Source organism: Rhodococcus sp. 105337, from assembly GCF_012844225.1.
Lineage (GTDB): Bacteria > Actinomycetota > Actinomycetes > Mycobacteriales > Mycobacteriaceae > Rhodococcus.
Window position 1 is genome coordinate 57672 of record NZ_JABAGQ010000014.1, and the last position, 57671, is coordinate 115342.

General features: G+C 68.7%; 56 protein-coding genes, 1 tRNA gene, 2 pseudogenes and 1 riboswitch (2 of these 60 cut by a window edge). Of the genes and pseudogenes, 21 read left to right on the top strand and 38 right to left on the bottom strand.

What is annotated here, in order from left to right; translation table 11 throughout:
• Both HF886_RS18730 and HF886_RS18735 read right to left on the bottom strand, forming a co-directional pair.
• Positions 1-1403, bottom strand: the 5' portion of a protein-coding gene (locus HF886_RS18730; RefSeq protein WP_169653151.1) for an anibiotic ABC transporter. The gene continues 271 nt to the left of window position 1, outside the view; 1403 of the gene's 1674 nt are visible here — the first part of the coding sequence; it begins with the start codon at positions 1401-1403; its stop codon lies beyond the left edge, outside the window.
• Entirely contained in the window at positions 1400-2335 is a 936-nt protein-coding gene (locus tag HF886_RS18735) for an ABC transporter ATP-binding protein (protein ID WP_169622318.1), read from the bottom strand. The genes HF886_RS18730 and HF886_RS18735 overlap by 4 nt, the downstream gene beginning before the upstream one ends.
• A 440-nt stretch (positions 2336-2775) precedes the next feature.
• On the opposite strand from HF886_RS18735, the gene HF886_RS18740 reads away from it, so the two are divergent.
• Positions 2776-3984: a DUF4185 domain-containing protein gene (locus HF886_RS18740; protein WP_169653152.1), complete on the top strand. Its 1209-nt coding sequence runs from the start codon at positions 2776-2778 to the stop codon at positions 3982-3984.
• 165 nt (positions 3985-4149) lie between these two features.
• On the opposite strand, the gene HF886_RS18745 is transcribed toward HF886_RS18740, so the two are convergent.
• The 3 genes from HF886_RS18745 to HF886_RS18755 form a co-directional block, all read right to left on the bottom strand.
• Positions 4150-4335 carry a hypothetical protein gene (locus tag HF886_RS18745; protein WP_169653153.1) on the bottom strand — a complete coding sequence of 62 codons (186 nt, stop codon included), beginning with the start codon at positions 4333-4335 and terminating at the stop codon, positions 4150-4152.
• A 66-nt stretch (positions 4336-4401) separates the two neighbouring features.
• Complete coding sequence (locus HF886_RS18750; protein WP_169653154.1) at positions 4402-4884, bottom strand: flavin reductase family protein; 483 nt, start codon at positions 4882-4884, stop codon at positions 4402-4404.
• Positions 4881-5102 (bottom strand): hypothetical protein, encoded by a 222-nt coding sequence (locus HF886_RS18755; RefSeq protein ID WP_169653155.1) that lies wholly within the window; start codon positions 5100-5102, stop codon positions 4881-4883. Before HF886_RS18755 ends, HF886_RS18750 begins: the two co-directional genes overlap by 4 nt.
• A 317-nt stretch (positions 5103-5419) precedes the next feature.
• Here HF886_RS18755 and HF886_RS21175 point away from each other — a divergent pair.
• Together HF886_RS21175 and HF886_RS21180 are read left to right on the top strand one after the other, a co-directional pair.
• Positions 5420-5584: pseudogene (locus HF886_RS21175) on the top strand (NAD-dependent epimerase/dehydratase family protein); the annotation flags it as partial.
• Positions 5585-5762: 178 nt separating this feature from the next.
• Positions 5763-6398, top strand: a complete 636-nt coding sequence (locus HF886_RS21180; RefSeq protein ID WP_346765412.1) for an NAD-dependent epimerase/dehydratase family protein — start codon at positions 5763-5765, stop codon at positions 6396-6398.
• Positions 6399-6412: 14 nt separating this feature from the next.
• Here the strand turns inward: HF886_RS21180 and HF886_RS18765 are convergent, their stop codons facing one another.
• On the bottom strand, positions 6413-6898 hold the full coding sequence (locus HF886_RS18765; RefSeq protein ID WP_169622322.1) for a DUF488 domain-containing protein: 486 nt from the start codon (positions 6896-6898) through the stop codon (positions 6413-6415).
• A 68-nt stretch (positions 6899-6966) separates the two neighbouring features.
• Positions 6967-7362 carry a RidA family protein gene (locus HF886_RS18770; RefSeq protein ID WP_169653181.1) on the bottom strand — a complete coding sequence of 132 codons (396 nt, stop codon included), beginning with the start codon at positions 7360-7362 and terminating at the stop codon, positions 6967-6969.
• 132 nt (positions 7363-7494) lie between these two features.
• Between HF886_RS18770 and HF886_RS18775 the strand changes: the two genes are divergently transcribed.
• Positions 7495-8466: a WYL domain-containing protein gene (locus tag HF886_RS18775; RefSeq protein ID WP_169653157.1), complete on the top strand. Its 972-nt coding sequence runs from the start codon at positions 7495-7497 to the stop codon at positions 8464-8466.
• 33 nt (positions 8467-8499) lie between these two features.
• On the opposite strand, the gene HF886_RS18780 is transcribed toward HF886_RS18775, so the two are convergent.
• On the bottom strand, positions 8500-8952 hold the full coding sequence (locus tag HF886_RS18780) for a PaaI family thioesterase (protein ID WP_169622324.1): 453 nt from the start codon (positions 8950-8952) through the stop codon (positions 8500-8502).
• A gap of 284 nt (positions 8953-9236) precedes the next feature.
• Positions 9237-9944, bottom strand: coding sequence for a hypothetical protein (locus tag HF886_RS18785; protein ID WP_169653158.1), 708 nt, complete (start codon positions 9942-9944; stop codon positions 9237-9239).
• A gap of 234 nt (positions 9945-10178) precedes the next feature.
• On the opposite strand from HF886_RS18785, the gene HF886_RS18790 reads away from it, so the two are divergent.
• The 7 genes from HF886_RS18790 (at position 10179) to HF886_RS18820 (ending at position 17477) form a co-directional block, all read left to right on the top strand.
• Positions 10179-11558: an iron chelate uptake ABC transporter family permease subunit gene (locus HF886_RS18790; RefSeq protein WP_296549290.1), complete on the top strand. Its 1380-nt coding sequence runs from the start codon at positions 10179-10181 to the stop codon at positions 11556-11558.
• Positions 11559-11704: 146 nt separating this feature from the next.
• Positions 11705-12700 (top strand): iron chelate uptake ABC transporter family permease subunit, encoded by a 996-nt coding sequence (locus HF886_RS18795; protein ID WP_206037251.1) that lies wholly within the window; start codon positions 11705-11707, stop codon positions 12698-12700.
• Positions 12697-13602 carry an ABC transporter ATP-binding protein gene (locus HF886_RS18800; protein ID WP_169622328.1) on the top strand — a complete coding sequence of 302 codons (906 nt, stop codon included), beginning with the start codon at positions 12697-12699 and terminating at the stop codon, positions 13600-13602. Before HF886_RS18795 ends, HF886_RS18800 begins: the two co-directional genes overlap by 4 nt.
• Before the next feature lie 70 nt (positions 13603-13672).
• Positions 13673-14092, top strand: a complete 420-nt coding sequence (locus tag HF886_RS18805) for a BlaI/MecI/CopY family transcriptional regulator (RefSeq protein WP_169622329.1) — start codon at positions 13673-13675, stop codon at positions 14090-14092.
• A gap of 13 nt (positions 14093-14105) precedes the next feature.
• Positions 14106-15056, top strand: a complete 951-nt coding sequence (locus tag HF886_RS18810; RefSeq protein ID WP_169653161.1) for a M56 family metallopeptidase — start codon at positions 14106-14108, stop codon at positions 15054-15056.
• Between the two features lie 47 nt (positions 15057-15103).
• The gene (gene gndA / locus HF886_RS18815) at positions 15104-16555 is read left to right on the top strand and encodes an NADP-dependent phosphogluconate dehydrogenase (RefSeq protein WP_169622331.1); all 1452 of its coding nucleotides are present in this window, start codon (positions 15104-15106) and stop codon (positions 16553-16555) included.
• Positions 16556-16562: 7 nt separating this feature from the next.
• On the top strand, positions 16563-17477 hold the full coding sequence (locus HF886_RS18820) for a DMT family transporter (RefSeq protein ID WP_169653162.1): 915 nt from the start codon (positions 16563-16565) through the stop codon (positions 17475-17477).
• Here the strand turns inward: HF886_RS18820 and HF886_RS18825 are convergent.
• A complete protein-coding gene (locus HF886_RS18825; protein ID WP_169653163.1) occupies positions 17431-18057 on the bottom strand; it encodes a class I SAM-dependent methyltransferase in 627 nt (208 codons plus the stop codon). The two genes, HF886_RS18820 and HF886_RS18825, sit on opposite strands and share 47 nt — an antisense overlap.
• Before the next feature lie 350 nt (positions 18058-18407).
• Here HF886_RS18825 and HF886_RS18830 point away from each other — a divergent pair, with 350 nt between their 5' ends.
• The 6 genes from HF886_RS18830 to HF886_RS18855 all read left to right on the top strand — a co-directional run bounded on the left by HF886_RS18830 (position 18408) and on the right by HF886_RS18855 (position 27206).
• On the top strand, positions 18408-19838 hold the full coding sequence (locus tag HF886_RS18830; RefSeq protein WP_169653164.1) for a hemolysin family protein: 1431 nt from the start codon (positions 18408-18410) through the stop codon (positions 19836-19838).
• Entirely contained in the window at positions 19835-20923 is a 1089-nt protein-coding gene (locus HF886_RS18835) for a hemolysin family protein (protein ID WP_169653165.1), read from the top strand. Before HF886_RS18830 ends, HF886_RS18835 begins: the two co-directional genes overlap by 4 nt.
• Complete coding sequence (locus HF886_RS18840; protein WP_169622336.1) at positions 20920-21852, top strand: 3-methyladenine DNA glycosylase; 933 nt, start codon at positions 20920-20922, stop codon at positions 21850-21852. The genes HF886_RS18835 and HF886_RS18840 overlap by 4 nt, the downstream gene beginning before the upstream one ends.
• 73 nt (positions 21853-21925) lie before the next feature.
• Entirely contained in the window at positions 21926-24109 is a 2184-nt protein-coding gene (locus tag HF886_RS18845; RefSeq protein WP_169653166.1) for a malate synthase G, read from the top strand.
• Positions 24110-24297: 188 nt separating this feature from the next.
• Positions 24298-26037: a substrate-binding domain-containing protein gene (locus tag HF886_RS18850; RefSeq protein WP_346765413.1), complete on the top strand. Its 1740-nt coding sequence runs from the start codon at positions 24298-24300 to the stop codon at positions 26035-26037.
• Positions 26038-26039: 2 nt separating this feature from the next.
• Positions 26040-27206 carry a metallophosphoesterase gene (locus tag HF886_RS18855; protein ID WP_169653167.1) on the top strand — a complete coding sequence of 389 codons (1167 nt, stop codon included), beginning with the start codon at positions 26040-26042 and terminating at the stop codon, positions 27204-27206.
• Positions 27207-27350: 144 nt separating this feature from the next.
• On the opposite strand, the gene gcvP is transcribed toward HF886_RS18855, so the two are convergent.
• The 11 genes from gcvP to HF886_RS18910 all read right to left on the bottom strand — a co-directional run bounded on the left by gcvP (position 27351) and on the right by HF886_RS18910 (position 37174).
• Positions 27351-30206: an aminomethyl-transferring glycine dehydrogenase gene (gene gcvP / locus HF886_RS18860; protein WP_169653168.1), complete on the bottom strand. Its 2856-nt coding sequence runs from the start codon at positions 30204-30206 to the stop codon at positions 27351-27353.
• A 165-nt stretch (positions 30207-30371) separates the two neighbouring features.
• A riboswitch (glycine riboswitch) is annotated at positions 30372-30466 on the bottom strand.
• 72 nt (positions 30467-30538) lie between these two features.
• Positions 30539-31078: a MerR family transcriptional regulator gene (locus HF886_RS18865; protein ID WP_296549291.1), complete on the bottom strand. Its 540-nt coding sequence runs from the start codon at positions 31076-31078 to the stop codon at positions 30539-30541.
• 335 nt (positions 31079-31413) lie between these two features.
• Positions 31414-31887, bottom strand: a complete 474-nt coding sequence (locus HF886_RS18870; RefSeq protein WP_072698776.1) for a bifunctional nuclease family protein — start codon at positions 31885-31887, stop codon at positions 31414-31416.
• A gap of 114 nt (positions 31888-32001) precedes the next feature.
• Positions 32002-32739, bottom strand: coding sequence for a MerR family transcriptional regulator (locus HF886_RS18875; RefSeq protein ID WP_072698120.1), 738 nt, complete (start codon positions 32737-32739; stop codon positions 32002-32004).
• On the bottom strand, positions 32739-33206 hold the full coding sequence (gene garA, locus HF886_RS18880; protein ID WP_169653169.1) for a glycogen accumulation regulator GarA: 468 nt from the start codon (positions 33204-33206) through the stop codon (positions 32739-32741). Before garA ends, HF886_RS18875 begins: the two co-directional genes overlap by 1 nt.
• A 154-nt stretch (positions 33207-33360) precedes the next feature.
• A complete protein-coding gene (gcvH, locus tag HF886_RS18885) occupies positions 33361-33765 on the bottom strand; it encodes a glycine cleavage system protein GcvH (protein ID WP_072698118.1) in 405 nt (134 codons plus the stop codon).
• A gap of 45 nt (positions 33766-33810) precedes the next feature.
• Positions 33811-34629: a DUF881 domain-containing protein gene (locus HF886_RS18890; RefSeq protein ID WP_169622342.1), complete on the bottom strand. Its 819-nt coding sequence runs from the start codon at positions 34627-34629 to the stop codon at positions 33811-33813.
• Between the two features lie 3 nt (positions 34630-34632).
• Entirely contained in the window at positions 34633-34992 is a 360-nt protein-coding gene (locus HF886_RS18895) for a small basic family protein (RefSeq protein ID WP_072698117.1), read from the bottom strand.
• Positions 34989-35855 carry a DUF881 domain-containing protein gene (locus HF886_RS18900; protein ID WP_169622344.1) on the bottom strand — a complete coding sequence of 289 codons (867 nt, stop codon included), beginning with the start codon at positions 35853-35855 and terminating at the stop codon, positions 34989-34991. Before HF886_RS18900 ends, HF886_RS18895 begins: the two co-directional genes overlap by 4 nt.
• On the bottom strand, positions 35852-36463 hold the full coding sequence (locus HF886_RS18905; protein WP_169622345.1) for a CDP-alcohol phosphatidyltransferase family protein: 612 nt from the start codon (positions 36461-36463) through the stop codon (positions 35852-35854). Before HF886_RS18905 ends, HF886_RS18900 begins: the two co-directional genes overlap by 4 nt.
• 93 nt (positions 36464-36556) lie before the next feature.
• Positions 36557-37174, bottom strand: a complete 618-nt coding sequence (locus HF886_RS18910; RefSeq protein WP_169653170.1) for a CoA pyrophosphatase — start codon at positions 37172-37174, stop codon at positions 36557-36559.
• A 192-nt stretch (positions 37175-37366) separates the two neighbouring features.
• Between HF886_RS18910 and HF886_RS18915 the strand changes: the two genes are divergently transcribed.
• Both HF886_RS18915 and HF886_RS18920 read left to right on the top strand, forming a co-directional pair.
• The gene (locus HF886_RS18915; RefSeq protein ID WP_169653171.1) at positions 37367-38389 is read left to right on the top strand and encodes a phosphotransferase family protein; all 1023 of its coding nucleotides are present in this window, start codon (positions 37367-37369) and stop codon (positions 38387-38389) included.
• A 96-nt stretch (positions 38390-38485) separates the two neighbouring features.
• Positions 38486-38881 carry an MmcQ/YjbR family DNA-binding protein gene (locus HF886_RS18920; RefSeq protein WP_169622348.1) on the top strand — a complete coding sequence of 132 codons (396 nt, stop codon included), beginning with the start codon at positions 38486-38488 and terminating at the stop codon, positions 38879-38881.
• An 8-nt stretch (positions 38882-38889) separates the two neighbouring features.
• Here HF886_RS18920 and HF886_RS18925 read toward each other — a convergent pair whose 3' ends face one another.
• Both HF886_RS18925 and HF886_RS18930 read right to left on the bottom strand, forming a co-directional pair.
• A complete protein-coding gene (locus HF886_RS18925) occupies positions 38890-39306 on the bottom strand; it encodes a VOC family protein (RefSeq protein WP_169622349.1) in 417 nt (138 codons plus the stop codon).
• A 108-nt stretch (positions 39307-39414) separates the two neighbouring features.
• Complete coding sequence (locus tag HF886_RS18930) at positions 39415-40062, bottom strand: NAD(P)H-binding protein (protein WP_169622350.1); 648 nt, start codon at positions 40060-40062, stop codon at positions 39415-39417.
• 150 nt (positions 40063-40212) lie between these two features.
• Here HF886_RS18930 and HF886_RS18935 point away from each other — a divergent pair, with 150 nt between their 5' ends.
• On the top strand, positions 40213-41175 hold the full coding sequence (locus HF886_RS18935) for an AraC family transcriptional regulator (protein ID WP_169622351.1): 963 nt from the start codon (positions 40213-40215) through the stop codon (positions 41173-41175).
• Between the two features lie 47 nt (positions 41176-41222).
• Here HF886_RS18935 and HF886_RS18940 read toward each other — a convergent pair whose 3' ends face one another.
• A complete protein-coding gene (locus tag HF886_RS18940; RefSeq protein WP_169653172.1) occupies positions 41223-42140 on the bottom strand; it encodes an alpha/beta hydrolase in 918 nt (305 codons plus the stop codon).
• Between the two features lie 103 nt (positions 42141-42243).
• Between HF886_RS18940 and HF886_RS18945 the strand changes: the two genes are divergently transcribed.
• Positions 42244-42789, top strand: a complete 546-nt coding sequence (locus HF886_RS18945) for a TetR family transcriptional regulator (protein ID WP_169622353.1) — start codon at positions 42244-42246, stop codon at positions 42787-42789.
• Between the two features lie 148 nt (positions 42790-42937).
• Here the strand turns inward: HF886_RS18945 and HF886_RS18950 are convergent.
• The 14 genes and pseudogenes from HF886_RS18950 to HF886_RS19015 form a co-directional block, all read right to left on the bottom strand.
• Positions 42938-43011 (bottom strand) — tRNA-Pro (locus HF886_RS18950).
• 107 nt (positions 43012-43118) lie between these two features.
• Positions 43119-44540, bottom strand: a complete 1422-nt coding sequence (gene der / locus HF886_RS18955; RefSeq protein ID WP_169622354.1) for a ribosome biogenesis GTPase Der — start codon at positions 44538-44540, stop codon at positions 43119-43121.
• Positions 44537-45199, bottom strand: a complete 663-nt coding sequence (cmk, locus tag HF886_RS18960) for a (d)CMP kinase (RefSeq protein WP_169622385.1) — start codon at positions 45197-45199, stop codon at positions 44537-44539. Before cmk ends, der begins: the two co-directional genes overlap by 4 nt.
• Before the next feature lie 44 nt (positions 45200-45243).
• A pseudogene (locus HF886_RS21185) lies at positions 45244-46104 on the bottom strand (pseudouridine synthase); the annotation flags it as partial.
• A 766-nt stretch (positions 46105-46870) separates the two neighbouring features.
• Positions 46871-47503, bottom strand: a complete 633-nt coding sequence (scpB, locus tag HF886_RS18970; protein WP_240955227.1) for an SMC-Scp complex subunit ScpB — start codon at positions 47501-47503, stop codon at positions 46871-46873.
• A 68-nt stretch (positions 47504-47571) separates the two neighbouring features.
• Positions 47572-48396, bottom strand: a complete 825-nt coding sequence (locus HF886_RS18975) for a segregation/condensation protein A (RefSeq protein ID WP_169653183.1) — start codon at positions 48394-48396, stop codon at positions 47572-47574.
• 117 nt (positions 48397-48513) lie between these two features.
• A complete protein-coding gene (locus tag HF886_RS18980; RefSeq protein WP_346765414.1) occupies positions 48514-49506 on the bottom strand; it encodes a ParA family protein in 993 nt (330 codons plus the stop codon).
• Positions 49507-49616: 110 nt separating this feature from the next.
• Positions 49617-50534, bottom strand: a complete 918-nt coding sequence (xerD, locus tag HF886_RS18985) for a site-specific tyrosine recombinase XerD (protein ID WP_169653174.1) — start codon at positions 50532-50534, stop codon at positions 49617-49619.
• A 13-nt stretch (positions 50535-50547) separates the two neighbouring features.
• On the bottom strand, positions 50548-51177 hold the full coding sequence (locus HF886_RS18990; RefSeq protein WP_169653175.1) for an NUDIX hydrolase: 630 nt from the start codon (positions 51175-51177) through the stop codon (positions 50548-50550).
• 4 nt (positions 51178-51181) lie between these two features.
• Positions 51182-52927, bottom strand: coding sequence for a CTP synthase (locus HF886_RS18995; protein WP_169622358.1), 1746 nt, complete (start codon positions 52925-52927; stop codon positions 51182-51184).
• Between the two features lie 193 nt (positions 52928-53120).
• The gene (locus HF886_RS19000; RefSeq protein ID WP_169653176.1) at positions 53121-54074 is read right to left on the bottom strand and encodes a copper transporter; all 954 of its coding nucleotides are present in this window, start codon (positions 54072-54074) and stop codon (positions 53121-53123) included.
• Positions 54071-55255, bottom strand: coding sequence for a putative cytokinetic ring protein SteA (steA, locus tag HF886_RS19005; RefSeq protein ID WP_169622360.1), 1185 nt, complete (start codon positions 55253-55255; stop codon positions 54071-54073). The genes HF886_RS19000 and steA overlap by 4 nt, the downstream gene beginning before the upstream one ends.
• Positions 55256-55336: 81 nt before the next feature.
• On the bottom strand, positions 55337-57106 hold the full coding sequence (gene recN, locus HF886_RS19010; RefSeq protein WP_169622361.1) for a DNA repair protein RecN: 1770 nt from the start codon (positions 57104-57106) through the stop codon (positions 55337-55339).
• 1 nt (position 57107) lies between these two features.
• Positions 57108-57671, bottom strand: the 3' portion of a protein-coding gene (locus HF886_RS19015) for an NAD kinase (protein ID WP_296550984.1). It continues 333 nt past the right edge of the window; only the last 564 of its 897 coding nucleotides appear in the window; its start codon lies beyond the right edge, outside the window; its stop codon occupies positions 57108-57110.

Consider the following 57671-nt stretch of genomic DNA (forward strand, 5'->3'; position numbering starts at 1 on the left):
GCGACCACCAGGACCGCGGGTACGAAGACCAGTGCCGCCCCGGTCAGCGCCGCGACCTGTCCGGGCACATCCCCGACGATCACGCCGTGGGCCAGACCCATCGCCGCTCCGGTGAGTGCTTGCAGCGTCGCGATTCCTGCGGCGACGAGACCCACGTGTGCGAGCATCCACCGGGGCCGGGAGAGCGCGGTGGCGAGGACCGGTTCGAGCCGGCCGGCCGTTTCCTCGCTGCGCATCCGCAGCAGCGCCTGGACGGCGTAGCCCGCGACCGCGATTGCCATCAGCGCGAAGATCGCCGCGAAGTAGGCGTCGATCAGATCGGTGACACCGCCGCCCAGGTCGGTGAGCACATCACCACCCTGCTCGCCGTCGCCGAGGAAGTCGTCGATCTGATCGGCGATCGCGCCGTACACCAGCGACAGGACGACGATCCCGAAGGCCCACCAGAACCAGATCGTGCGCTGCATCCGCCACGCCGATCCGAGCGCTGTGGGTAGTGCCCGTGACGCGCGGGGCGGTCCGGGTCGGGTCGGTACCAGCCCGGACCCGAGGTCGCGGCGTCCGGTGAGCGCGACGGCGACGACACAGAGCACCAGCGAGAACACCATCGGCAGCGCCAACACCCACCAGTCGTCGGTGTCGTACGGCCGCATCTGCTCGGCCCAGCCGATCGGCGACAACCACGTGGGCCATCCGCTTTCCACGCGGGTGCCGTCACCGGTAACCGTTCCGGTCATGTCGCCCACCGCGCGCAGCAGGAACGCCACACCCAGGGCGGCACCGGCCAGCCCGTTGGCGGTGCGGGCGCTGTCGGTGACCTGCGCGGTGACTGCGGCGACCGCGGCGAAGGCGATACCGGCGGCCGCGACGCTCGCGCCGAGCGCTGCCGACCCGCCCGCCGGTAGGCCCTGCAGTGTCAGCACGGCCGCACTGAGAACACCGAGCGTGAGGTTGGCGCCCACGGCGACGAGCAGGGCGGCGGCGAGCAGCGCCCGGCGTCCGACGACCGCTGCTCCGATGAGCTCGGCCGCGCCGGTCTCCTCGTTCTGGCGGGTGTGCCGCACCACCAGCAGCGTGGTCATCAGCGCGGCGGCCAGCGCCAGCGGCATGACGGTCTGGCTGGCGACTACAGCGCCCGTGCTGTAGCCGGACACCAGTCCGTTGGTGGCGAGCGCGACCGGGGACGCCGCGGACGCGGCTGCGAAACCCCGCAATTCGGCGACGGTGGGATACAGCCCCGCCACGCTGGCCGCGGAGAACGCGAGGATCGCGGTGAGGGCGAGCAGCCACACGGGCAACCGGATGCGGTCGCGGCGCAACGCGAGTCGGACGAGCCGCCCGGTACCGGCGAATCGTTCGGCGCCGGTCGTGGACGTCGGGGCCGCGGCGGCTGCCGTCGTCATCGCGGAGACGTTCCTGGTTCGGCTCGCCGGTGCCGCTCGCTCTCGCGGACCCGTTCGTCGCCGTAGTGCCGCAGGAACAGTTCCTCGAGAGTGGGTGGAGTGGACGTCAGCGAGGTGATCCCGAAGGTCAGCAGGTGGCGCAGCACCGCGTCGAGTGCGGTGGTGTCGACCTCGCAGCGGGTGTGCACACCGTCGATGCGGACATCGTGTACTCCGTCCAGTTCGGTCAGCCCGGTGACGGGACGGCCGGTTTCGGCGGTGATCGACGTGCGGGTGAGGTGCCGTAACTGGGTGAGAGTGCCGGTCTCGACGGTGCGGCCCTCCCGGATGATGCTGACCCGATCGCAGACCGCTTCGACCTCTGCGAGCAGGTGGCTCGACAGCAGCACCGTCTTCCCGGCCGCGGACATCTCACCGAGGCAGTCCTGGAACACCGATTCCATCAGTGGGTCCAGTCCGGAGGTGGGTTCGTCGAGGATGTAGAACTCGACGTCCGACGCGAACGCGGCGACGAGCGCGACTTTCTGCCGGTTGCCTTTGGAGTAGGTGCGGGCTTTCTTCGTCGGGTCGAGTTCGAAGCGGTCGAGAAGGTCCGCGCGGCGGGCCTCGTCCAGTCCGCCGCGCAACCCGGCGAGTAGATCGATAGCCTCGCCGCCGGTGAGGGTGGGCCACAGGTTCACATCGCCGGGCACATAGGCGAGGCGCCGGTGCAACGACACCGAGTCACGCCACGGATCGCCGCCGAGCAACCGGACCTGTCCCGAATCGGCGCGCAACAGCCCGAGCAGCACGCGGATGGCCGTTGACTTACCGGAGCCGTTGGGGCCGAGAAATCCGTGGATTTCGCCCGCTTCGACGGTCAGGTCGAGGCCGTCGAGGGCCCGCGTCGGACCGAACGTCTTGACCAAGTGCTCGACCGCGACCACCGTCATGGGGGCATGGTACGCCCGACCTCCGGGGGTCTGCCCGAGAAGAACAATCGGGACCGCGTGCAGATCCCTGAGCCGACCTGGCAGGTCAGTGGTGCGCCGAGTTCGAAAAGGGCCTGATCTCAACGGTATTGCGAAACCGAGGGGTCGGCGCGCCCGCAGGAGAGGACACAGCACGGTTTCGGAAGTGCGTCGGGTCGGTCTCGACGTCCGGACGTGTTAACGGAGGTCGGCGTCCCTGCGACATCTCCAACGTCGGGGTACCCCATCCATTCGGTCATCGAATTGAGGCACCCACCATGCGAAAAGCAACTTCTCTGCACCCTTCGTCGGGCAGTTTCCCCGCGGTCACACCGTCGTCGACGGCTACTGCGACGGCGGAGCAGGTCCCGTCTCCCTTCCAGCAGAACGCAGTTCCCGGAACGACGACCAAGATCGGACCGGTGACCGGGCCGAATACGTCGTCGACGCAGTACGGTGTCGGCGGTACGGACCTGGGCATTGCCCGCAGCCTTCCCAACGGCAGCCAGGCCGTCGTCCTGGGTGACACCTTCGACCAGGCCGGCGTCGGTGGCCCCGGGTGGCGGTCTCCGGTGATGCTCTTCACGAACGAGAAGTCCCCGGCGGACTACGCCGATGGACTGACGTTCCATGGGGCCGTCGGCGGCTCGTACGCCCGCCAGTTGTGGCCGTACACCCACGACAGGTACCCGTGGACCAATGGCGGGTTCGCCACGGTCCTGCCTTCGGACCTCCTCGTCATCGGCTCCCGCATCTACCTGTTCGTGACGATCTGCCGGTCCCTCTCCGAGGTCCTCTGGACGGAGATCCAGTATTCCGACGACAACGGCCAGAGCTGGCATCACGCGGGCCCCGCCGGACAACGCGACTGGCATCACGAGGGCGCTTTCCAGATGGGTATCACCTGGGAGATGGGGACCGACGGCTGGGTCTACATCATGGGCAACAAGTGGCTGGTGGACGGCGGATCGAACGTTCATCTGTACCGCTGCCGTCCCAACGAGGTGGCGGACCGCTCCAAGTGGTCCGGCTGGGGATGGAACGGGACGGACTGGGGATGGAACCGGGCATGCTCGGACATCTTCCCGGCGGGGACGAAGGTCCGGGAGATGAATCTCCGCTCGGTCCAAGGCCAGTGGCTGCTCACCTACACCCAGACCGCACCGGACATCCGCGTCAACGTGAAGGGCCTTCGCAACGGGCCGACATCCCATATCGGGGATGCTCCGACCACGACCGTGGTCCGTCACGTGGACCACGACCAGGAGCACCTGGACCGGAACAACACTCTCGCCCAGTGCTACGGCGGGTACGTCCTCGCCGGTTCCACGCTCGACGAGCTCTATGTTCTGGTCTCCCAGTGGGATACCCGCGACGGCTGGCCGTACCAGGTCAATCTCTACCGGCACACGGTCCACGCCGATATCCCGCGCCCCGCACCGGTACCGACGCTGGATCAGATCGTGGACGAGAACTACCTGCTGTCGCGGGCCGTCCTGGCCAAGGTGGGCGGGAACGTTGCGGACCTCCCCACCACTCCGGCGGTGGAGACACTCGACGCGGCGAGACAGACCAACACGGCGTTGCGGCGTGTCGCCGGCGTCGTGGGCGCCGGCACGGCAGGAATCTGACCTGACCCCCATCTCCCGCCGCGGGAACGCCATGAACCGTGGTCATCTCCGCGGCCGGCGGCGGGAGGTGGGGTCTCCCTTGTGCTGAGGGGTGAGTCGTTCCGATGAGAGCATCACGCCTGGACCGCTACAGCAGTCGGTGTGTCGGAGTTCGGCGAACGGTGCTCAGCCCGAGGCCGCGAGACCGATTGCCACGCTGGGCAGGACGAGCCACCAGGACCCGGCGGTTGTGGGCCGCTCCTGCCCCGCCGTTTCGTCTCCGGGGATGCTCCGCGCCCGTCTCCCGTCGCGTGGTGTCGGCGGATTCCGTTCGGTGCGCCGGACGACGGGAACGGGGTTGTCGCGATCCACGCGGACTCCTTCGGTGACGTCGAAACCGGACCCGGCTTCTGCGGCGAGTGGGATGTTCTCGAAATGTCAGGAAGCGATCAACCGGCGGAAGGTGCTGCGATGGAACACGATCGGTTCCACCTCTGCGTCGGTAAGCATTTCGTTGATGCGCAGCACGACGATGTCGTGATCACCGGCCGGAATCTCCTGTTCGACGGTCACGTCCATGCGCACGCTCGTGCCTGCCACGAACAGGGCACCGCCATCACGGATCTCGGTCTCGATTCCGGCGAACCGGTCACCGTTCTTCGCGGCGAGCACCTTCGCCGCACCGTCGTGCTCCTCACTCAGCACGCTGATACCCAGGTGCGGCAGAGCCGACAGTCGCGGCCACGTACCCGAGGTACGTTGCACGCAGAACGCAACGAGCGGAGGGTCGAGCGACACCGGCACGAACGTGCTCGCAGCCATCCCCACCCGCTCGCCGTGCACCTCGGCGCAGATCGCGACCACCCCGGAAGGGATGTGCGCGAAGGCGTGCCGCAGGGCGGTGCTGTCGAACGTGCTCATGACGCCCCGGTTCGGATGGCCACGGGCAGGGCCGGCGTCCAACGCTCCGCGTGCCGGCCGTCGGTGATGTAGCCGGCGTCGACAAGGTACCGGCCCGGCGACGGCGTCCCTGCGACGCGGGTGCGGGAGTACGGCTCGGGGTTACCCGTGACGACGGCGATCGTCATACGGCCACCTTTCGGATCTGCGTTGTCGGTTCCCGCGGTCGGCACGGGCACCCGCCATCCTTCGCTCCCCCGAACCGCGCGGAAACCCTTTCGCTCTGCTCGAGCAAAAGAGGGGCGCATGCCCGGCGGAGTGGCCTCGTCGCCGGTCGGAAACCTCGGGCGGATTCGGGCTCTCGGCGCCCACCGACGATCGGCGTGACGTCCGGCCGCTGCAGATCCGCCGCCCCACCGGTGCCCGGACCACCGGGTATGGTCCCGCCGGCCGTCTCTGTCCGCGAATGCTGTTGGGGGCACTCCGATCCGGCTATCTTCGACACTATTGCTTCCGGCACCTAGTGGTGACCGAAGTGTCGAAGGGACGGCAGCACATGAGGGTTCTGGTTCTCGGGGGTACGACATTCATCGGCCGGCGCATCGTGGAAAGACTCCACGAGCGCGGCGATCGGGTGCTGGTTGTCCACCGCGGACACCACGAGCCGTCCCCCTGGGTGGCGGTCGATCACCTACGGGTCGATCGGCTCGCACTGGGCGATCACGCCGACGATGTTCGCCGGTTCGATCCGGACGCCGTAGTCGACACCTATGCGCTGACCGCCGACCACGTCGATGCCGTCCTGCCGGCGATACCGGAGGTGCCGACGGTCGTGCTGTCCAGCGTGGACGTGTACCAGGCGTTCACGGGTCTCACCTCGGGGGCGTTGCGAATCCGCGGTGCCTCTGACCGAGGACTCCGAAGTGCGCCGGGAGCGCTATCCCTACCGCGGGGCCCGGAGGCCGGGGATCCCGGACGCCTACGACAAGCTCGATGTCGAGGAGCGGTGGCTCCCGCGAGGCGCCGTGGTGTTGCGTCTTCCCATGGTCTACGGACCGCACGATCCGCAGCGCCGGGAGGACCCGGTGCTGCGCCGGATCCGCGCCGGACGGCAGCACATCCCGGTCGGTGCCGGAAATCTGCTGTGGACCCGCGTCCATGTCGATGATGTCGCCACCGGCGTACTGGCCGCTCTGGACACCCGGGCCGCCGACGGCATGGCGGTGAATCTGGGCGAGCCTGCCACGGTGCCGGTGATCGCATGGGTGGAACAGATCATCGCGGCCGCCGGCTCCGCGCTGGAGCCGGTACGGGTACCGGAGTCGGTACTGCCCGGCGAACTGGCGCTGATGGGAGGACCGGCGCAGCATGTGCTCGTCTCCGTCAGCCGGGCGGAGAACCTTCTCGGCTGGTCTCCCGGCGACCCGCAGCAACGGGTAGCCGAATCGGTGCGGTGGCACCTCGACAATCCACCGGCGAGCACGTGGTCCGCCGAGGACTCACGGGTGGACGAGGATGCGCTCGGCTCCGCCTGACCCGACGACGGCACTCACGACGGCCGCAGGTGCTCGATCGTGAAGCCGTGCTGCTCGACGAGCCGTCGCGCGACCAAGGAACGATGACAGGCTTCGGGATCACCTTCGACGCAGAACAATGCGGCTGGTCCCGTGCTCGGCAGCACCGACACGACCGCCTCGAGATCCGCCGGATCGAGGATCTCGGCGGTGTAGCGGCTGACGTACCCGGTGGCGAGTTCGCGGCGGGTGCGTTTGCCGACACCCTGGCGGGCGTCCTCGGCGTACTGAAGCTCACGCAACTCGGTGGTCGGTGCCAGTTCGAGGTGGTGGCGGTATGCGATCCCGCTCGCGGCGAGTGAGGTCTGTAGTCGCTGCGAGTTCGCCCAGGCGTAGTCGGGTCCGCGAACCCCTCGACGCTGACGCACGTCGAGCAGCATCCTCACCTCCGCTCGACGCAGTCGTTCCAGGAACGTCGTCACGTCGAAGCCGTAGACGCCGATCGTCCACAGATCGGGCACCGGCACTCACCCCTCTCGGTTGCTGCCCGCGCCGCCGTGCCCCACGCGGGCAGCGGAACGGCGTCACGTCAGGCGACAGCGGTACCTTCGAGCTCGATCATCTGGCCGGGTATCGCCAGTCGCACCACGCCGAGCATCGTGGTGGTCGGTGCTGCCCGAGCGGCCGCAAGCCGTGAGGCGAGCACGCCGTAGTGCTGGAAAAGCAGGTCGACGTCGGTGGTGTACACGTTCAGCCGGACGAGGTCGGCGAGCGACATGCCCGCTTCGGCAAGCACACCCTCGAGATTGTTCAGACTCAACGCGACCTGTGCCGCCATGTCTCCCTCGTGCTGAGGAGCGCCGTCGGCATTCATTGCCGTCTGTCCGGAGCAGTACAGCGTCCTGGTGTGCCCGCTGACCACCTCACCCTGATTGAACCCCATCTCCACCGACCACGTCACCGGGTTGAGGACCGTTCGTTCGATCGTCACTTCGACTCCATTCGGATCCTGCGGGGCGCGTCCCCCGACCGCGACACCGCCGATGCGGCGTCGCGTCATGGAGCCTTCCGCTGAATCACGACACCTTGTGTCAGGTATTCGGTAACGTCCCGATTCGTGCGGGCCGACCGACTGGTGTCTCTGGTGCTGTTGCTGCGTCAGCGCGGCCGGCTGACGGCGGACGTCCTCGCCGAGGAACTCGAGGTTTCGGTCCGTACCGTCCTGCGCGACATCGAGGCGCTCTCCACGGCGGGTGTCCCCGTGTACTCCGAACGGGGCCGGCACGGCGGGTTCTCGTTGCTCCCCGGGTTCAGGACCCAGCTGACCGGGCTGAACCACGACGAAGCTCTGTCTCTGCTCGCTGCCGGTTCCGGTCCGGGCGGGCAGATTTTCGGACTCGGCACGGCTCGTGCGTCGGCGGTGCGGAAAATCGTCGATGCACTCCCCGAAAGCCACCGGATCGCCGCGAGCAATGCCGCCCGACGACTGCTCGTCGACCCCGAGACCGACCTGCTCTCCCGCCGCACGGCCCGCGACGAGGTTGCGGGCCCGATCCTGGTCGCGGTCCGGAATGCGGTCCTCGGCGGACGGAAGCTGCGCCTTCACTACTCCTCCGCGGGCCGGGCACCGCAGTGGCGCACGGTGGACCCGATCGGTCTGGTCACGGTGCGGGACAAGGCCTACCTGCTGGCCACCGAGTTCGGCTCCGACAGGACGCTGCGGATATCGCGGATCCTCGCCGCGCACGAGATGGCCGCAGCGGCGGAGCGTCCGGATCGGGTCGACCTGGCACGCATCTGGGCGCAACGCTGCGCCCGGTTCCTGTCCGAGGACCACATCGCCGTCGATGTGCGAGTCGACCCGGTGCGACGAGACGACCTGCTGGACATGGCGGAAGCCGTCCACACCGAGGAACCCGACGCCGACGGCCGGTTGCGCCTGGACGTCACGTTTCAAGATCTCCGGCACGCGGAGTGGGCGCTGTGGCAACTCGGCACCCAGGCCGAGGCGCTCGCACCGCCGGAGCTCCGCGCCTCCCTGCGCAGCCGGGCGCAGACGGTCGCGGATCGCTACCGAGAGCCCGTGTGACTCGATCCCGGTGTCGCGTGGGGTCGGCGGCGGTCAGCCGCCGAGATGCGCGGCGTCGGTGATGTTCGCGAGTCGCACCTGACCCTGGGCGACGAGGCGGTCCTGCTCGTCGGTGATGATCACCTTCCAGAGTTGCTGGGTGCGTCCGCGGTGCACGGGGGTGCCGACCGCGGTGAGAACACCTTCGCGGGTGGCACGGAGGAAGTCGGTGTTGTTGTTGACTCCGACGACGGTGCCGCGGTCGGCGAACCACGCGGAGCCACCCACGCTCGCGAGTGTCTCGATCACCGCGCAGTACACGCCACCGTGCACGATTCCGAACGGCTGGTGCTGGTTCGGGGTCACCGTCCAGCGCGCCCCCACCCGGTCGGGGCCGATCTCGAGGAATTCGAGGCCGAGGGCGGTGCCGAACCCGTTGGCGTTGAGCGCTGTGGCGGCGGCCGGGTCGTGCAGCGAGGTGGGGTCGAGCCGGGGCTGATCGGTCATGCGGTCTCTCCGTTGCATGCGGGGCCGCGTCCGGTGGATCCGGGCGCCGGTGGCCACCGAACGATGGTAGGGCATCGCGGTTTTCGGTCACGTCGCGTGTTTCGGTTGCGCGGCGCGTTCGCCGTACCCATCCCTGGACCGGGGCCACGGGATACGCACGACGGCGGGCCCCACGAGTGCTCGTGGGACCCGCCGTCGGTATGGACCCGGGAATCACTGCAGCCCTCAGGACTCCGGCGCGGTCCGTTGTTGCGCGAACATCCCCACTATAGGGAAGGCTGCCCTTATTTCACAAGACCTCGAACCGGAAACCCTGCTGCGACGAACGCGTCGAGGAGAATCTGCCCCCGGCGCGCGGCGACCCGCCGGGATCCGCCGCCGAGAATCGGCAGTTGCGCCGCACCGGTCACCACGGACCGGCCCACCATGGCCCAGAATCGCGGACCGTCGAGGGGCGCGGACCGGCAGACGGCGCCGTGCACCGCCGTCAGGGCACTGACGGCGCGATGCGCCGTCCACACGGCCATCGCCTCCTCGCACGGCAGCACCACCACGTCGCCGGAGTCGGCGGCGCGATCGTCCGGCAGAACCCGCAGCGTGTCGTCGGCGACACCCGCCCAGTCGATGCAGCCGTCGCTGTCCTGATGCAGCCAGAGATTGTCCAGTCCCGGATCCCACACGCGGCCGTCCAAGACATACGGGGCGAGCACGCGTCCGGTCACCGCATGGATGAGCGCGGCGGCGACCTGTTCCGCGGCGATGCGGGGATCCTCGACGTCTTCGCGCGCCCGGGCGTAGAGCAACTCGATGCGGTGCGTGCGCTCCATTCCCCCGAGGTACCACCAGCGTCGCCGCGGTTCCTCGTCCACGCACGCGACCGCGTACACGCGCGGCGCTCCCGCGGTGAGTGATTCCAGTCGCCGGCGCGTGTCGTCGAACGCGCGGACGGGGGTGGGAGCGGCCGCGGGTGACGGCAGCAGCAGAGTCGTCATCCGACCTCCTGATCGACGGGTCCCGTTAATTAGGTAAGCCTAACCATTGCAGTCCGGGCGGGAGCGCGCAACCCTCCCGTTCCCGTTCCCCCGGGCACCCCCTCCCGCCGCCACATAGGATTCCGTAACCTAACTCCTAGATCCGCAGTCCCACTCGCGATCCCTCCCGAGGAGCACCCCGCGCACGTGACCACCACCCCCCACCGCAACGCCGCCCCACCGGCGTCCACCCCGATCACCCCGCCCACCACGGGGCGTCGCGTCGCCGCCGAACTCCTCGACCTCGCACTCGTCGCCCTCCCCCTCGCCATCGGCGCCCTGGTGGTCGACACCCTCGGCGACGCACACGGCGGCGGGCAGGCCGACCGCATCGTGTTCGGCACCGCAGCCGTCCTCATCGCCGCAGCGGTGCTGTGGTGGAATCGCGGACTCCGCGAAGGCCGCACCGGACAGAGCCTCGGCAAACAGTGGCTGGGCCTGGTCACCCGCGACACCGTCACCAGCGCACCGGTCGGCGCCCGGGCCGCACTCCTGCGGCGCGGCACCGACACCGTCACCGTCAAGGCCGCCGTCCACGACGGCTTCACGCCCCGACCGGCCGACACCAGCCTCCCCGCGATGCGCCGCCGCCGACTCCTCGGCCTCGCCGTCCTGGCAGTTCTCCTCGTGCTCGTCCTGCTCGCCAGCATCGCCGTCGGTGCCCGGCCCATGTCCTTCGCCGAGGTCTACCACGCGCTGGCCGTCAACGACGGCGCCGAAACCGACCTGATCGTGCACTCGCTCCGCATCCCCCGCACCCTGCTCGCCCTGATCGTCGGCATCGCACTCGGCGTCGCCGGAGCGCTCATCCAAGGGCACACCCGCAACCCCCTCGCCGACGCCGGCCTGCTCGGCATCAACGCCGGTGCCGCGTTCATGGTGGTGCTCGCGATCTACCTGTTCGGCGTCACCACCCCCGCCCAATACCTGTGGTTCGCGTTCGCCGGCGCCATGCTCTCGAGCATCGTCGTGTTCGGCTTCGCCTCCGTCGGCAACGGCCGCTCGAGCCCACTGAGCCTGGCCCTGGCCGGCGCGGCCGTCGCCTTCTTCCTGCAGGCGATGATCCAGACCATCGTCCTGCTCGACCAGACCAGCCTCGACGGCTACCGATTCTGGGTGGTCGGCTCCGTCGCCGGCCGCGGCATGGACGTGCTCTGGCAGGTCCTCCCGTTCCTCGTCGCCGGACTCGTCGTCGCCATCGCGGGCACACCGTCGCTCAACGTGCTCAGCCTCGGTGACGACGTCGCCCGCTCCCTCGGCACCAACGTCGTGCTCACCCGCGTGGTCGGCATCGCCGCCATCACCGTCCTGACCGGCGCAGCCACCGCTGCCTGCGGACCGATCGCCTTCGTCGGCCTGATCGTCCCGCACATCGCCCGCGCGATCACCGGGCCCGACTACCGATGGCTGCTGCCCTACGCCGGGCTGCTCGGAGGCGTCCTGCTCGTACTCGCCGACGTGATCGGCCGCATCGTGGTGCGCCCCGGCGAACTGCAGGTCGGGATCGTGCTCGCACTCATCGGCGCCCCGTTCTTCATCGCCCTGGTGCGACGCCGGAAGCTGGTGGCACTGTGACCACCACCCCCGGCACCGAGACCCCCACGCCCCTCACGGCCCCCGTCGACAGCGCGCGGCGCCGCTCGCCGATCCAGATCTCCACCGCCGTGCCCGGCCGGCACGCGTTCCGCATCGGACCGTTCTCGGTGGTCTGGCGCGGCCGCATGGTGCTGGTGTGCGCCCTGATCGCTGTCGCCACCTTCCTGCTCACCTGTGTGTCGCTCGGACGCGGCGACTACCCGATGTCGGTTCCCCAGGTCATCGAGGTGCTCTTCGGCGGCGGCTCCCGCCTCGAGCGATTCGTCGTCTTCGACCTGCGACTGCCCCGGGCGGTCGGCGCGATCGTCGTCGGCGCCGCCCTCGCCGTGGCCGGCGCGATCACGCAGTCGCTGTCCCGCAACGCCCTCGCCAGCCCCGACATCCTCGGCATCACCGCCGGTGCGAGCGCCGCCGCGGTCGCCCTGATCGTCCTCACCGGCGGCGGATCCGTCGTCGGCATCCTCGCCACCCTCGGGTTGCCGCTGGCGGCCCTCGCCGGTGCCCTGCTCACCGCCGCGGTCATCTACCTGCTCGCCTGGCGCAACGGCGTCGAAGGGTTCCGGCTCGTCCTCATCGGCATCGGCATCAACGCGATGCTGCTCGCCCTCACCAACTGGATGCTGGTCTCCGCCGACATCAACGACGTCTCCCGCGCCCAGGTCTGGCTCACCGGATCACTCAACGGCGTCTCCTGGAACCAGGTGGCCCCGGCCGCCCTGGTTCTGCTCGTCCTCGGCGCGTGGGCCACCGTCTCGTCGTTCACCGTCGGCGCGCTGCGCCTCGGCGACGACACGGCGCGCTCCCTCGGGGTGCCGCTGCAAACGCAGCAGGCCCTGCTGCTGATCACCGCCTGCACCCTCGCCGCGGTCGCCACCGCCGCGGCCGGACCCGTCGGGTTCGTCGCGCTCGCCGCCCCCCAGATCGCAGTCCGTCTGGTCAAGTCCGCGGGGCCGCCGATCATCGCGTCCGCACTGACCGGGGCGCTGCTCGTCGTCGGCGCCGACCTCATCGCCCGTACGATCCTGCCCGTACCACTGCCCGTCGGTCTCGTCACCTCCGCGCTCGGCGGCCCGTTCCTGCTGTACTTGCTCGTGCGCTCCAACCGGAAGGTCTCCGCGTGACCGACACCCACACCCCCGCCGCCTCGGACACCGAACACCCCGAGGCTGCCCCGGCGACCCGTCTGGTCGCCGAACACATCGGGCTCGGCTACGGGGATCGGCTGATCATCGACGACCTCGACCTGGAGATCCCCACCGGCGTCATCACCACCATCATCGGACCCAACGGCTGCGGCAAATCGACCCTGCTGCGGTCGCTGAGCCGACTGCTCAAACCCCGCACCGGGCAGATCCTGCTCGACGGCCGCAACATCACCACGATGCGCACCCGCGACGTCGCCCGCGTGCTCGGGATGCTGCCGCAAGCGCCCCTCGCCCCCGAAGGACTGACCGTCGCCGACCTCGTCGCCCGCGGCCGGCACCCCCACCAGTCGTGGCTGCGCCAATGGTCGTCCGACGACGAGGGCGAAGTCGCCGCCGCGCTCGACCGCACCGGCATCGCCGACCTCGCGGACCGGCCGGTCGACGAATTGTCCGGCGGCCAGCGCCAACGCGCCTGGATCTCCATGGCACTCGCGCAAGGCACCGACATCCTGCTGCTCGACGAACCCACCACCTACCTCGACCTCGCGCACTCGGTGGAAGTGCTCGACCTCGTCGACCGGTTGCACAGCGAACTCGGCCGCACCGTCGTGATGGTCCTGCACGACCTCAACCTCGCCGTCCGCTACAGCGACCACCTCGTGGTGATGAAGGACGGCCGCATCGTGCGCTCCGGTCCGCCCTCGGAGGTGATCTCCGCCGAACTGCTCGCCGAGGTGTTCGATCTCGACGCGTCGGTGATCGAGGATCCGGTGTCCGGCCGGCCGCTGATCATCCCGATCGGCACCCGGCACGTCTACGGCGCAGTCGGGGGTCCCGTGGCCCCGGCGCACACGCCCGGAATTGCCGAAACTCCCTGATCACGACCCCGCCGAGGCTACGACCCGGGGTAGTACGCACAAACGTCGGAGAAATCCGTAGAATCGGACCATGGCAGCACTAGGCGAACTCGAGCGAGCAGTGATGGACCACCTGTGGTCCTCCACCGAACCCCAGACGGTCCGGCAGGTCCACGAAGCCCTGTCCACCCGCCGCAACCTGGCGTACACCACCGTCATGACGGTGCTGCAACGGCTCGCGAAGAAAAACCTGGTGGTCCAGCAGCGCGACGACCGCGCCCACCGCTACATGCCCGTCCACGGCCGCGACGAACTCGTCGCCAACCTCATGGTGGACGCCCTCGATCAAGCCGACGAAACCGCCGGCCGCGCCGCCGCCCTCGTCCACTTCGTCGGCCGCGTCGGCGCCGACGAAGCCGAAGCACTGCGCGCCGCACTCGCCGAGCTCGAAGCCCAGCAGTCGGGCACCACCGCCACGCTGGGCGAACACGGCTCCGGGCGCGCGAGCTGACACACTCGATGTCATGAACGCCCCCACAGCGCTGTTCTTCGGGATACTCGCGCTGCTTCTCGCGGGTCCGGTGCCCGGGCTCCTCGCCCGTGCCACCTGGCCGCACCGCAACCCGCGTGCGGCGCTCGTGCTCTGGCAGGCGATCGCGCTGGCCGCGGTCCTGTCCGCGTTCAGCAGCGGGCTCGCCATCGCCAGCCGGCTCCTCGTCCCCGGGGCCGACGGCCGGCCCACCACCGAGCCGCTCCGCGAAATCGAAGCGCTCGGTCTGCCGCTTTGGCTGACCTACATCGTGGTGCTCGCCCTGACCCTGCTCATCGGTGCTCGCCTGATCTACTCCATGCTCCGCGTCGCGGTCCGTACCCGCCGTCGCCGGTCCCGGCACCGGATGCTCGTCGACCTTCTCGACAACCGCGACTCCCGCGAGGTCGTCCGACGCCACCCGCACGTCCGGATCCTCGACTCCGCCGACCCCATCGCATACTGCCTTCCCGGCCTGCGCCACCGCGTGGTGCTCAGCGCCGGCACCCTCGACAACCTCAGCGACGCCGAACTCCGCGCCATCCTCTGCCACGAACACTCGCACCTGCGGGCCCGCCACGACCTCGTCCTCGAGGCGTTCACCGCCGTGTACGAAGCCTTCCCCCGCTGGGTGCGGTCCCGTTCCGCTCTCGGCTCGGTGCAGACGCTCGTGGAGATGCTCGCCGACGACTCCGCGGTCCGCGTGACCGGGCCGACCCCCCTCGCCCGGGCACTGGTCGCGTGCGCCGGCACCTCCACCCCGAAAGGCGCCCTGGCCGCCGGGGGGCCGAGCACCGTGCTCCGGGTGCGGCGCCTCGCCGATCCCGGACCCGACCTGCGTATCTCCGCCGGCGCCTACATCGCCGCCGCCGCGATCCTGGTGGTGCCCACCGTCGCCGTCGCCGTACCGTGGCTCACCGAGCTGAGCCGCCTGCTCGCGCACTGACCCCGCGCCGATTTCGATCCCACCCCGTTTCGGGGGAAGCTGTACCCATGACCGTCGAACACACCGCGACACCCCAAGCCCAGATCGGCGTGACCGGCCTGGCCGTCATGGGGTCGAACATCGCCCGTAACTTCGCCCGCCACGGATACACCGTCGCCCTGCACAACCGCAGCATCGGCAAGACCGACGCGCTGCTCGCCGAGCACGGCTCCGACGGCACGTTCGTGCGCACCGAAACCATCGAAGAATTCGTCGCCGCACTCGAGAAACCCCGCCGCGTCCTCATCATGGTCAAGGCCGGCGACGCCACCGACGCGGTGATCGAGGAACTGGCCGGGGCGATGGAACCGGGCGACATCATCATCGACGGTGGTAACGCCCTCTACACCGACACCATCCGCCGCGAAGCAGCGCTGCGCGAGCGTGGCCTGCACTTCATCGGCGCCGGTATCTCCGGCGGCGAGGAAGGCGCACTCAACGGCCCCTCGATCATGCCCGGCGGGCCCGCCGAGTCCTACAGCGCCGTCGGCCCGCTCCTCGAGACCGTCGCCGCCCACGTCGACGGCATCCCGTGCTGCACCCACATCGGCCCCGACGGCGCCGGCCACTTCGTGAAGATGGTGCACAACGGCATCGAATACGCCGACATGCAGCTCATCGGCGAGGCCTACCAGCTGTTGCGCGACGCGCTCGGCCACGACGCCGCAGCGATCGCCGACGTGTTCTCCGAGTGGAACACCGGCACCCTCGAGTCGTACCTCATCGAGATCACCGCGGAGGTGCTCCGCCAGACCGACGCCGCGACCGGCAAGCCCCTCGTCGACGTGATCGTCGACGCCGCCGAACAGAAGGGCACCGGCCGCTGGACCGTCAAATCCGCCCTCGACCTCGGTGTGCCCGTCACCGGCATCGCCGAAGCGGTCTTCGCGCGCGCCCTGTCCGGCTCCCGCGACCAGCGCGCCGCCGCCCGCGGACTCACCGGCGGCACGCTCGGCGCCGCCCCCACCGACGCCGCCCAGTTCACCGAGGACATCCGCGCCGCCCTGTACGCGTCGAAGATCGTCGCCTACGCCCAGGGATTCGACCAGATCGCGGCGGGCAGCGCCGAGTACGGCTGGAACGTCGACCGCGCCGCCCTCGCCACCATCTGGCGCGGCGGCTGCATCATCCGCGCCCAGTTCCTCAACCGCATCAAAGAGGCGTACGACGCGGACCCCGACCTGCCCAGCCTGATCCTCGCCCCGTACTTCCGTGACGCCATCGAAGCGGGCATCGACAGCTGGCGCCGGGTGGTGGTCACCGCCACCACGCTGGGCATCCCGATTCCCGCGTTCGCGTCGTCGCTGTCGTACTACGACGGGCTGCGCGCCGAACGGCTCCCCGCCGCCCTGACCCAGGGTCAGCGCGACTACTTCGGAGCGCACACCTACGAGCGGATCGACAAGCCGGGCAAGTTCCATACCCTGTGGAGCGGCGACCACAGCGAAGTCAGCGCCTGACCTCGCCGTGAACGGCCTCGCGGCAGCATCCGTGGCGTGCGCACTCGCCGCCGCGGTGCTGACCGCGATCGCCGGGGTCGCGCAGCAACGATCCGCCGCCGCCGTCCCCGAAACCGGCAACCTGGTCAGCTCACTGCTGCGCAACCCTCGCTGGTGGGCCGGCGCGGTCGGCGACACCGCCGGCTACGGATTCCAGATCGCGGCGCTCGCCCTCGGCTCGGTGCTCGTCGTGCAGCCGCTGATGGTGAGCTCGCTGCTCTTCGCGCTACCTCTCGCCGCCTATTTCGGCGGCTACCGCCTCACCCGCAGCACCTGGCTGCTCGCCGCAGCGCTCTGCGCGGCGCTGGCGATCTTCCTGATCGTCGGCAACCCCGCCGCCGGGACCACCGACGCGGCCGCCACCCGCTGGGCGCTGCCCCTCGGCGCGGTCCTCGCCGTCACCGCGGCCGCCGCGGCGCTCGGCGCCGCCCCGGCCCAGACCACGCGGCTGACCCCCGGCGTCCGCGCGACCCTGCTCGGTACCGCCGGCGGTCTGCTGTACGGGGTCGTGGCCGCCCTCACCAAACACGTCACCGACCTGTTCGAGGACGGGCCTGTCGCGGTACTGACCTCCTGGCAGGTCTGGATGCTCGTCGTCGCCGGTGTCGGCGGCTACTACCTGCAACAACGAGCATTTCAGGTGGGGCCGCTGTCCGCGTCTCTCCCCGCCCTCACCGTCGGCGAACCGCTCGGTGCGATGTTCCTCGGTGTCGTCGTGCTCGGTGAACACCTGCAGGTCGGCGGCGCCGGCATGGTCCTCGTCGCCGCGGCGGTGCTCGTCATGTTCGTCACCACCATCGCGCTGTCCCGGGCGGAGGCTCCCACCCCCGAGGTCGCTACGCCCGCGACAACACCGCCACCAGAAAGTCCGAATCCTCGGTGAAGGGACGCAGATCCCACGTCGACAGTCGCAGGTCGACCGTCAGTCCGGCCCGTTCCGCATCGGCGAAGAATTCCGCGAACTCGTAGTCCCGACCGGCACCGAATCCCACCACGACACGCCCGCGGTCGGCGAGGTGCCGGACGAATCCCGCCAGGACCGCATCCCGTGTCGGCGGCGCCACGAACGTCATCACGTTGCCCGCACAGACGATCACGTCGAACGCGCCCGTCACCCCCCGCGCCGGCAGATCCAGTTCCGCGAGATCCCCGACCAGCCAGCGCGGACCGGGATGGTCCTCCTCCGCCGCGGCGATGAGCACCGGATCGACGTCCACGCCGACGACCTGGTGTCCGGCGCGATGCAGATATCCGCCCAGCCGGCCCGGACCGCAGCCCGCGTCGAGTACCCGTGCCCCGCGCTCGACCATGGCGTCGACCAGCCTGGCCTCACCGGCGGTGTCCTGGCCCTGTGCCGCCAACTCCCGGAACCGCTCCACGTACCAGGTCGAATGCGACGGATCTGCCGCCGTGATCTCCTCCCACCGGCTCGGGATACGTCCGCCAGGGGTTCCTGCAGTCATGGTCGATACTCCTTCGTCCGAGGGCGCGAGCACGGATCCGTTCCGCGGTCCCGACCACACCGTAGGCCGACGGCCGGCGAACCGTCGCACCCGCCGCCGACCGGGGGCGGTTCGGCGCCGCGGCGACAACACCGCATCCCCTCAGTAGAATGAGGACTTTCACACGACGTCCGGGCGGCCGCTTCCTCTCCCCGTCCCGGACCAGACGAAAGGAACCCGGTGCCCGCGGCACCCTCTTCCCGCAGGTCAGTACCCGAAGCCACTGCGGAGCCCGACTCCGCCGGTCCGGAGGGCTCCCCTACCGAGCCGGGTGACCACCCCGGCGACACTCAGCACCCACGGGAGCGGATGTGACTTCCGTGATCCTGTCCGTCCTCAGCCTGGTCGGCTTCGTTGCCTTGACCGCCGGAACCGCGCTCTTCGTCGCGGCCGAATTCTCCCTCACGGCCCTCGAACGCAGCACCGTCGACGCCGAAGCCCGAGGCGGCGACCTGCGCGCCCGGCAGGTGCAGCACGCACACCGCACCCTGTCGTTCCAGCTCTCCGGAGCACAGCTCGGCATCACCATCACCACCCTGATCACCGGCTACCTCGCCGAACCCGTCCTCGCCCGCTTCCTCGACCCGCTGCTCACCGCGGTCGGGCTGAGCGAGTCCGCGTCCGGCACCGTGTCGCTGATCGTCGCGCTGATCCTGGCCACCTCGTTCTCCATGATCTTCGGCGAACTCGTCCCCAAGAACCTCGCCATCGCGCGGCCCCTGGCCACCGCCAGGGCCACCGCAGGCCTGCAAGCCGGGTTCTCCCTCGTGTTCAAGTGGGCCATCAACGGGCTCAACGGCAGCGCCAACTACATCGTCCGGCGCCTGGGCATCGAACCCGCCGACGAACTGCGCTCGGCGCGGTCGCCGCAGGAACTGGGCTCGTTGGTCCGCGCGTCCGCCGTCAGCGGCGTCCTGGACGAGAGCACCGCCCAACTCGTCGACCGGTCCCTGCAGTTCGGTGAGCGCACCGCCGCCGATCTCATGACTCCGCGTGTGACCATCGAGTCGCTGGACCGCAACGACACCGTCCTCGACCTGATCGACCGCTCCGACCGCACCGGCTACTCCCGGTTCCCGGTCGTCGACGGCGACCTCGACGACACCCTCGGTGTCGTCCACGTCAAACACGCGTTCACCGTCCCGGCCGCCGCACGGGCCACCACGCCGGTCCACACCCTGGCCCGCCGGGTTCCCAACGTGCCCTCCAGTCTCGACGGGGACGCCGTGATGGAACGGGTCCGCGCCGACGGCATGCAGGTCGCGCTGGTCGTCGACGAATACGGCGGCACCGCCGGCCTGGTCACCATGGAGGATCTCATCGAAGAAATCGTCGGCGATGTCCGCGACGAGCACGACGAACCGGAACTCGACGCGCACCCGCAGGGCATCGGCTGGTCGTGCGCGGGTCTGCTCCGCACCGACGAACTCGCCCAGCTGACCGGCTACCAGGCCCCCGAGGGAGACTACGAAACTCTGGCGGGCCTGTTCCTCACCGAACTGGGCCGCATCCCGGACGTCGGGGACGAGATCGTCCTGCCGGCCCGCCCCGGGGAGGAACACCGGCCCTGGTACGCGCAGATCCTCGAGATGGACGGTCACCGGATCGACCGGGTTCTCCTCGTCCCCGGCGAACCGGACGACGACCCCGAATCCGGTGACCCCGAATCCGGGCACCTCGGTGACACGGGCTCCTCGGAGACAACGGACTCCTCGGAGACCCCGGACGGTGACGCCCGATGAACGACTGGATCGCCGTCGCCCTCACCGTCGTACTGCTCGCCGGCAACGCGTTCTTCGTCGGCGCGGAGTTCTCACTCATCAGCGCCCGGCGGGACCGCCTCGAAACGCTCGTCGCCCAGGGCCGGAAACGCGCCCAGACCGTCGTCGACGCCGGCGAGCACCTCTCGCTGATGCTCGCCGGGTCCCAACTCGGCATCACCATCTGCTCGATCCTGCTCGGCCGGGTCGGCGAACCCGCGCTCGCGCACCTGATCGAACGGCCCCTGCACCTCGTCGGGATCTCCGAGGCGTGGCTGCATCCCATCGCCTTCACCCTGGCCCTGAGCCTGGTGGTCGTGCTGCACATTCTGCTCGGCGAGATGGTCCCCAAGAACATCGCCATTGCCGGTCCGGAACGCACCGCGATGCTGCTCGTCCCCGCCCACCTGATGTTCATGCGACCGGCCCGGTTGCTCATCGCGTTCTACAACGTGTGCGCCAACGGGGTGCTGCGGCTGATGCGTGTCGAACCCAAGGACGAACTCGAGGTCACCGTCACCGCCCTCGAACTGTCGGAGATGATCGGTGAGTCCCGTTCCGAGGGTCTGCTCGACGAGGAACAGCACCGCCGCCTCACCCGGGCGCTGAGCACCAGCAACCGCACCGTCGCCGACGTCATGATCCCCCTCGCGGCCGTGCGGACCGTGCCGGTCACGGCGAGCGGCACCACCACGCTCGGTGCGATCGAGCAGGCGGTCATCGCGACCGGATTCTCTCGCTATCCCGCCCAGGCACCGACCGGCACGATCAACGGTTACGTGCACATCAAGGATGTCCTCGACCTCGTCGGAGATCCGAACGCCGGTCCCGACGCCGTCATCGCCGCCGACACCATCCGGCCGCTGCCGTCGATCCGCCCGGGTGTCGCGCTGGACGAGGCGCTGTCGGTGCTGCGCCGCACCAGTTCGCATCTCGGCGGGGTCGTCGATGCCGCCGGCACCGTGATCGGCATCGTGGCGCTCGAAGATCTCGTCGAGGAGTTCGTCGGTACCGTCCGCGACGCCACCCACCGCGTCGCAGAACCCCCGGAGCGCCGCGCCCCATGACCGATCCCACCCCCGGTGCCGCCCCGACCGTGCTCGCGGAGGCGGACTGGACCGGTCGCCGCGACCGTCACCACGCCGCGGTGGACGCCCTGCTGGCCGACCATCTGCGGCGGCGCGCGGCCGACGAGACGCACCCGGTGCACGACTTCCTGTTCACCTACTACAACTACCGGCCCGGCAAGTTGCGGTTCTGGCATCCCGGTTACGGGACGATCCTGCTCGGTGCCGCGACCCGCGACTACCGGGATCATCCCGGCTACGAGCGGCTCGAGGTGGACGGCGTGCCCGCGGTCCGGGTGAGCGAGGCGGTCCTTGCGCACCGCTCCGGCACGGTGGACTTCGTCGCCGGTCTGCTCGCGGCCACCGCGTCCCGTCCGGCCCAGCTGGGGTGCTTCGGTCTGCACGAATGGGCGATGGTGTACCGCACCGGAACCGAGGACGTCCGGCACTCGTCGGTGCCGCTGCGCCTCGGCCACCAGGGCACGGACGACGTGGTGAAATCAATGCAGCTTCGATGCACCCATTACGACGCGTTCCGTTTCTTCACCCCGGAGGCCGCGTCGCGCAACGCCTCGGCACTCACCCAGGACAGCCGGACGGACCGGGAACAACCCGGGTGCCTGCACGCGGGGATGGACCTCTACAAGTGGTGCTTCAAGCTCTCCCCGCTGGTCGACTCCGATCTGGTGCTCGACTGTTTCCGGCTGGCGTCGGCGGCTCGCGAATTGGACATGCGGGCCAGCCCGTATGATCTGAGCGGCTACGGCTACTCGCCCGTCGCCATCGAGACTGCCGCCGGACGCGCACAGTACGTCCGCGAGCAGTCGGCGCTCACCACTCGCGCCGCGGCCCTCCGTGAGGAACTGCTCAATCGCTGCTCCGCCCTGCGCGCGTGTCGACCCGACACCCCTACTGCTACCGGCGGGTAACATAACTGGAGTTTTTCGTGCAAGCACCCGTGGCGCTGCCCCGGGCGCACCGCAACCGGAAAGAGTGAGGCTAATGACAGAACGCGTGCAAATCGGTGGACTCCACATCGCAAAGGTGCTCTACGACTTCGTCAACGACGAAGCGATCCCCGGCACGGGGGTAGACGCAGCCGCGTTCTGGGACGGTGCAGACAAGATCATCCACGAGCTGGCCCCCAAAAACCGAGAGCTGCTCGCCAAGCGCGACGATCTGCAGAGCCGCATCGACACCTGGCACCGCGACCGCGCCGGGCAGCCCCACGACCCCGTCGCGTACAAGGCGTTCCTCGAGGAGATCGGGTACCTCGTCCCCGCCCCCGAGCCCTTCGAGATCACCACGGCGAATATCGACAGCGAGATCGCGACCACGGCCGGACCGCAGCTCGTCGTCCCCGTCCTCAACGCCCGCTTCGCGCTCAACGCGTCCAACGCCCGTTGGGGTTCGCTGTACGACGCGCTGTACGGCACCGACGCCATCCCCGAGGACGACGGCGCCGAGAAGGGCACCGGATACAACAAGGTGCGCGGCGACAAGGTGATCGCCTGGGCCCGCGACTTCCTCGACAAGGCCGTCCCGCTCGCTGAGGGATCTCACGTCGACTCCACCAAATACGCCATCGACGGCACCGAACTCCGGGTCACCCTGGCGGACGGCACCGTCACCGGTCTGGCCCAGCCCGAGAAGCTCGTCGGCTACCTCGGCGACAAGGCCGCCCCCACCTCCGTGCTGCTGCGCAACAACGGCCTGCACATCGAGATCCAGATCGACGCCGAATCCCCCATCGGCAGCACCGACGCCGCCGGCGTCAAGGACGTAGTCCTCGAATCCGCGGTCACCACGATCATGGACTTCGAAGACTCCGTCGCCGCCGTGGACGCCGAGGACAAGGTCATCGGCTACCGCAACTGGCTCGGCCTCAACCGCGGCGACCTGTCCGAATCGTTCTCCAAGGGCGGCAAAACCCTTACCCGCACCCTGGCACCGAACCGCGTCTACACCGCGCTCGATGGCAGCGACCTCGAACTGCACGGACGTTCGCTGCTGTTCGTCCGCAACGTCGGTCACCTCATGACCAACCCCGCGATCCTCGACCGCGACGGCAACGAGGTGCCCGAAGGCATCCTCGACGCTCTCGTCACCAGCCTGTGCGCCAGCCACGGCCTCTACGGCGACGACGAGCACGGGCCGCTGCTCAACAGCCGCACCGGCTCGATCTACATCGTCAAGCCCAAGCAGCACGGCCCCGAAGAATCCGCGTTCACGACCGAACTGTTCGGCCGCGTCGAGGAGATCCTCGGCCTGCCCGCCAACACGCTCAAGGTCGGCATCATGGACGAGGAACGCCGCACCACGGTCAACCTCGCCGCCTGCATCGAAGCCGCATCCGAGCGCGTCGCCTTCATCAACACCGGCTTCCTCGACCGCACCGGGGACGAGATCCACACCTCCATGGAGGCGGGCCCGGTCGTGCGCAAGGCCGCGATGAAGCAGCAGAAGTGGATCGCCGCCTACGAGGACTGGAACGTCGACACCGGTCTCGCCGCCGGCCTGCAGGGCAAGGCACAGATCGGCAAGGGCATGTGGGCCATGACCGACCTCATGCACGACATGCTCGTGCAGAAGATCGGCCAGCCCAAGGCCGGCGCCAACACCGCCTGGGTGCCGTCCCCCACCGGGGCGACGCTGCACGCCACCCACTACCACGAGGTCGACGTCTTCGCGGTGCAGGACGAGCTCAAGGGCAAGACCCGGGCCACGCTCGACGACATCCTCACCATCCCGCTCGCCGAGAACCCGAACTGGTCGGACGCCGAGAAGCGTGAGGAACTCGACAACAACTGCCAGTCGATCCTCGGCTACGTGGTGCGGTGGATCGACCACGGTGTCGGGTGCTCCAAGGTCCCCGACATCCACGACGTGGCACTGATGGAAGACCGCGCCACCCTGCGCATCTCCAGCCAGCTGCTCGCCAACTGGATCCGCCACGGTGTCGTCACCGAAGCCGACGTCATCGAATCCCTCGAACGCATGGCACCCGTCGTCGACCGTCAGAACGAAGGTGACGCCACCTACCGGCCGATGGGCCCGGACTTCGCCGGCAACATCGCGTTCCAGGCAGCCAAGGAACTCATCCTCGAAGGCACCACGCAGCCCAGCGGCTACACCGAGCCGATCCTGCACCGCCGCCGCCGCGAGTACAAGGCCACGTTCGCCTGACAGAACGCCGGCACCGGCACACCCGCCTCGCGCAGCAGGGCCCCGATCCGAGAAGGACCGGGGCCCTGCCCTGTAATACCCGTCCGCACTACGGGCTGCACCGCGTACAGCGCCTTCGGCGGCATCACTAGACTGCTGTAGCCGGTCGGATTCGACCGGATTCACGACGAAACGAGGCGAACCCAGACGTGAGCGGGAGACATCGCGGCGACGGTGCGCGAGGCATCAGCACAAGCGTGATCGTGGTGGTCGTGGCACTCCTCCTGCTCGTGGTCGCCGTCTTCGGCTGGTTCCAGCTACGCGAACGAATCGACAGGCAGGGCGCGGACGCCGCCGCAACATGTGTCGAAGGCGACGCCGTACTCCGGATCGCCGCCGACCCTCTGATCGCTCCGACACTGACCACGCTCGCCGACCGGTGGAGCACCGACGTCGCTCCCGTCATCCGCGACCACTGCGTCACCGCGCAGGTGTTCGCCGCCGAATCGGCTCCCGTCGCGGCGAGCCTCGGCGCGGACACGCCGTGGAACGCCGCCCTCGGGCCCGGGCCCGCCCTGTGGGTGCCCCTCGATTCCCGCGCCGCCGAACGCGCCACCACCGCCGTCGACGGGCAAGCCCGCTCCCTCGCCACCTCCCCGGTCGTGCTCGCCGTTCCCGACGATCTCGGCCGCGCGCTGACCAGCTCAGCGGTCGGATGGGACGATCTCCCGAAGCTCCAGCGCGACCCGGCTGCGATGCGCGCCGTGGGCCTCGACGCGTGGGGACAGCTCGCACTCGCGCTGCCCACCGGCGAACGCACCGACGCCACCGCGCTCGCCCTCGAGGGAGTCGCCGCGGCGGTCACCGGCCCGGTCACCGGCCCGGTCACCGTCGAACAGGCCGAGTCCCCGGCTGCTGTCACCGCCGTTACCGAACTGGCGCTCGGCGCCAATGCACTCGGGCCGACCGCCGGACCGACGACGACCGACGCGCTCGCGGCGCTCGGCGCCCGGGCCGACGTCTCGGCGCCGGTCCACGCGGTGCCGGTCGTCGAGCAGCAGTTGTACGCCTCGCTCGACGGTGACGCGGTACGCGGCGTGTCCGGCTATCTTCCCGTCGGTGCCACCCCGGTGGCGGATTTCCCGGCTGCCGTTGTGGATGCCCCGTGGGTCGACGAGACCCTCTCGCGCGCCGCGGCAGAATTCGTCGATTACGTGCGCAAACCCGAGCAGACACAACTCTTGGTCGAGAACGGTTTCCGGGTCGGCGACGAAGTGCCCGCGCCCATCGACACCATCCGCCTTCCCCGCGTGGACTCGACGCTCGTTCCCGCCCCCCGTGTCGTCACCGACGCACTGCTCCGCACCCGCATCGAGCCGGTGCCGCCCGGCAAGGTCACCTTCGTCGTCGACACGTCGCAGTCGATGTCGACCGTGGACGGCGACGGCACTCGCCTCGCCCACACCGGCGACGCCCTCGATCTCCTCGTCCGCCGCTCCCCCGACACGTCCGTGATCGGCATGTACGTGTTCTCCGACGCCGCACCCGGATACCGGATCGCGGTGGAGCGGGACGGCCTGACCGCGGCGAAGAGAACAGCGCTCGGCAGCGCACTGGACGGCGTCACCCTCACCGAGGACGAGCCCGTGAGTGCCGCGCTGTCCGCCGCGTACCGCGACGCGGTGGACAAGTACGACCCCACCCGCCCGAACGTCGTGCTCGCAGTGATCGACAGCAGCGACACCGACGTGGCCGGTCTCCTCGCCACGGTCGACGAGCTTGCCTCCCCCGACAAACCCGTCCGTGTGAACCTCGTCGTCCTGGGCGAGTCCGCCGACGACCTCTCCGCGTTGCGAGCGGTCGCCGACCGCACCGGCGGAACACTCGAGACCGTCCCCTCCACCGAGGGCGCCGCCCTCGTCGACATCATCCGGAAGCTGGCGTCCTGACCGTGCTCAGATTGCTTGTCATGGCGATCTTCTTCGCCCTCATCACGTATTGGTTGCATCGCCGGCTCGTCCGCGCGCCCGGTGTGACCGGTCGCGCTGCGCTCGGCGCCGACCTCGCCCTCGTAGTGCTCGCGGTCTTCGCCATCGCCGCCGGCTCGGTGGGTACGACGCTCGACCCGTCGTGGGCACGGCCGATCGGGTTCCTCGGGTGGACCTGGCTCGCCGTCGTGCTGTACCTCGGGCTCGGGGTCCTGCTCATCGGCCTCTTCGCTCTCGGGGCACGGCTCGTCCGGCGCGTTCGTGACCGCTCGAGGCCCCGCACCGACGAGCCTGCCGACCCGTCCCGGCGCCGAGCCATCCGCATCGCAACCGCGACACTCGTCGTCGCATCGGTCGGTGCCGTCACCTACGGCGTCGTCGAGGCCGCGCGTCCGCGCGTGGTCGACGTCCGCGTACCCCTGCGCCGGCTCCCCGCCGGATTCGAGGGGACCCGCGTCGCGCTCGTGACCGACCTGCACGCCGGACCCGCTCGCGGTGCCGACTTCGTGCGCCGCGTCGTCGACCTGGTGAACGCGCAACAACCCGACCTGGTGGTCCTCGGCGGCGACCTGGTCGACGGCACCGTGGCCCTCGCCGGAGAGGACCTCGAACCGCTTCGCGACCTGCGTGCACCTCTCGGCGTCTTCGGTGTCAGTGGCAATCACGAGTACTACGCGGACGACGGCATTTCGTGGCTCGACCACTGGGAAACCCTCGGGGTACAGACATTGCGCAACGAGCACGTCGTTCTCACGCGGGGCGGCGACACGATCGCGCTTGCCGGAGTTCACGACTACACGGCGCCGGAACCACACACCGCAGACATGTCGGCCGCGCTCGACGGCATCGAACCCGGCACGGTCGTGGTGCTCGCCGCGCACCAGCCCAAGCATGTCCTCGAAGCGCGTGAGCGCGGCGTGGACCTGCAACTGTCGGGACACACGCACGGCGGACAGATGTGGCCGCTACGTCCGTTGGTCTCACTCGCCAATCCCACGGTGACCGGGCTCGACCGGTTCGGCGACACCTTGATCTACACGTCGCAGGGCACCGGCGCCTGGGGCCCGCCCGTTCGGGTCGGCGCTCCCCCCGAGATCACGATTCTCGAACTCACCGCCGGCGCCTCCTGAAATCAGCCCTCGGGTATGGGCTGAGGTGGGATTCGTCGTTCAGGTGAGGAGTGTTCTGGTTTTCTAGTGTTTCCGTACAATCCAGAATATTGATCGGAGAGCGACTGCCGGGGCCGACGGTTACGCCCGTCGGCCCCGGACAGATCAGTTGCTGTACGCCTCCAGCGGCGGGCACGAGCACACCAGATTCCGGTCACCGTGCGCACCGTCGATACGCCGGACCGCCGGCCACACCTTCGCGCGGGCCTTCCCCATCGGGAACACCGCGGTCCGGCGCGAGTACGGGTGGTCCCACTCTCCCACCAGGCATTCAGCCGTGTGCGGAGCACCGCGCAGCGGGTTGTCGTCGGCGGGCCACTCCCCTGCCCCGACCCGGTCGATCTCGTGGCGAATCGAGATCATCGCGTCGATGAACGCATCGAGTTCGGCGATGTCCTCGCTTTCGGTGGGCTCGACCATCAACGTGCCTGCCACCGGGAAGCTCATCGTCGGCGCATGGAACCCGTAATCGGCCAGTCGCTTCGCCACATCGTCGACCGTCACGCCGGTGGCCTTGGTGATGCCGCGCAGGTCGAGGATGCACTCGTGGGCCACCATGCCGTTCTCGCCGGTGTACAGCACCGGGAAGTACTCGTCGAGACGACGGGCGATGTAGTTCGCCGAGGCGATCGCGGTGAGCGACGCCTTCCGCAGGCCCTCCGCCCCCATCAGCTTGATGTACGTCCAGGTGATCGGCAGGATCGACGCCGAGCCGAAGGGCGCCGCCGACACCGGTCCGCCACCGCCGAGGCCCGGTTCGGCCGGGTGTCCCGGGAGGTAGTGCGCCAGGTGGGCGCGCACTCCGATGGGTCCGACACCCGGCCCACCGCCGCCGTGCGGGATGCAGAACGTCTTGTGCAGATTGAGATGACTGACGTCGCCACCGAACTTGCCCGGCCGCGCGAGCCCGACCAGCGCGTTGAGGTTCGCGCCGTCGATGTACACCTGCCCACCGGCGTCGTGCACGGCCCCGCAGATCTCGGCGATGTCCTCCTCGTACACGCCGTGCGTCGACGGGTACGTGATCATGATCGCCGCGAGACGCTCCGCATGGTCGGCGATCTTGGCACGCAGGTCGTCGAGGTCGACGTCGCCGTTCGGCCGGCACGCCACGACCTCCACGCGCATCCCGGCCATCACTGCCGATGCGGCATTGGTGCCGTGGGCACTGGACGGGATCAAGCACGTGTCGCGCCGGTCGTCGCCCCGGTCGAGGTGGTACCGGCGAATCGCGAGTAGCCCTGCGTATTCGCCCTGGCTGCCCGCATTCGGCTGCAGACTGACCGCGTCGTACCCGGTCACCGCCGCCAGCCATCCCTCGAGGTCCGCGATGAGACTCCGGATGCCGGCGGTCTGCTCGGCCGGTGCGAACGGGTGCAAGCCCGCGAACTCGGGCCAGGTGATCGCTTCCATCTCGGCAGCGGCGTTGAGCTTCATCGTGCACGAGCCGAGCGGAATCATCGTGCGGTCGAGCGCGAGATCCTTGTCGGACAGACGCCGCAGGTACCGCATCATCGCGGTCTCGGTGCGGTAGCGCGTGAACGCCTCGTGCTGCAGGAAGGCGGTCGTCCGCGCCGGCGCGGCGAGCGACGCGCCCCCACCCGATCCCGAGTGCCCTTCGGCGACACCGAACGCCTCCAGCACCGCGGTGATGTGCGCCGGCGTCGTGGCTTCGTCGCAGGACACCGAAACATGATCGGCGTCCACGCGGTAGAGATTGATACCTGCCGCTGCTGCGGCACCGATCACCTCGTCGGCCCGGCCCGGGACCCGGGCCAGCACGGTGTCGAAGAAGGACTCGTGCACGACCTCCACGCCACCCTCACGCAGCGCCGACGCGAGGTGATCCGCGTGCCCGGCGACACGGCGCGCGATCGCCGTCAGTCCCTCGGCACCGTGGTACGACGCGTACATCGCGGCCAGCACGGCCAGCAGCACCTGCGCGGTGCAGATGTTGCTCGTCGCCTTTTCACGCCGGATGTGCTGCTCGCGGGTCTGCAATGCGAGGCGGTAGGCGGGGTCGCCGTCGGCGTCGACCGACAGGCCGACGAGCCGCCCCGGCAGTGTGCGTGTATCGGACGCTTTCACCGCGAGATAGCCCGCGTGCGGACCACCGAATCCCATCGGGACACCGAAACGCTGTGTCGTGCCGAAGCACGCGTCGGCGCCCTGTTCTCCGGGAGGGGTGATCAAGGTCAGTGCCAGCAGGTCGGCGCCCACCGCGACGAGCGCGCCGCGTGCGTGGGCGGCGTCGATGATCGGGGCGACGTCGTACACCCGTCCCGACGCTCCGGGTACCTGCAGGATGATCCCGAAGAAGTCGCCCTCGGGAAGGCCGTCGTCGACGAGGTTCGCCGTGACGATTTCGATGCCGAGGGGTTCTGCGCGGGTCGCGAGGACGGCGGCGGTCTGCGGGAACAGATCGGTGTCGACAGCGATCCGGTTGCTCTTCGACTTGCGGTTCGCGCGGCGCAGCAGTGTCATGGCCTCGGCCGCGGCGGTGGCCTCGTCGAGCATCGACGAGTTCGCGACCTCCATGCCGGTCAGGTCCGCGACCATGGTCTGGAAGTTCAGCAGGGCTTCGAGGCGGCCCTGGCTGATTTCGGGCTGGTACGGCGTGTACGCGGTGTACCAGGCGGGGTTCTCGATGATGTTGCGGAGCAGTACCGGCGGCGTGAGCGTGTCGTAGTAACCCTGCCCGATCATCGAGGTCGCGACGGTGTTCTTCCGGGCGAGAGCAGTCAGCTCGGCGAGAACCTCGTGTTCGGACTTCGGAGCGTCGAGGACGTCGAGCCCGTCGGAGACGGCACCGTCGCGCTCGTCGAGAATAGTCGCCGGAACGGCCCGCGCGGCGAGTGCGTCGAGCGAGTCGACGCCGATCACCTCGAGGATGCGGCGCAGGCCCGCGGTGTCGGGACCGATGTGACGGTCGGCGAAGTTCGAGGTGACATCTTCTGACATCGCAGCTCCCAGGCTGATCGGAGAGGTCCACCACCGCGCGTGGGCGCACGGGGCGTTTCCTCCCCCTCTGTCGTGAGCTCGCGGTGCGAGCGCCTGAGAGATTCGGCCCGTGGAGGGCGTTTCCCCGTGGGCGGGTGGGTGCTCCCACCGCTTTCCAGAGACGTCGTAGCTCGCACGGTCCTGTATGCCTGAGAGATTGACGGGGAGGTGCTGCTCCTTCGGCGCCCGGATCAGGTCCGGAACTCTCCCGCACGACGGCGACGCGAGCCCAAGTCTAGAACACGACGGTCTTCCGTCGACGCCGCCGCACCACCCTCGCGGGTGATCTTCGTCTAGCCGATTCGGCGGTTGATGCGACTGCGGCGCCGGGACGCCAATTCGTCTTCCGGCCGCTCTTCGACGTCGCCTCCGTCGGCACGCTCGGCGGGGAAGTCGGCGATGCTTCCGGTCAGTTCGCGCATTGCGCCGCTGACCGCGATTCCGAACACGCCCTGCCCGCCTTGGAGAAGATCGACGACCTCCTCGGGCGACGTGCATTCGTACACGGTGGTGCCGTCGGAGAACAGCGTGATCCTGGCGAGGTCGCGGACCCCGCGACTGCGCAGGTGATCGACGGCGACGCGGATGTTCTGGAGCGAGACACCGGTGTCGAGGAGTCGCTTGACGATCTTGAGAACCAGGATGTCCTTGAACGAGTAGAGCCGCTGGCTTCCCGATCCTGCCGCGCCCCGGATCGACGGGACCACGAGGTTGGTGCGGGCCCAGTAATCGAGTTGGCGGTAGCTGATTCCCGCGATCTGGCACGCGATGGGCACCCGGTAGCCGACAAGCTCGTCGGGCACCGAATCGTCGGGGAACAGCCCGGGCTGGATCTCGTCGTCGTGCGGTGTGGGTGACGAACTCGCGCGGTCGCCGGCGTCAACGGTGGAATGCTGTCCCTGCGGCCGATCTCGCACTGTGTGACTTCCTCTCGCGCGCCCTGTTGTACCTCGCAACGACCGACCGGCGGATCCCCCACCACATCCAATCGTCGAGCGCTCTCAGGCTCACCAAGTAACCCATATTCGGATTTACCCAGCGTACGCTCCGGCGTGGGGCGCGGGGCAGCAACACGCCCACCGGAAAGGCAACGTTCGACACTACTCGCGTCGGACTGTGCTGCTGCTCGAAGCGGCAACGCGTCCGTCGCCGGTCGACGAACGACCGCTCAGCCGTCCGTCGCCTTGAAGTCGTCCGGAGAGATGTTGTCGAGGAATTCCTTGAACTTCTCGACCTCGTCTTCACGCTCGTCCGGCATGACCAGTCCTGCTTCGGTGAGCACAGCTTCGTCGACGAAGACCGGCGCACCGATGCGCAAGGCTACAGCGACGGCATCGGACGGACGGCACGACACGCGCATGTCGCCGTCGAAAACAAGATCGGCAAAGAAAGTGCCTTCCTGGAGGTCGACGATGCGGACTTCCAGGAGTGCGTGACCGAATGCGTCCAGGAGATTCTTGATCAGGTCGTGCGTGAGGGGGCGGGCGGGTTCCACACCTTGCTGCTCGAGCGCGATCGCGGTCGCTTCGTTCTGGCCGATCCAGATGGGCAGGTACCGCTCCCCGTCGACCTCGCGGAGCAGTAGGACAGGCTGGTTCTGGGGTTGTTCTACTCGGATCCCCACCACTCGCATCTCGCTCATCGCGGCGCCTCCGTCCCGCTGCTCGTCAGTGGCGTACCACCCGAATCGATATTGCCTGAATTCTAGTGCGCTCCCGAACATCCGTCAGGTGCCGGCCGGCGCAGCCCGGGGCGATCAGCGGTCGAGAGCGCCCTGGACGGCGGCCTTCACCAGGCAGGTGTGGAGCGTCAACGACAGTGCGGCGAGTTCGCGCACCATCTCTTCGGCTCTCTGCCGGGCCCCGGCATCGCGCCCCTTCGCGACAGGACCCGCGATCTGGGCGACGAGTCCGGCCTCGCGGTCGGCAGCGAGCTTGAATGCGCGCAGATGCCGTACCTCGAGGCCGAACTCGGCCATTGCCTTCGCGGTGCGTGCGAGCAGCACCGCGTCGTCGTCGAAAAATCCGGCGGGTCCCGGCGTGACCAGGCCCGCCCCCACCAGTTCGGTCAGGAACGCAACATCCACACCGGCCCGCTCGCACAGGTCGTCGCGGCTGACGCGGATCTCCCGGTCGGTGCGCAGATCCTCCGGCGAGACCTCGCCGCGGGCAACTGCCAGCGGCCGCGGCCGCTTGGGCCGGGTCTCGACCGATCCCACCGTCGCAGCGCCGCGGTCGATCGCCTCGAGCTGTTCCTTGATCACCTTCAACGGAAGGTACTGATCCCGTTGTGCGGTGAGCACATAGCGCAGCCGTTCGCAGTCCGCGATGGAGAACCGGCGATAGCCCGACGGAGTGCGCTCCGGGCTGATCAGCCCCTCGGCCTCGAGAAATCTGATCTTCGAGATCGTGACATCCGGGAACTCGGGCCGCAGTCGATCGAGCACGGACCCGATCGACATGCCGGCCGGCGCCGACTGGTGGGCTGCGGTCATCAGCTACTCGCGCCCTGCGAACCGCGAGGACCGGTCAGGAACACCAACCGGAACTTGCCGATCTGAACCTCGTCGCCGTTGGCGAGTACCGCGGAGTCGACCGGTTCCCGGTTGACGTAGGTGCCGTTGAGGCTTCCGACGTCGACCACCTGGAAGTCGCCCTCGTCCTGACGGAACTCGGCGTGCCGGCGGCTGACGGTCACATCGTCGAGGAAGATGTCGCTGTCGGGATGCCGTCCCGCCGACGTCGTCGGCTGGTCCAGCAGAAAGCGCGAACCCGCATTGGGTCCACGCTTGACGACGAGCAGCGCTGATCCGGCAGGGAGCCCTTCGACACCTGAGACGGGCGCGTCGGTCGTAGCCGTTCCGGCCCCGGCGTTTTCCACTTCGTTCAGGAAGTCGGCGCGAAACACCGAAGTCGTCTCCGCAGGAGTCTCCTCGTAGCCCGCGTTGCCGTTCTCGCTCACCGTTTCTCCTTATCCGTTCGATCGCCCGGGAACTCCCGGGCGATCGTTGAGTCGTTCGCCCCGATCAAATCGACACGGCACACGCCATATCTGACCGTACCCTGTGCGGGGGCACTGGTGCAGGTAGTCGCGGCCACGTTACATGCCGGGTCCGTCAGCTTTCCGTGATGCCGCGGTAGCCGTCCGCATCCATCGTTTTTCCGAGGGCGCCGTCGAGGTCACCTTCGGTGTCCACCTCCACCTCGACCAGCCATCCGGCTCCGTAGGGAGCGCTGTTGACCAGTTCCGGGTTGGTCTCCAGGTCGGTGTTGACCGTGGTGACCTTCGCGCTGAAGGGCGCGTACACATCCGAGACGCTCTTGGTCGATTCGACCTCACCGAAGGAGTCGCCTCCGGTCACGTCGGCACCCGGCTCGGGCAACTGCACGAAGACGACGTCGCCGAGTTGAGACTGTGCGTAGTCCGTGATCCCGATCCGCGCGGTTGTCGCTCCGGTCCTCTGCACCCATTCGTGCTCCGCCGTGTAGCGCAACTCGCCGGGGGTTTCGAACTCACTCAAGGTAGATCCTTTCGGGGGCGACGTTCCGGGCGAACGTCGGATTCACTATCCGGGCTGAGAGTATTGGCGCGGCTTGATCTCCCGCAAGGCGGGCACGTCGACCTGCGGAAACTGTTCCACGGTGAGGCTGCCGCCCGCTCGGGCCACGGCGTCGACGACACCTCCCGGGATGTTCAGTGCTGCCGCGAGGGTCGGTCCGTCACCGATGGCGGTGACCGTATAGGGCGCACGGAGAGGCGTGTCGTCGACCGTGATCGCGCCCGGCGAGCCCGTCACCCACGAATCCACCCCGATCCGTACGGTCTCGCCGCCCGCACCGGCGATCTGCATCGTGTCGGCACCCGCCGCGCGCAGTTCCTGGATCATGTCGAGCACGACCTCGGCACCGACGCCACCTCGCGGATCGTTCACCGTGAGAACGACTCCCGGGCCGGACGCCGGAGCAGTGCCGAGCTGGATCGACAGGTCGTCGAGCCGCTCGCGTGCCTCGGCAAGAGCGGCGTCCGAGCCGTCCCGCTCGAGACTCGAGAGTGTGCGCTCGAGTGCCGTGATCTCCTGCCGCAGCGCGGCCTCTCTCCGATTGAGGTTGTCGAGCAGGACCAGAAGATCCGCCGGGCGCGCCGAATCGAGGGTGTCGCCCGTACCGGTGTTCCTCACCTGTGTGGCAATCGCCGTGCCGAGCAGGAAGACGAGGAGTGCGGCGAGTACTGCGAAGACCGGCGCGGTCCGCTTGGGCCCCGGCTTCGCCGCCGCCGAGTCCCGGCCATCCGAGTCCCGAGCCGGTTCGACGGCGTCCGGTTGGGGGCCGTCCCGTTCGGGACCGCCGCGTGGTTCGTGTTCGCCGCCGCGTGTGTCGTCGGACATGGGTCACGCACCGAACAATCTGCGGCGCAGCGCCGAGGCGTTGCCGAAGATCCGGATACCCAGAACCACGATGACCGCGGTGGAGAGCTGCGTGCCGACGCCGAGCTGATCGCCGAGCCACACGATGAGTGCGGCGACGAGGACGTTGAACACGAACGACACCACGAACACCTTCGCGTCGAAGATGTCATCGAGGTACGCGCGGAGACCGCCGAACACCGTGTCGAGGGCGGCAACCACCGCGATGGGCAGGTACGGCTGCACGATGTCGGGAACCTGGGGGCTGAACACGATGCCGGCTGCGATCCCGATCGCGAGCGCCAGCGCCGCATACAGCGCCTGAGCATGATTGACCCGATTCACCGATTCCCCACTTCCCCTGCTGATCCGATTTTTCGCGCCGGCGCGGCCGGGAGTTCGAGTTCGTCCTCGTCGGCAAGGGTGAAACCTACCCCGTAGAGTTGCGCGATCCCCGCAATCCTCAGGTAGGCATCGCTCACGACGAACGAGGTCTGCAGCCGGCCCGGAGACCCCACCGCCGAGACTTCGTACGGAGAGAAGACCGGCTGGTTGTCCACGAGCATCGCTCCCCCGGCCTGACGGACGGTCACGCCCGGACCCACACGAACCCCGCCGACCGACACGGCCTCGGCACCCGCGGCCCACAGTGCGTTGACCACTGCCTGCAGATCCCGGTCGAAGACCGCGGCGGTCGGGCGGCCTTCTGTCTGCTGGGACGAGTCGGACAGGTTCGGGCGGGCCGCGGGATCGGTGAGGGTGACCGTCAGTCCCGGACCCCGGACCGGCAGCGCCGCGGCCGCATCCTCGGCCGCGCGCAGTTGGTCGAGCACGGTGCCGCCTTCGGTGTCGTCGGCGAAGAGAGCATCGCGGCGGTCCTGGATCGTCCGGGTCAGTTCGTCGCGACGCGCGACGAGCGCGGCGTTCCTCTCGTCGCTCGCGCGCAGAGACGCAAGGATCTCGGCGCGCGCCTGGTCGGTCCCCGCTTCTCCCGCGTTGTTCTGGGCGTACGCGGTTCCCAGTACGAGGCCGGCGAGCACGACTCCCACGACGAGCCATACCCGGGCGGTGGCGGGCGAGGTCGGTCGTCGTCCGGCGCGCCGGTCGGCGGCAGCCGCGGCGTAACCGGGGTCGAGATGGTCCTCGAGGAGAGATTTGAGAAGCGACGGCACCGGGTTGCGGCGCACGCGTTCCCACTTGCGGCTCATCCGGGCCGGCCCGTCACCGGGACCGTCCGCGCGATGGTGACGGCCTGAGCGAGATACAGGACTGCGGTCCACACATAGAGCACGGTGCCCCAGATCAGCGCGGCCCAGCCGAGCGGGCCCGTGATCGGTTCCGATGCGGGTACCGCCACCGTTGCGAGTAGGAGCGGTAACGCGAACATCAGCAGGAAGGTGGCGCCTTTACCGAGGTAGAGCACTTCCGGCGGAGGCAGTCCCCTGCGTCGGTAGACGGCGAGGGTGGGCGCGAGGACGACTTCACGCCCGATGAGGATGGCGGCGATCCACCACGGCATGATGTCGCGGGCGACGAGTGCGACGAGCGTGGTCACGACGTAGAGGCGATCGACCATCGGATCCAGGAACGCGCCGAGGCGTGAGGTCTGGTCGAGCAACCGGGCGAGCTTGCCGTCCGCCCAGTCGGTCAGGCTGCTGACGATGAGCAGGATCAGCGCCCAGGCGTCGGCGTGGACGACGAGCACCAGATACAGGAACAGCGGGACCCCGAGCAGCCGGAGAAAGCTGAGGGCGTTGGGAACGGTGAGGATGCGGTCGGCGCTGCCCGTACCGGCGCCCGTGGTCGCATCGGTCATCGTCGCGTCATCCCTTGTTCTTCGCAGTTTTCTCGGCTTCACCGTCGGTCTCTCACAGCCTTCCACATTCGTCCCGGGTCTCCGTCCGGGGCGTCAGCGCCAGGCGAAGACTGGCTGCTCGAGTCCTTCGATGCGGGTGTGCCGGCCGTGCAGTGCCACTTCCCGGAACTGGTACACCACCGCTGCCGTGGGGGCGTGGATGAGATGTCCGCGGAAGGGCCATTGGATCACGGGCTTGTCGGACTCGGGGATCGCGACGAAGCGCGGCGCGACGTCGAGTTCGGATGCGGTGACCGCGTAGAGGATGTCCACCTCGTCCGGGCTCGGGACGAGGTCGGCCATGGCGGCGCCGGACCAGACCACGAACGGCGACATGACATATCCCGATCGGGTGACGTAGTCGTCGAGGCGGCCGAGGATCGCGTCGGGCTCGAGGGCGAGGCCGAGTTCTTCGTGCAGTTCGCGAAGCGCGGCGTCCTCGGGGGTCTCGCCGTCGTCGAGACGCCCGCCCGGGAGGGCGAACTGACCCGGGTGCGCGCGGAGTCGTGCGGGTCGTTTGGTCAGCGGCATCACGGGCTCCCCGGTGCGGTCGTCGAGGACGGCGACGACCACCGCGGCATGGCGCCTGCCCTCGAGCGGCAACCGGCGTGACTCGAACGCGGCGAGTGCCGCGGTGAGATGGTCGCGGTCGAGGGGGTGTGGGGCGCTCATGCGACGACAGTAGTTGGTGGGTCGAACCAGCCGCGGCACAGCGTGTCGGGGCAAGGCGGGGTGTCCAGTAGCTCGCGATTCGGGAAATCAATCGTTTCCGTAGAGTCCGGATTTCGTCCAGGATCGACGGGTCGTTTCGCCCACACCGAGATCCGCTGCACGCCATAGTGTGTCGAAACAGAAAGGATCCGGATGACGGACACAGCCGCACCCGCAGGTCTCGACCTCGACAAGCTCGCCGCCCACCTGAGCACCGTGGGATTCGGGCAGTTCGACGGTCCCCTCTCCGCCCGGCTCATCAGCGGTGGACGTTCCAATCTCACCTACGAGCTGACGGACGGATCCCACCGGCTCGTCCTGCGCCGCCCCCCACTCGGTCACGTCCTCGCGACAGCACACGATATGGCGCGCGAACACCGCGTGCTGACCGCCCTCGCGGGAACGGCAGTGCCTGTCCCCCGGACGCACCACCTGTGCGAGGACCACGACGTGATCGGCGCGCCCTTCTATCTGATGGACCTCGTGGAGGGGACGCCCTACCGCACCGTCGAACAACTCCTCCCCCTCGGACCCGAACGGGCACGGTCGATCTCGGAACGCATGATCGACACCCTCGCAGCCCTGCACGCAGTCGACCCGGACGCGGTCGGACTGGGAGATTTCGGCCGGCCGGAAGGATTCCTCGGCCGGCAGGTGCGACGCTGGACCACCCAGCTCGAGAACTCCCGCAGCCGGGACCTGCCCGAAGCCGACGAACTGCATCGGCTGCTCGTCGCACGACTCCCCCGCGACGGTGCCGCAGGCATCGTGCACGGGGATTTCCGGCTCGACAATCTCCTCGTCGACGACCACGACGAGGTCGCCGCGGTCCTCGACTGGGAGATGGCAACGCTCGGCGACCCACTGACCGACGTGGCGCTGCTACTCGTCTACCAGCGTCTCGCTCGGCTCGACGCCGGGTTCCCCGTCTCCACGGTCTCGCAGGCGCCGGGCTTCCTGAGCGACGACGAACTGCTCGCCCGCTACGACGCGGCCGGCGGACGCGACGTGTCCGACATGGCGTTCCACCTGGCGTTGGCGTACTACAAACTCGCGGTGATCCTCGAGGGGATCTACTTCCGCTACCGGCAGGGCAAGACGGTCGGTGAAGGCTTCGACAAGATCGGCGACGGAGTCACCCCACTTCTTCGCGAGGGGATCGCCGTGCTCCGCTGAACGGACACAATTGTCCCCCGGCGCCGGCCACACGACGAGCGTTCGACCTGCCGCGGAACGCTGCTGCCCCCGCGAAGTCGGCGGTACGCTGCCCGCATGTCGCACCCGATCATGTTCGACGAGAACGATCCGCTGCTCGCGCGGGTGCGCGAGCTGGCATTGGCGTTTCCCGGCGCCGGGGAGAAGATCTCACATGGCCGTCCGTTCTTCCACACGAAGACGGCGTTCGCGGTGTACGGCGGAACCGTGAAAGAGACCGGACGAAGCTACCCGCGCTCGCTCATCCTCAAGCCGGACGCCTCCGAACGGGAAGCGCTGCTTCAGGACGCGCGCACCTACCACCCCGCCTACATGGGTCCGTCGGGTTGGATCGGGTTCGACCTCGAGAGCGCCACCGTGGACTGGGGCGAGGTTGCCGAGCTGCTGGATATGTCCTTCCGCGTCACCGCCCCCGCGCGCCTGGTCCACGAGCTCGACGCCCGTCCGAAGTAGCCGGTCTCCTACGCGGAGGCTCCGGAGATGTTGACCATCCAGTTGACGCCGAATCGATCGGTGCACATCCCGAAGGAATCTCCCCACGGCGCCCGCTCGAGCGGCACGTCGATTCGGCCGCCTTCGATCAAACCGTCCCAGTAGCCGCGGAGTTCGGCCTCGTCGTCGCCGCTGAGCGAGACCGAGTGGTTCGTCCCCGGGATGTACTCCATCGCCGCCGGGGTATCGGAACCCATGAGCACGAAGCCTTCGGCGGTGGTGAGCATCGAGTGCATGACCTTGTCTTTTTCGGCAGGGTCCTCGCTCGCCTGCATCTCTCCGAACGTGGAGATCGTCAGTTCACCTCCGAACACGTCTCGGTAGAACTCCATCGCGTGACGCGCGGTGTCGCGGAAGCCGAGATACGGATTCAGTGTGGTGGGCACGGTCACCAACTCCTTCTGTGTCGGGAAATGCTCGGTCGCGGTGTGGCAGTGCCACGCCGTGACAGACCCGCGGCGTGGCACTTTCTCATCGTGACCGTCTTCCCACACTCACGACACCGCAATCGTCTTTCCGGCGTAGTCCGGCCGCTCGACGGCGTCGGCGAGGACCTCACCGACCGCACCGCGGGCCACGTGCCAACCGGCGACCTCCCCCGTGTCGGACGTCGTCGCCGTACCGGATTCCTCGTCCGTGAGATTGACCGGTTGCACGAGTGTCCAGAGGACGTCACTGCCCCGCACGAGAGCGTCCTGCTTCTCGGTGTCCGCGATCTGCGGACCGAGCAGCGCCCGGAACATCAGCGCATATCGCCGGGGCAGCTTCCCGCGGGTGTCCCCCACGCCGTACGAGGTCTGCACGACGAGGCGCCGAACGTCGTGGCGTCCCATCGCGGCCACGATGTTGCGCGTGCCGCGTGAGCGCACATCGAGAGCCGTCCCTGCCGGTCCGCGCATCCGCACACGGACGGGGTTTTCACTGATCCCGAGTGTGACCACCACCGCGTCCTGACCGCGCACCGCGACATCGACGTCCTCCGGGCGGGTGGCGTCCCCGGTGACGACCGTCGATCGACCGGCGAGATCTCCCAGTGCCGCGTCGTTCCGGACGAACACGGTCACGTCGTGACCGCGGCGGAGCAGCGCAGTCACCGCCGCCTTCCCGGAACCTCCTGTTGCACCGACCACCAGTACTTTCATGTTGTCCTCCTCGTTCGCGTCCATAGTTCTGTGTTCAAAATCCAGGCTATGGAGCCGATTCAGGACACTCCATGCCCCGGAGCCCGGGTTTCATGCCCGTTCGTCCGGTGCGACTGGACGAACGGGTCGCAAGGGCGGGATTGTGGCCCTATGACGAACGCGACCGGTGCCGCCACATATCCGTGGACGCCGGTGGATCCCCTCGGCGAAGCACTGCACCTGCTGCGGATGCGCGGGGGGTTCTACTGCCGCTCCGAGCTGAGTGCGCCGTGGGGTCTGGAGATGCCGGCGTTCGCCGACAGTTCGAGCTTCCATCTGGTCGTCTCGGGCGAAGCATGGCTCGATGTCCCCGGCTCACCGTCGGCGCGCATGCTTCCCGGCGAATTCGCGGTGGTGCCCCACGGGACGGGCCACCTGATCCGCAGCGAGCCGGACGCGCGCCGCACCGGTCGCGTCGACACGCTGCCACAGCAGATGATCGGCGATCACTATTCGGTTCTGCGGCACGGTGGGGGCGGTGACCCCACCGTGCTCGTATGCGGCATCGTCGAATTCGACCATCCGACCGCTCGGAGACTGGTGTCCTTACTGCCACCGGTCCTGCGGATCGACTCGGCGCGGGGAACCGCGTCGCAGATACTTGCGCTGATGGCGGACGAAGCGCGCCGGGTGCGGCCCGGTGGCGAGGCAGTGCTGACCCGGTTCGCCGACATCCTCGTAATCCTCGCGATCCGAAGCTGGGTCGAATCCGACCCCGCAGCACGGGACGGGTGGGTCGGGGCGCTGCAGGACCCGCAGGTGGGCCGCGCGCTCGCAGCGGTACACCACAGTCCGGAGGGACCGTGGAGTGTCGCCGGGCTGGCTCGCGAGGCATCGATGTCACGATCTGCGTTCGCAGCGCGGTTCACCGAACTCGTCGGGGAGCCGCCCATGCGGTACGTCGCCCGGTGGCGGATGGAAACAGCGGCCGTGGCGTTGCACAGGGGCGCGACGGTGTCCGAACTCGCCGCGCGATCGGGATACGAATCCGAGGCTGCATTCGCGCGTGCGTTCAAGCGGGCGACGGGGACAACCCCGGGAGCGGTACGGCGGCGCGGGACTCCGTCAGCGTGAAGCCCCTCCGGTTCGAGGGAAGGGCAAGGCCGTTGTCGACGGTGTCGTCACCGAGCGCCTCTGACATGGCGATCCAGGAAAGCGATCTGATCGGTCACGATCTGCTCGAAGTGCGGGTCCAGATAGGGTTCGAAGTGCGTGCAGTCATAGGACCGCACTTCACCCCGCGGGATGCGCCCCGCGATCTTCCGAGCCTTCGCATACGGGGTGACGTCGTCCTTCGTGGCGAGCTGAACCAGCGTCGGAGCAGTGATGTCGGCTGCCTTCCTCCCCGGTGAGTAGAACGGGACTCGGAGCGCGATACGAGCGGCCACATCATTCTCGGCCAGTAGTTTCTCGAACTGGTCACCGGCCATTCGCTCGACCAGGGCGTAGGCACCGGGGGAGGTCATCATCGCGAGGTCGCCGGGTATGCCGATGGACTTGACCCGATGGGGCGGGCGGCCCAGCCACGCCCCTACCTGATCGCGCACGGCCGCCACGACAAGGCGGGCGAGGAGTGTGGGGGCTTGCGCGAACGCCGAGGCTGGGCCGGTCACGTGGGGCACCTGCACGATCGCGGCAGCAAGCGCGTGATCCTGGGCGGCCAGGTCCAAGACGTGTCCACCGCCGAATGAGGATCCCCACCCGACGATGCGCGTCGTGTCGACGTTGGGCAGGCTGCGGGCGTAGGCGATGGCGGCACGCCAGTCGGCGTGCTGCCGACCGATGTCGAGGATGCGGCGGGGTTGTCCTCCGCTGGCCCCCCAGTGGCGATAGTCGAACACCAGCGCGGCGTATCCGGCTTGGGCGAACCGTGCAGCGTAGGCGTCCAGTCGCAGTTCGCGGAACGCGGCGAAGCCGTGCGCCAGCACGACGACGGGCGGATTCTCGACGCCATCGGGCCGATACAGCCATGCGGCGCAGGGGGTCCCATCGGACAGGAATGTCACGTCGTGTCGGACGTAGCTGTATGGGTGAGTCACGGTGTCCCCCCGGCGAGTATCTTGAATGACATTCAACACAAAGTAGCAGCGCCGTGAACGGCATCAAGGAATGGCACCTGGACCGCCCGAGGGGAACCACGCCATGGCACGCAACAAGCGCCCGCAACCCGCCGACGAGAAGCGCGCAGAAATCGTGGCGGCCGCCCGGCGGCTGTTCGTCGAGGATGGCTACGACGCCACGTCGATGAGCCGACTCGCCAAGGAAGCCGAGGTGGCCCCGAACACTATCTACTGGTACTTCGGAAACAAGGACGACGTCTTGATCGCAGTTCTCACAGCGGTCATGGCCGACGTGTGGCCGCGCTACCAGGACGTCGCCGCCGAACCCATTGCCGCCCGGTTGCTTTGGGTGGTCGGACAACTCACGGACATGAGTCACCTGGTGACGACGGTGCACGCCCGCGTCGAGCACTCTCCGGCCGTCGCCGAATGGCATCAGAATTTCCATGCGATCACCGGAAGTCTGTTCCGCTACGAGCTCGAGAAGGCCGGAGTCGCCGCCCCCACCGTGGACGCCGAAGTGATGATCGGAATTTTCACCATCGAAGGACTCCTCGCGCACCATCAGAACGAATCTCAGCAACGCACCATCTGCGATGCTCTGGCTTCGCGCTGGACACTGACGTAGTTGCGCCGGAAATGGGCTCTCGGAGCTCCACGAGACCCGTTCGAGGACTATGCGCCACTCGGCAGCGATCCGCGCTGAATCAGGGCTCGAACGCAGTAGAGGCGGTCTCGGATTTCTCCGAAACCGCCTCTGACATGCTGTTCCTCGGTCGGGCTGACAGGATTTGAACCTGCGACCACTTGACCCCCAGTCAAGTGCGCTACCAAGCTGCGCCACAGCCCGTCCCGCGCTCTCTCGAACGCTCGTTGAGATTACAACAGGGACGGCGGGAAAAGCTAATCGCCTGGTCAGAGCACTGTGACCGTCACGGGGTCATGGGCGCGGACCGCTCACTTGCGACGGTCACGCTTCTCCCGGACGCGAACCGAGACGCGAACCGGGCTGCCGTCGAAGTTGAACTCCTCACGCAGCTTCCGTTCGATGAACCGGCGGTAGCCGGCCTCGAGGAATCCGGTGGTGAACAACACGAAGGTCGGCGGGCGCGTCGCGGCCTGCGTCGCGAACATCACCCGCGGCAACCGGCCACCGCGCATCGGCGGAGGCGTCGCGGCCACGATCTCCTTGAGCCAATTGTTGAGGCGTCCGGTGGAGATGCGCTTGTCCCACGACTCGAGCGCCGTCTCCATGGCCGGGACGAGACGCTGCACCGAGCGGCCCGTCTTGGCGGAGATGTTGACGCGCGCTGCCCACGGCACCCGCGACAGGTCGCGTTCGATCTCGCGACCGAGTTCGTAGCGACGGTCCTCGTCGACGAGATCCCACTTGTTGAACGCGATCACGAGCGCCCGGCCCGATTCCACGACCATCGTGATGACACGCTGATCCTGCTCGGTGATGGGCTGGGACGCGTCGATCAGCAACACCGCGACCTCCGCGGCCTCGATCGCCGCGCGCGTCCGCAGCGACGCGTAGAACTCGGCGCCCGACGCATGCGTGACACGCTTGCGCAGGCCCGCCGTGTCCACGAACCGCCACGGCTTGCCGCCGAGCTCGACGAGCGAGTCGACGGGGTCGACGGTGGTGCCCGCTACGTCGTGCACCACCGAACGCTCGTCGCCGGCGAGCTTGTTGAGCAGGCTCGACTTGCCGACGTTCGGCTTACCGACCAGTGCGACGCGGCGAGGTCCTCCCCCGCCGGTGCCTTCACGCGGCGTCGCGGGCAGTTTCTCGAGCAGGTCGTCGAGCAGGTCGCCCGTGCCGCGTCCGTGGGTGGCGGACACCGAATAGGGCTGACCGAGCCCGAGCGACCACAGGGCGGCGGCTTCGGCTTCGACGCGGTCGTCGTCGACCTTGTTCGCGACGAGCAGCACCGGGGTCTTCGAGCGCCGCAGCACCTTCGCGACAGCCTCGTCGACGTTGGTCGCACCGACCGTCGCGTCGACGACGACGAGAATCGCGTCGGCGGTACGCATGGCGACCTCGGCCTGCTGCGCCACGGACTGCATCATGCCCTTGGCGTCGGGCTCCCAGCCGCCGGTGTCCTGCACCATGAATCGGCGCCCTGCCCACGTCGCCTCGTACGAGACGCGGTCGCGGGTGACTCCGGGCACATCCTCGACGACCGCCTCGCGGCGACCGATGATGCGGTTGACCAGAGTCGATTTGCCGACGTTGGGTCGGCCGACGACCGCGACGGTCGGAACCGGCACGAACTCTTCGAAGGCGTCACCGTCGGTGAGGTCGATATCCCAGTCGGTTTCTTCCGACCATGTGCCGTCTCCGGCGAATTCTGTGGTGACGTCGTCGCTCACAGCGTCGCTCCCGTCTGCTCGGTGACCACCGCGACCAGCGCGGCAACCACCTCGTCGATGTTCATATCGCTGGTGTCCACGACGACCGCGTCGTCCGCCGCGCGCAGCGGTGAGACCGCGCGGGTGGAGTCGAGGTGGTCGCGGCGTTGTACCGCCGCGAGCACAGCCTCGTAGTCGTCGCCGCGTCCCTGGGCGATGTTCTGGTTGTTGCGCCGGTGGGCGCGGGCCTCCGGAGAGGCGGTGAGATAGATCTTCACGTCCGAGTCGGGAAACACGACGGTCCCGATGTCACGTCCCTCGACGACGACACGGCCCGCGGCGCGTCCGAGTCGCCGCTGTGCCTCGACGAGGAGCGTGCGCACCTCGGGCACTGCGGAGACTGCGGACACCGCAGCGGTGACCTCCCCGCTGCGGATGACCTCGCGGACGTCCTCACCGTCGAGGCGGATGTCCTCGACTGCCGGATCGGTGCCGATGGACCAGGGCAGACCTGCGGTGACCGCCGCGATGGCGGCCGGGTCCGTCAGATCGGTGCCGCGACGCAGCGCGTGCAGGGTCGCGATCCGGTACATGGCCCCGGTGTCGAGGTATGCCGCCTTCAGGTGCTTTGCCAGGCGCTTGGACACGGTGGATTTTCCGGTCCCGGAGGGGCCGTCCATCGCAACGATCAGCGGGCCCTCCCCGGCGAGCGGGGCGGAGCCGGTCACAGGCCGACCGCCTCGTACAGTCCGCCGACTTCCTTCCGTCCGAGCACACGGAGAGTGCCCGGCCGCTGGTCGCCGAGCGCGACCGCACCGATGTTGGTGCGCACCAGGCGGATCACCGGGTGACCCACCGCGTCGAGCAGGCGGCGGACGATGTGCTTGCGGCCCTCGTGCAATTCGAGACGCACGCGGGACTGGCCGTTGAAGACTTCGAGCAGTGCGAACTGGTCCACCGAGGCGGGGCCGTCGTCCAGCTCGATGCCTTCCTTGAGCTTCTTGCCGACGCCGCGCGGCAACTCGCCCTTGACGGTCGCCAGGTACGTCTTGGTGACCTCGAACGACGGGTGCATGAGCCGGTGGGCGAGCTCACCGTCATTGGTGAGCAGCAGCAGACCTTCGGTGTCCGCGTCGAGCCGGCCCACGTGGAAGAGCCGCTGGCCGGCGGCGATGCGTTCGGAGACGATGTCGCCGACGCAGGGGCGGCCGAGATCGTCGGACATCGTGGACTGCCATCCGCGCGGCTTGTTGAGCACGAGATGCACGAGGTCCTTCTTCACGACCACGCGCGTTCCGTCCACACGGATGACCGTGTTCTCCGGGTCGACGCGAAGGCCCTGTTCGACCACGATCTTGCCGTCGACCTCGACGCGACCGGCATCGATGAGTTCTTCGGCGGCCCGGCGTGAGGCGACACCGGCCTGAGCGAGCACCTTCTGCAGGCGCACGCCCTCACCTGCGGGAAGCTGGGTGGGGCCGGCATCGCTGTGCTGGTGCCGCGCGGGCTTCGCGTTGCTGATCGTCGGGTTGGGCACGGGCCGCTTGGCCGCCGGTTTCGGCGCGGCCGGACGGCCGCGCTTGTTCAGCGTGGCGCCCTTGCGGTGGGGCTTCTTCCCGGCGTCCGGCGTCGAGGTTTCTGCCCGTCGATCCGGACGAGCGTCGGTGCGGCGATCGGGACGAGAGTCCGTACGTCCCTCAGCCCGATCGGGACGAGAGTCCGTACGACGATCGGGACGGGCGTCGTTCCGGTGTTCGGGACGGCCTTCGGTACGACGGTCGGTCCGGTGGTCCGAACGGCCCTCGGTACGGCGATCGGGACGGCCCTCCGTACGACGATCCGTCCGGTACTCGGGACGACCTTCGGTACGACGATCGGTCCGATGGTCCGACCGACCTTCGGTACGACGATCGGTCCGATGGTCCGAGCGACCTTCGGTACGACGATCGGGACGGCCTTCCGTACGACGATCCGTCCGGAAATCCGAACGACCCTCGGTACGACGATCCGAACGGAAATCCGAACGACCCTCCGTACGACGATCGGTCCGGTGATCCGAACGACCTTCGGTACGACGATCGGGACGGCCTTCCGTACGACGATCCGAACGGAAATCCGAACGACCCTCAGTACGGCGATCAGGACGCCCCTCCGTACGACGATCCGTCCGGAAATCCGAGCGACCTTCGGTACGGCGGTCGGGGCGGGAGTCGGTGCGACGATCGGGACGAGCGTCCGTCCGATTGTCGGAGCGCTGAGCGCGAGGATTCTGAGCCTTCGCGGCGCGGGGGTTACTACGATTGCGGTCCGGTGTGCCATCACGGCGAGCGGGTGTATTCACTTGATTCCTGTCAATTCTCTGGATCGAACTCCGCGGGCGAGAGTGTCTCGGGACGCGCGTTCTTTCCCATTCTCTCAAATCGTGGGTCCGACTCGAGACTCTCAGAGATGTCATCGATCACATCGACGTCCGGAAGCAGGGGTCCGACGGGCGGGAGATCCTGCAGCGACGCCAGCCCGAGCCGTTCCAGGAACAGATCCGTCGTGACGTAGAGCGTGCCGCCGGTCTCGCGATCCGTCCCCGCCTCGGCGATGAGATCCCGGGCGAGCAGGGTGCGCATCACGCCGTCGACATTGACGCCGCGCACCGCACTGACCCGGCTACGGGTCACCGGCTGCCGGTATGCGACGACGGCCAGCGTTTCCAGGGCCGCGCGGGTGAGCTTCGTGCGTGCGCCGCCCTGCAGCAGTTTCTCGACGTACGGTGCGAAGTCGCGGCGTGTGTAGAAGCGCCAGCCGTCCCCCGCGATCCGCAGGTCGATGCCGGAGCCCCGCGCGGTGAGACTGTGCGCGAGGCCGCGCAGTGCGGTCTCCGCACGTTCGGTGGTGACTCCGATGGCGGCGGCGAGTTGTTCGGTGGGTGCCGGGGTGTCGACCACGAGCAGCAACGCTTCGAGCGCGGCGACGAGTTCGTCGTCGGCCATCTCGAGCAGTTCCGCGTCCCAGGCCCGCTCGTCGGCGGTACCGGCGGCATCCGCGACGTGGTCCTGGCTCATCCGTAGTCCTCCTCGAAGTCGATGACGGCGTCGTCGTTCTCCCCGGTCCACGCCACTTGCAACGGTCCTAAGGGGTCGGGTTGCTCGAACGTGACGGCGCGTTCCCGGTAGAGCTCGAGCAGCGCAAGGAACCGGGCGACGATCTGCAGTCCGTGCTCGCACTCGGAAATCAGTTCGTCGAACCCTACCCAGACCCCGGCGCCGCGTTGTTCCAGGACAGCGAGAATCAGGGCCGCTTGCTCGGGCACCGACACGGTCGGCACGTGCAGGTGGTCGAGACCGACCGTGGGAACCGGCTTGGGGCGGAACGCGGCAGCCGCGATCTCCGCGAAGCGCTGGGCGTCGACGCCGAGGACGACGTCGGGCACCAGGTTCTCGAAGCATTCTTCGAGGGAGACCGCGCGCGGGTAGCGGCGCAGGGCAGCGCTTTCGAGAGCGGCGAACTGCTCGGCGACGAGTTTGTAGGCCCGGTACTGAAGGAGCCGCGCGAACAGCAGGTCGCGGGCTTCGAGGAGGGCGAGGTCTTCGGGATCGTCGACGTCGCCGGACGGAAGCAGCCGCGCCGCTTTGAGATCGAGCAGGGTCGCCGCGACGACGAGAAACTCCGTGGTCTGATCGAGACCCATCTCGGGACCGAGCCGGCGGGTGTAGGAGATGAATTCGTCGGTGACCTCATGGAGCGCTACTTCGGTCACGTCGAGGCGGCGTTGGGAGATCAGGCTGAGCAGCAGATCGAAGGGGCCTTCGAAGTTGCGGAGGCTCAGGTGGAAACCGGCTGGCCTGTCCGGCTCCGCGGCAACCGGCGCCGAGGTCTCTGCGATCGCTGCTGTGTCCGGGGCAGACGGGATTTCCGGGGCGCCCGGCGTGAGATTCCGGTCGACGGTGTCCGGACGAGTGGCTTTCGGAGGAGCCGTGTCCGGGGTGGCGGTGTACACGGATCAGCGGCCGGTCCGGTGGATCACTTCTCGCGCCAGGCCCCGATAGGCCTCCGCGCCGGCGGAGGTTGGAGCCCACCGCGTGATCGGTTCGCCCGCGACGCTGGTCTCGGGGAATTTCACGGTGCGGTTGATGACGGCGTCGTAGACCAGATCCCCGAACACCTCGACGACGCGCGACATCACTTCGCGGCCGTGCAGGGTGCGCGAGTCGTACATGGTCACGAGAATCCCCGCCACCGTCAGTTTCGGGTTGAGCCGGTCCCGGACCTTGGCGACCGTGTCGTTGAGCAGCGCGAGCCCGCGGAGACTGAAGAATTCGCATTCCATCGGGATGAGCACCGAGTCGGCGCAGGCCAGCGCGTTGACGGTGAGAAGCCCGAGCGAGGGCTGGCAATCGACGAGTATGTAGTCGTAGCGGTCGAGCAGAGGGTAGAGAGCGCGTCCGAGTGCCTGTTCGCGTCCGACTTCGGAGACGAGTTGGATCTCGGCGGCCGACAGGTCGATGTTGCTGGGCAGAAGATCGAGGTCCTCGACACGTGTGTGAACGAGGACGTCGTCGGCGGTGACCCGCGGGTCGACGAGAACGTTGTGCACCGTCATGTCGAGGTCGTGGTGGGCGACACCGAGACCGGCCGACAGCGCACCTTGGGGGTCGAGATCGACGAGGAGCACGCGGCGGCCGCACTCGGCGAGTGATGCGCCGAGGTTGATGGTCGAGGTGGTCTTGCCGACCCCGCCCTTCTGGTTGCACATCGCGATGATCTTCGCGGGACCGTGGGACGAGAGCGGGGAAGGTTCGGGTATCGACCGGCGCGGCCGTCCCGTAGGTCCGAGTTCGACATCGGCGACCGGCGGCGCGGACTCCGCGTCCCGCGATCCGGTGGCCGCGAGCGCCCACGCGGGTGTCCGGGTCTGTGTAGTTTCCGTGGCGGGTGGCTGAGGTGTGCCCACGTTCGGTACTCCCCCTGTCTGGCGACCCGGTCTCTGTCTCACCGGAGTCTGTCTGTCACCGGAGCCATGGTCCGGCGGCCGTTCCGTTACACGAACGCTACCGCCTCGTGCCCCCGATTACCGCACGGACACGCGCCGCTACGCGGTGTAACTCATCTCGCGCGCGGATGCGCGCCGGCCCACACCTCGCGCAGCGCACCCACTGTGACCAGCGTGTATATCTGAGTGGTCGTCACAGAAGCATGCCCCAGTAACTCCTGTACCACCCGTACGTCGGCGCCGCCGTCGAGGAGATGCGTCGCGAAGGAGTGGCGCAGGGTGTGAGGGGAGACATTCGAGTCGATTCCGGCTCGGTCCGCGGCGGCTCGCAACACCGTCCAGGCGCTCTGCCGGGAGAGCCGGCCGCCGCGCGCGTTGAGGAACAGCGCGGGCGTGTGTCCGCCGGCGAGGGCGGGTCTGCCCCGTACGAGATAGGCGTCGAGCGCGGCGAGTGCGGGTCGCCCGACGGGAACGAGGCGCTGTTTTCCTCCCTTGCCTCGCAGCAGCACGGCACGCGACTCGGTGTCGATGTCGTCGATGTCGAGCCCTACGGCTTCGGAGATCCGCGCTCCGGTGGAGTACAGCACTTCGAGCAGCGCACGGTCACGCAGGCCGCGCGCGCCGTCCGCTTCCCCTCCGACGGCGTCGAGGAGCGCGGTGACCTGGTCGACGGTGAGCGACTTCGGCAGTCGCCTGCCCTGGCTCGGTGGGGTGACGGACCGCGCGACGTCCACCGGGGTGTGGCCTTCCGCGGCGGCGAACCGGTGGAGGCCGCGAACCGCGATCAGTGCGCGGGCTACCGAACCGGCAGCGAGCGCAGGACGGCTGGCTTCGGGGTCGCCGCGGCGGAGCGCGACCCCGAAATCGGCGATGTGCTGTTCCTCGACATCGTCGAGCTCACCGACCCCGCGCTCCGCGAGGTAGTCGAGGTATCGGGTCAGGTCCCGCCGGTAGGCCGTGATCGTGTTGCGGGCAGCACCGCGTTCGACGGTGAGGTGATCGAGATAGGCGTCGAGGTGTCGTGCGAGCACGCCCTCTAGGTTCTCACTGTTCGGCGCGAGTGCGGGCGAACGCGGTCGGCCGGTCCGGCCATGCCGCGTCCGGGGCGCGGAGGAACGCTCCCCCGGTGGCGCGAGTGGCGGCGAACGCCAGGATGCCCGAGACCGCCGTGGCATTGACGATCTCTCCGCGCAACGCCATCGCGACGGCCTCGTCGAGAGGGACGAATTCCACCTCGAGGTCCGCCTCTTCGTGGACAGGGTCGGGGCGGTCGACCGAGGTGAGACCGCGTGCGGCGAAGACACGGACCGCCTCGTCGGTGAATCCGGGCGACAGCGCGATGTCGACGAGGACTTCCCATTCGGCGGCGGCAAGTCCGGTCTCTTCGGCGAGTTCGCGGCGTGCCGTATCGAGGGGGTCCTCACCGGGGGCGTCGAGCAGGCCGGCGGGTAGCTCCCACAGCCGCCGGCCGAGCGGATGGCGGTATTGATGGACGAGCACAACCCGGTCGTGGGCGTCGACGGCCACCACGGCCACGGCGCCGTGGTGCTCGACGACTTCCCGTTCGGCGGTCTGCCCGCCGGGCATGACCACCTCGTCGACGCGCAGCGACACGATGGCGCCGGTGTAGATCCGTCTGCTGGACCGGGTGCTGAATTCGTGTCGCTGCGCCATCGATCTACTCGGCGTCGCCGGAGCCGGACGCGGACGTGACCGGCTCGGCGGCGGCCGGGTCACCGCCGTGGACGTCGACGGGCAGCCGTTCGGCGGCCTTGTACTGCAGTGCCGCGGCGATCAGCCCGGCGAAGAGCGGGTGCGGGCGGGTCGGGCGGCTCTTCAGTTCGGGATGCGCCTGGGTCGCCACGAAGTAGGGGTGGGTGCTCGCGGGGTACTCGACGAACTCCACCAGGCGGCCGTCGGGCGAGGTGCCCGAGAACACCAGTCCCGACTTCGCGATCTCGTCGCGGTAGGCGTTGTTGACCTCGAACCGGTGACGGTGCCGTTCGGAGACGTGCTCGGAGCCGTACGCCTTGGCGACGACCGAGCCCTTCTTCAGCGTGGCCGGGTAGGCGCCGAGCCGCATCGTGCCACCGAGATCGGCTTCGCCGGCGACGGCCTGTTCCTGGTCGGCCATCGTCGAGATCACCGGTGCTGTGGTGTCGGGATCGAACTCGGTGGAGGAGGCATCGGTGATTCCCACGGACCGGGCGGCTTCGATGACGACGCCCTGCAGGCCGAGGCACAGGCCGAGCAGCGGGATCTTGCGGATACGGGCGAAGCGGATCGCGCCGAGCTTGCCTTCGATGCCGCGGATACCGAATCCGCCGGGGATCAGCACGGCGTCGACGTCACCGAGGTGCTTTTCGGCGCCGGCTTCGGTTTCGCATTCGTCGGAGGCGACCCAGCGGATCTTCACCTTGGCGCGGTGCGCGAATCCACCGGCGCGCAGCGCTTCGGTCACCGACAGGTAGGCGTCGGGCAGGTCGATGTACTTGCCGACCAGTGCGACCTCGACGGTCTCGCGAGGGTTGTGCACCCGCTCGAGCAGGTCACCCCACACCGTCCAGTCGACGTCGCGGAACGGCAGGCCGAGCTGACGCACGACGTAGGCGTCGAGGCCCTCGCTGTGGAGCACCTTCGGGATGTCGTAGATGCTCGGGGCGTCGGGGCACGAGATGCACCCGGCGAGGTCGACGTCGCACATCAAGGAGATCTTGGCCTTGAGCGTGGCCGGCACGTCGCGGTCGCACCGCAGGACGAGAGCGTCGGGCTGGATGCCGATGTTGCGCAACGCCGCGACCGAGTGCTGGGTCGGCTTGGTCTTCAGTTCGCCGGACGGGCCGAGGTACGGCACCAGCGACACGTGGAGGAAGAAGCAGTTGTCGCGGCCGACCTCGTGACGGACCTGGCGTGCGGCCTCGAGGAACGGCTGGGATTCGATGTCACCGACCGTGCCACCGATTTCGGTGATCACGACGTCGGGGATCTGGCCCTCGTTGTCGGGTGCGGCCATCGCGAGGATGCGCCGTTTGATCTCGTCGGTGATGTGCGGGATCACCTGCACGGTGTCGCCGAGATACTCTCCGCGGCGTTCCTTCGCGATGACCGTCGAATACACCTGGCCGGTGGTGACATTCGCATCGGCGCTGAGATCGCGATCGAGAAAACGTTCGTAGTGGCCGACGTCGAGGTCGGTCTCGGCGCCGTCCTCGGTGACGAAGACCTCACCGTGCTGGAACGGATTCATGGTGCCGGGATCGACGTTGAGGTACGGGTCCAGTTTCTGCATCGTGACCCGCATCCCGCGGGCGGTGAGCAGCGCTCCGAGGCTCGACGCGGTGAGACCTTTGCCGAGCGAGGACGCGACGCCCCCGCTGACGAAGATGTGCTTGGTAGCGGTACGCGAATGGCGTGACTGTGGCAAAAGAGCTCCCGTGACGTCAGGTGCAGGGCTTTTGGACTGATGTGATGCAGCTGGGGCCTGCCGACCCACGGAACTTCACGGTAACACCTTCTGCGTCCGGGGCGTACTCGACTCGCCTGTATCGCCCTCCGGTGCTGTGGACGTCACATTTCCCGGGCGGTTGGAGCACGCGCACCGGGGCGGACGGGTGCGCTCAGCGCGCCGCGGAACCGACGGTGACGCCGCTCGCTCCGGGACCGGTGCCGTAGCGTCCGGCGCCTCCGTCGAGCTGTTCCCGGACCGCGAGAATTGTGGTGATCCGGCCGGCTTCCCGATCGAGATTGTCGACGGTGGACAGCCCTGAGGACAGTGCCGCGTCGGCACGCACCACGGCGACGGGGCCGTTTCCGGCTGCAGCGCCCGGCCGACCGGCGAGGACGGCGCCGGCTCCGCGCGCGTCGACAGCGGCGGCGAAGCGGGCCACGAGCGCCCCGCGGTTTCCGCCGGCGGTATCGCTCCCGGTAGGGGGTTCTCCGGTGACGACGAGCGCCGTCTGCGCCGGTTCGGCCTCTCCGTCGTCGTAGCCGATGAAGCCGCCGCTGCGCAGAGTGGTCAGGGCCAGTGCGCGTTCCTCCGGTGTGCCGCGAGCCTCACCGGTGGCCGGGTCGACCAGCAGCACTGCGCCGAGAAGGTCCCCGGCGAGGCTGCCCGGATCGATGGCGCCGGTCTGCAGCTCCACCCCGGCGGGGATGACGTTGGTGACGGTGGTGCGAAGTTGGTCGGCTCCGGACGCGCCGACGAAGGACTCGGTGAGCGCGAGCCGGCCGGTGACCCTGCCTCCGGCGTCCCCCACCGTGCGTACGAGTGCGTCGACGTCGGCGGGATCGGCGTTCGGGGTGGTGACGACGAGGACGGTGCGGTCGGTGAGGACATCGCGCACCACGCGCGGCGCGACGGTGGCGTCGAATCCGTCGGCGGCGACGAGTTGTCCGTCGAGCCGGGCGGCACGGTCCTCGGCCTCCTGCAGTTCGCGCCGCATCTCGGACTTGTCGTCGCGCAGGCCGGAGACCACGCTGCCCGACAGCAGTCCCGATCCGAGCACGATGCCGAGCGCCAGGGCCAGGAACACGGCCACCAGCGAGACGGCGTGGTGACGCAGCGAGATCACGCGCGCAGGCCCCGGACCCAGTCGACGGCGCTGTCCCACCATTCCTGGGCCAGGGCGACGACATCGCCCCCGAGATTGGAGACGACCAGGGCCGCGATGATCGCGATCAGCGCCGCGAAGATCAACAAGGCGATGATGCCGCCGGAGACGCGGCTGCGGTACAGGGTGGCGACAGCTTTGGCGTCGACGAGTTTCGGTCCGACCTTGAGGCGCGTCATGACCGCCGACGGGTTGGTGTCGCGGCGTCCCTGGTCGAAGAACTCGTCGAGCGAGACGGTGCTGCCCACGGTGACCACGAGCGCGGCGCCGTGATGGTCGACGAGCAGCAGCGCGAGGTCGGTGGGCGTTCCGGCCGCCGGGAAGGTCATCGCGCCGATACCGAGGTCCTGAATGCGTTCGAGTCCGGGAGCATGGCCGTCCGGGTCGGCGGGCAGCACGACTTCGGCACCGGATTTGAGGGTCGCCGTGCCGATCCCGTCCGGATCACCGACGATCAGATCAGGCCGGTATCCGGCTTTGGTGAGCGCGTCCGCACCCGGTCCGACGCCGACGAGAATCGGCGAATATTCCTTGATGAAGGGCTTGAGGTCCTTGAGGTCCTGGACGTGGCCGGGCCCATCGGACACCACCACGACGTGCCGGTCGCGCAGGTCGAGGTCGATCTCCGGGATGCCGACGCCGTCGATGAGCAGCGGGCTTTCTGACCTGATGAACTCGATGGTGTTGCCGGAAAACGCTTCGAGATGGTCGACGAGACCCGTCTTGGCTTCGATCATCCGATCGGAGATCTCGGCCTCGGTCTGTTCGTCGCCCTGCACCAGCAGTCGCTCGCCGGCGTATACGCCACCCTCGTAGAGCCGGACTTTGGCGCCGTCCTTGATCTTCTTGAATGTCTCGGCGCCGGTGTTGTCGACGAGGAGGATGCCGTTGGCGACGATCACCTCGGGCCCCAGATTCGGGTACCGGCCCGAAATCGAGGCCGATGCATTGACTACGGCCGACACGCCTGCTTCGACGAGAGCGTCGGCGGTGACACGATCGAGGTCGAGCGCGTCGAGGACCACCACGTCGCCGGGACCGACCCGACGCAACAGCTTCGCGGAGTTCGTATCGACCCTCGCGATACCGCTGACTCCGGGCAACGTTTCGTTGGTACGTGACAGCAGCGCCGGCATCTTCATGGCAAAGATGATGCTCCGGAGTTCCGGTCAGTTATCGGAGGCGCGCCGAGACGACGCCGCGACGCCGCATCGACGGCCCGATCACTGTGCCCGCTCGGCGTGCGCGACGGCGAGCAACTCCTCGGCGTGGGCGCGACCGGTCTCGGTGTCGTCGAGTCCCGCGAGCATCCGGGCGAGTTCGGCGACACGTTCGGCGTCCGACAACATCCGCACGCCGCTGCTCACCACCCCGGCGCGATCGTCCACCTTGTCCACCACCAGGTGCGTGTCGGCGAACGCGGCGACCTGCGGGAGGTGTGTGACGACGATGACCTGATGGGTCCGGGACAACCGAGCCAGCCGACGGCCGATCTCGACAGCGGCGCGGCCTCCGACGCCGGCGTCGACCTCGTCGAAGACCATGGTCGCGCCACGCTCGGATCCGGCGAGGACCACCTCGAGCGCGAGCATCACCCGCGAGAGCTCGCCGCCGGACGCGCTGCGCGCCAGGGGAAGAGCCGGAGCGCCGCCGTGCGCGGCAAGCCGGAACTCCACCTCGTCGACGCCGGACTCACCGGCGTGCAGGACGCGATCGCCGATCGGCAGCGGCGCGGAATCTGCCGCCGCGGCCTGCTGTTCGCGGATCTGTACCTCGAGCACCGCGCGGCCCATCGCCAGTCCGGCGAGTTCTTTGCTCACCGCTTTCGCCAGCTTCCCCGCCACCTTCTGGCGTGCCGCCGACAGTGCCGTCGCGGCCTCGGCGGTGGCGGCGGCTTCGGCGTCGACCTCGGCGGCGAGTTTGTCGAGGGCCTCGGCGGACACATCGAGACCCGAGAGTCGTTCTCGTGCGCTGCGCGCCCACTCGAGTACTCCGTCGACGTCCGCCGCGTATTTCCGGGTGAGGGTTTTCAGTTCGGCCTGCCGGGTGAGCAGGGTCTCGAGCGCACCCGGGTCGGAGGGAAGATCCCCCAGGTAGCCCGACAGATCGCCGGCCACGTCGGTGACCACCGCGATGGCGTCGTCCAAGCGCGGCCCGAGGTCGCGAAGGGCCGGGTCGTCGCTGCCGTCGACGCGCGAGCGTGCCTCACCCAGCAAGTCGAGTGCGGAGCGGGCTTCGTCGCCGTCGGCGGCGTCCTGGCCGGCGAGCACCGCGTGTGCGCCCATCGCTGCCTCGCGGAGGGAATCGAGATCGGACAGACGACGAACGTCGTCGACGAGCCGGGCGTCCTCCCCCGGCTCCGGATCGACGCGCTCGATCTCGTCGAGTCCGTACTGGAGACGGTCGGCTTCCTGCGCCAGCTCCCGCGACCGCTCGGTACGTTCGTGCAATTCGGCGCGGGCGTCGAGCCACCGACGTCGGTGCGTGCGATACCGGTCGAGCAGCGGAGCGATCGCCTTTCCGCCGAACCGATCCAGCGCGGAACGCTGTTCGCCCGGGCGGAGCAGGCGCAATTGGTCGTTCTGCCCGTGCACGGTGAGCAGCGGGTCGGTGAATTCGGAGAGCACACCCACCGGGACGCTGCGTCCCCCGAGGTGGGCGCGGGACCGGCCGTCGCTGCCCACGCTGCGGACGGCGATGATGCTGCCGTCCTCGTCGCGTTGCGCGCCGGCGGCCTCGAGAAGCCGGGCGACTTCTTTTTCGACATGACTGGCACCGTCGTCGACGCTGAAGCGTCCCTCGACCACGGCACGGTTCGCGCCGACGCGGACCCGTGTCGCGTCCGCCCGAACCCCGGACAGCAGGTGCAGGCTCGTGACCACCATGGTCTTGCCGGCACCCGTCTCGCCGGTCAGCACGGTGAGACCACCGTGGAACCGGGCGCTCGCCTCGGAGATGACGCCCAGGTTGTCGATCCTGATCTCAGCGAGCATCTCAGAGCTTCCTTCCCCGCCAGCCCTTCACCGGAAGTTCGAACTTTCGCACCATCCGGTCTGCGAACGGTGCCGAATCCAGCCGTACCCAGCGCACCGGGTGCCGGCCGCGCACCACGTCGAGGCGTCCGCCCGCGGGCAGTTCGAGCGTGCGCCGGCCGTCACAGAACACCACCCCGTCGTGACCACCCGCGAGGGTTTCGACGGCGATGATCGATTCGGGACTCGTCACCAGCGGGCGCGCGAACAGCGCGTGTGCGTTGCTCGGGATCACCAGCAGTGCCTCGAGTTCCGGCCACACCACAGGACCGCCCGCGGAGAACGCGTAGGCGGTCGAACCCGTGGGGGTTGCGATGAGCACCCCGTCGCAACCGAACGACGAGACCGGCCTGCCGTCGACCTCGAGCACGACCTCGAGCACCCCGAGCCGGGATTTGTTCTCGAGGCTCGCCTCGTTCAGCGCCCAGCCGCGGTCGACGATCCTGTCGTCGACGCGGATGGTCACGTCCAGAGTCATTCGTTCTTCGATGCGGTATTCGCGGTGGGCGACCTGATGCAACGCGTC

Bases quoted from the DNA above. Each gene is read 5' to 3' on its own strand.
- HF886_RS18735 (WP_169622318.1), bottom strand. From the start codon at position 2,335: ATGACGGTGGTCGCGGTCGAGCACTTGGTCAAGACGTTCGGTCCGACG.
- HF886_RS18750 (WP_169653154.1), bottom strand. From the start codon at position 4,884: ATGAGCACGTTCGACAGCACCGCCCTGCGGCACGCCTTCGCGCACATC.
- HF886_RS18780 (WP_169622324.1), bottom strand. From the start codon at position 8,952: ATGACCGATCAGCCCCGGCTCGACCCCACCTCGCTGCACGACCCGGCC.
- HF886_RS18785 (WP_169653158.1), bottom strand. From the start codon at position 9,944: ATGACGACTCTGCTGCTGCCGTCACCCGCGGCCGCTCCCACCCCCGTC.
- HF886_RS18795 (WP_206037251.1), top strand. From the start codon at position 11,705: ATGGTGCTGGTGTGCGCCCTGATCGCTGTCGCCACCTTCCTGCTCACC.
- HF886_RS18805 (WP_169622329.1), top strand. From the start codon at position 13,673: ATGGCAGCACTAGGCGAACTCGAGCGAGCAGTGATGGACCACCTGTGG.
- HF886_RS18810 (WP_169653161.1), top strand. From the start codon at position 14,106: ATGAACGCCCCCACAGCGCTGTTCTTCGGGATACTCGCGCTGCTTCTC.
- gndA (WP_169622331.1), top strand. From the start codon at position 15,104: ATGACCGTCGAACACACCGCGACACCCCAAGCCCAGATCGGCGTGACC.
- HF886_RS18825 (WP_169653163.1), bottom strand. From the start codon at position 18,057: ATGACTGCAGGAACCCCTGGCGGACGTATCCCGAGCCGGTGGGAGGAG.
- HF886_RS18835 (WP_169653165.1), top strand. From the start codon at position 19,835: ATGAACGACTGGATCGCCGTCGCCCTCACCGTCGTACTGCTCGCCGGC.
- HF886_RS18840 (WP_169622336.1), top strand. From the start codon at position 20,920: ATGACCGATCCCACCCCCGGTGCCGCCCCGACCGTGCTCGCGGAGGCG.
- HF886_RS18845 (WP_169653166.1), top strand. From the start codon at position 21,926: ATGACAGAACGCGTGCAAATCGGTGGACTCCACATCGCAAAGGTGCTC.
- gcvP (WP_169653168.1), bottom strand. From the start codon at position 30,206: ATGTCAGAAGATGTCACCTCGAACTTCGCCGACCGTCACATCGGTCCC.
- HF886_RS18870 (WP_072698776.1), bottom strand. From the start codon at position 31,887: ATGAGCGAGATGCGAGTGGTGGGGATCCGAGTAGAACAACCCCAGAAC.
- HF886_RS18875 (WP_072698120.1), bottom strand. From the start codon at position 32,739: ATGACCGCAGCCCACCAGTCGGCGCCGGCCGGCATGTCGATCGGGTCC.
- HF886_RS18890 (WP_169622342.1), bottom strand. From the start codon at position 34,629: ATGTCCGACGACACACGCGGCGGCGAACACGAACCACGCGGCGGTCCC.
- HF886_RS18900 (WP_169622344.1), bottom strand. From the start codon at position 35,855: ATGAGCCGCAAGTGGGAACGCGTGCGCCGCAACCCGGTGCCGTCGCTT.
- HF886_RS18905 (WP_169622345.1), bottom strand. From the start codon at position 36,463: ATGACCGATGCGACCACGGGCGCCGGTACGGGCAGCGCCGACCGCATC.
- HF886_RS18910 (WP_169653170.1), bottom strand. From the start codon at position 37,174: ATGAGCGCCCCACACCCCCTCGACCGCGACCATCTCACCGCGGCACTC.
- HF886_RS18915 (WP_169653171.1), top strand. From the start codon at position 37,367: ATGACGGACACAGCCGCACCCGCAGGTCTCGACCTCGACAAGCTCGCC.
- HF886_RS18920 (WP_169622348.1), top strand. From the start codon at position 38,486: ATGTCGCACCCGATCATGTTCGACGAGAACGATCCGCTGCTCGCGCGG.
- HF886_RS18930 (WP_169622350.1), bottom strand. From the start codon at position 40,062: ATGAAAGTACTGGTGGTCGGTGCAACAGGAGGTTCCGGGAAGGCGGCG.
- HF886_RS18935 (WP_169622351.1), top strand. From the start codon at position 40,213: ATGACGAACGCGACCGGTGCCGCCACATATCCGTGGACGCCGGTGGAT.
- HF886_RS18945 (WP_169622353.1), top strand. From the start codon at position 42,244: ATGGCACGCAACAAGCGCCCGCAACCCGCCGACGAGAAGCGCGCAGAA.
- cmk (WP_169622385.1), bottom strand. From the start codon at position 45,199: ATGGACGGCCCCTCCGGGACCGGAAAATCCACCGTGTCCAAGCGCCTG.
- scpB (WP_240955227.1), bottom strand. From the start codon at position 47,503: ATGGCCGACGACGAACTCGTCGCCGCGCTCGAAGCGTTGCTGCTCGTG.
- HF886_RS18990 (WP_169653175.1), bottom strand. From the start codon at position 51,177: ATGGCGCAGCGACACGAATTCAGCACCCGGTCCAGCAGACGGATCTAC.
- steA (WP_169622360.1), bottom strand. From the start codon at position 55,255: ATGAAGATGCCGGCGCTGCTGTCACGTACCAACGAAACGTTGCCCGGA.
- recN (WP_169622361.1), bottom strand. From the start codon at position 57,106: ATGCTCGCTGAGATCAGGATCGACAACCTGGGCGTCATCTCCGAGGCG.